We start from the raw sequence: 57,671 nt of genomic DNA, 5'->3' as shown, positions 1-57,671 counted from the left end.
ATCTTGCTCGCCAAGTGCGCTGATCATCTGATCCATAATGCCGCAAGCACAACCAACATATTGGTTTTCGCCACGCTGTGCCATCTGAGCTACTGCGAGTGGTGAAAGTCGTAGTTGGCTGCAGTCATTGACTGCCGTACCAAAGGCTATTTCGAGCGCGGCAGAGGAGGAGAGTCCTGCACCTAGTGGAACATTACCAACAACAGAGATATCTAAGCCTCGTGCGAGTAGTCCTGCTGCGGCCATGGCAGCTGTAAAGCCTTTCAAGTAATTGACCCAGCCATCATCTGGTGTCATTACCCCTTCTTCACCAAAAGCCCACTGCTTTATCTCTCCAGGGAACGCATCAGATACGGCGCGATAAATATTATCATCGCGCCTTTTTACGGCGATAATGGTATGAAAATTAATGGCTGCTGGTAGTACAAAGCCATCGTTATAATCAGTATGCTCGCCGATCAAATTTACTCGGCCTGGTGCCAAGTAAAGATCGTCAGCTGTTGTGCCAAAGGTTTGCACAAATAGTTTGTTCGCGCGCTGTGCGGGATTCGACATGCTTTAAAGCTTCCCTTATAAAATGATTGCTCAAACCTGCTTTGCAGGGGACTTTTACCAGTACTTGATGACTGTTTGTTTTTGATTTTTTGACTATGTTTGACAAAAAATTATAGTGAACTAATTGTGTAATAAAATATTACATATGTTTTTATATCACGACTAAGCCGAAGCTGTAACTGAGTTTTTTCATCATTCTTATTCTTAAAATGACGGTTAATTACGTTTTTATATGTTTTTGGGGCTAAGTGACTATTTTTAGAACATTTAGCCTAAGATAAATTTACTGATAATGGATAAGCCCTAAGGAGCGTCATTACACGCTTTAGGGCTTATCCAGTGACTTATGCTTGTACTCATGATTAGCAAGGCTTGCTGTAAATTAGGCCTAGCTTTCTGTCGCGGGAATAGCAGTTTCTAATTGATCGCCAAATACGAACTTACTCAGTGCTAATGTCACTAAGATGGTTGCAAGCAAGGTGATAGCCATCATATGGATGAAATGGAATGGGCTCCAAATAAACGTAAAGACGGCATAGACAAGGACCCCAAACACTAAGCCTATTTTAATTGCTTTTGCATGGACATTTTTAAAGACTAGCGCGCAGATAAAGGCAGCGAGTACAGGCATTGAATAGAGGCCATTTAGCTGTTGAAGCAAAGAGATAATACTCTCAGATTTGGCAAAAACAGGTACTAATGACACTGATATTAAGGTGAAGACTAGTGCGACTCGAGTACCAATCTTTCTGACATCGGCATTCGGGTTAACATAGTTTTGATGAATATCACAGGTGTAGAGCGCTGCGGCTGAGTTAAGGCAGGAGTTAAATGAACTTAACACTGCGCCAGCAATCACTGCTGCAAATGCACCCGATAACCAGGCTGGCAGGATATCTCCTACTAGCCTACCGTAAGCCACGTCGCCGATATCGCCATAAAGTTTAAAGGCCACAATACCCGGTAATACCACGATAAATGGCACGATGAGCTTCATGATGACCGCGGCATAAAGCCCTTTTTGTGCCTCTTTGACAGACTTGGCGGCTAAAGCCCTTTGGGTGATAACCATATTGGTGCCCCAGTAGAAGATCTGAATGAAGATCATGCCTGTCAGTAGAGTGTGCCAAGGGATATCGGATTGATTGTCACCAATGAGGGTGATGCGTTCGATCGGCACTCCTGAAAGATCCCAGTTGACGGCATTCATGGCGAGGTAGGAGACGATAACTCCCATCGCAATTAGGCCGATGCCATTTAAAGTATCTGAGATGGCGATAGCTCTAAGGCCGCCGAAGATGGCATATATAGCACCAATAACGGCAAAGATGATAGCCAAGAGGGTAACGGATATCTGTAGACCAAACATCGACTTCATAAATAGTGAGCCGGTATAGAGGACAACAGGCAACAAGATGAAGGCATAACCTAACATAAACAAGACTGAGACCATGGCACGGATCCCTTTATCGTTATATTTACGCTCTAGCAGCTCTGTGGTCGTGGTGCAGTTGTATTTGTAATAAATGGGGATAAGCCACTTAGCTAAAATTATCAGACCAATCGCCGCGGCTATCTCCCACCAAGCCACTAATAACGCTTGGGCACCATTCATACCGACAATCTGTTCGGCGCTAATATTGGTCATCATTAATGAACCAGCGACAACAACCCAGCTAAGTCCACCGCCTGCGAGAAAGTAGTCTTTACTGTCGCTGGTATCACGTTTGATGTTACGGCACTTAAAGTAGGTAATTAGGCCTACTGTTGCCGTTAGGCCAAAAAATATGACCAGTTGAACTATCTGTTCCATGTTGATTTTCCTTTTATTATTATCCGTTCAATCATCTATCTACGTGCCAGATCTTGCAGTTGGCTTTGGGCGGTTACTGGTATCAGTTTGAACTCAAAACTCATTGGCTTAGCCTTGATACGATAAGGTTCGTGAACAGGCCGTCCCCAAGATGTATCACCGCCTAGCCCCATCTGTTTATGGTCTATATTCCAAGTGACATAGTCGCGTAGAGGGATCTCTGCACCGTGATTTTGGGTCACTGGCACTAAGCCTGAAGCTGAGCCCTGGGCGTCACCTTTTCTAAAATCGATATCGGCTTGAGAGAAAGGCCATAAGCTGGTTTGCATCTGTGTCGCTGCAACAGCCATAAGACCTATGCCTGCATCGTTAGTGACCGCGGCATAGCGAACTTGAGTTCTTTGGCCTGTTTCTTGTGGACGGGAATAACGATGAAATAGCTGTTCGATAGGTTGCTGATACCAACCAAGTGGGTTTCCTGTTGCTCTATCGACATAAGTCTCTTCGGGGCCGCGGCCAAAGTATTTCATAAAGCGGCGATCAAAAGGCAGGCGAGTGCTAAACCCAAAGCGGGGAAGGTCAGGCAGTGTCACAGAGCCTGGCTTAAATTGGCTGCTGATTAACAGCTCACCCTTCTGGTTTAGCCTATATAGGTTGGTTAGGCTAAATTTGAGCTGAGGGTGGGTCTGCTTGACCTCGATGCCAGCTTGAGTTTTTACTATTGAAACTAGTTCGAGCTCAGATGCTGCATCTTGCCAAACACCTCCCCATTTGGGCAGGCCGTTACCTAAGTCATTGTCAGTAGGGGCACGCCAGAAGTTTGCCATCAAGGGAGCGATGATCTGCTGCTGATGCTCGCTAGCTATCTTGGTCAGCCAGCCAGATTCTTTTGAAATCGTATAGCTGTTATCGTTGAGACTGATTGTCCACTGGCTTTCGCTCTCAGATATACGGCTATCTTGGTTGATTTTTTCCTCTGAGTTTACCGCCTGCTGCAGTGAAAACTGTTCAAAAGCTAGCTGGTGGCCAGATGGCAACAAGGGCTCTGGAGTATCGACAGTCGCTGAAACTAGCAAGTGATAGTCATATTTAGGGTTTAGCTTGCCTGCTAAGGTGTCTAATTTAAGTTTAAGCTGCTGACTCTTTCCGGCATTAATAGCTGGCATCGGCATGCGTCCAGTTTCAACGGTTCGACCATCCTGTTGCAGTGACCAAGTGAGCAGTAAGTTTGATGTCGATTTGAAATCAAACTTGTTGGTGAGCGTAAATCTCACTTGATTATCGTTCAGTTGAAGACTGCTGAACGTCAGAGGTTGATAGACTCGTTTTACTTCGCTTAAGTGCGGGTGAGGGTTACGATCGGGATCGACTAAGCCATTATTAAGAAAGTTGCCGTCGGTAGGCATATCGGGGTGATAGTCTTTACCGTATGCCCAATACCTTTGGCCTTGCTCATTAGTGAAAGCGAGAGATTGATCGACCCAGTCCCAGATAAAACCGCCTTGAAGGTTAGGGTACTTCTCGATGACATCCCAGTAATCTTGGAGGTTGCCTACTGAGTTTCCCATGGCGTGGGCATATTCAATCATGATAAGCGGTCTATCATGATTGTTCTTCGCATACTTTTCGATACGCTCTATCGATGGGTACATAGGGGCGACGATATCAGTGTAAGGCTCTGTGCCTGCGGGTTCATATTGAACCGGGCGGCTCGGATCGCGTTGTTTTACCCAGTGATACAGAGATTCGAACAACTTACCTTCCCCCGCCTCATTACCTAGCGACCAGATGATGACTGAAGGGTGGTTTTTATCTCGTTCAATCATGCGCTCAACTCTTGCCTGATGGGCAGGCAACCAACTCATCTCGTTGCCGATTTGCGTTTTTTTATCGATAGCTAACGGGTGTGACTCAATGTTGGCTTCATCGATAATATAGAGGCCATATTTATCGGCGAGCTGTAGCCAGTATGGGTCATTAGGGTAGTGACTAGAACGCACAGCATTGATGTTGCTTTGCTTAATTAAGCGAATATCTTTTTCCATGCTCTCACGGCTCACCACATGACCTGTTTGTGGATCGGTTTCGTGGCGGTCGACACCTCGAATCGTGATCGCTTTATTGTTTACGAGAAGTTGGCCTGATTTTATCTCTATATGACGAAATCCTAGCGCTTGTGTGCTGCTTTGTAGCAAGCGTTGCTCACTGTCTCTCATATTGACGATAAGTTTGTACAAAGAAGGGGTTTCAGCGCTCCAAAGAGCAGGCTGCTTGATGCTGAATTTAAGCTCGGTATCTTGCTCTCCTGAGAGCGTGAGAGATTGTTCACCACTGGCAAGTGATTTACCCGTTGGAGAGATAACTTGGTAGCTAAGGGAAACGGGCTGACTCTGTTGATGATTCTCAAGTGTTAACTTGAGTGTCATGTCGGCTTGAGTGAGCGAGTTATTGAGCTGATAACTGGCATCGATATCTTTAATGCGCTGCTGAGGAGCTGCATATAGATATACATCACGCTCGATGCCACTCATGCGTAGCATATCTTGGCTTTCTAGGTAGCTAGCATCACTCCAACGAATGATTTTCATCGCGATGAGGTTTTTACCTGGCTTGAGATATTTGGTGATATTAAATTCTGCAGGTGTCTTGGCTCCTTGGCTGTAGCCGACCTCCTTGCTATTTACATATAGCGCAAACGAAGAGCGGGCGGCGCCGACATGAAAAAACACCTGTTTATTTTGCCACTGCTCCGGCAAGGTTATCTCTCGTCGGTAGCTGCCTGTGGGGTTATGATCATTTGGCGCATCTGGCCAAGTGGTTGTGAAAGGGTATCGCTCATCTAAATAGATGGCGTGCCCATAGCCTTGAGTTTCCCAGTTACCAGGCACCTTGATGGTGCTCCAATGGGTTGAGTCATAGTTATCACTGGCAAAGTCAGCGGGTGCAGATTTTGGGTTTTTAGCGTAGTGAAAGGCCCAAATACCATTAAGGTTTAAGAAGTTATTGCTGCGCCTGTGATCGCCTTTCTTAGCGTTAAACTCAGAGCTGTATGGAAAGAAGCTGGCATGGGGAGCTTCTTTATTGATCTCGAAGATGGTGTGATCTTGCCAACGTTCGCCAGCTAAGCTTAATTGGCTGGTGAGGCATGTACAGAGCAAGCTTGTGTACATCAAACTAGTCATTATTGTTTTTGTCTTGCTAGTTTTAGATGTCGCAGTAATTAACATATGAAACCTTTTATTATTATCGTTAGTCATATTTGTTTATGTTTGGCGCGTTACTTTTCGTTTCTGCTCCAAACGATCGCGATATGCCTAAGGTCTGGGCTGATAGCGATGCGTGACGCAGAGTGATGCAAATGTGTAGGAGGTTTAAGGCTAGCGACGGTGAGCCAGCCACTGTTTTTATCTGCTTTTGATGGCCAAGCATTAAGCTGATCTTTATCGATATTGAAGATCCAGCTATTGTTGCTCCAAGCATAATCTTCACTGCCACTACCGACACTGATTAGCGAGCGATGACTTGCGGATATCGGATCGAAACGTTTAATGACTCTGTCGCCATCTTGTTGCTTATGCAGATAGCTAAATGCTCTATCTTTAGGGATTGCGTGGATGCTTCGTCCTGCATTGGCTACAACAAAATGACGTTCATCGGCTGCCTGAGGTGTGTCAGAGTTCGCTTCAAAATAGAGGCTGTAGGCATATCGCGCCCAGAGTAGCGTGCCAAGCTCTTCATGATGGGCATAATAGCCCGTTGGGATCATACTTTTGATGCTGCGAGTTCTGCTCTCATCATTTTGTTGCTGCCAAACACTTTGATGGGGAACGCCTTGCTCAATGATGTAACGGATCCCCTGCTTGTCTGCGTTAGCATGTTTGTCGGTAAGTTTGAGAGGCTGAGGAGAGTATTCGCTCTCATTTGGCGTGTTGGTTTGCTGAGTGAGTATTGCTGAAGTGCTACCGTTATGCTCAAACTGATATTGATAAATATCGTTATGCTTACCGCTTCTATCTGAGGCAAATAGGATACTTTTGCTATCTGAGGTAAATGCAGCTTGGTTGTCATAGCCACTGCGATCTGTCAGTAACTTCCCTTTGCCAAGGCGCCAGCTGGAATCTTGATGGTTAAATGTCAGCGGGTAAAGCGCGATGTCATAACCTGCAGCCAAAGTGGGCATAGCAAGGGTCGCACATGCTAAAAGGCTTAGGGCCTTAAAGCCGTTGAACAAACAATAAATACTGAGTCTATTTACTGTTTTTAAATGCAGTCTGTTTGTCTGGTTCACAGTAGGGTACTTCCCATCTTACGTAGGATGGGAAATACAATACTAGATTGTTAGGATAATGTATACAATGTGTGTAGGCTTGTTGGGTTAGCCTTTATGTTTCATCTCTTCAGCGTTAGAGATTGCCACATGCGAGTCAGGTAACAAGTCATTGACCACATGGTCGACAAAACCCGCACCCGCGGCTTCATAAAGGTTATAAACACAATGTACCCCCGATGCTTTTAATGACTCAGCATCTTCTGCGAATTGGACTATGGCGCTCATCTTGCCTTTATAGTTAAGCCTCTGAAGCTGCTCAACAGCAAACTGATTACCAATATGGTGTGGCATGGCGAGTAGCACCAGTTCAAGGTTTGGTGCATGCTCAAGTTTCTCCCAGAAGTCGGTATCGGAAGCATCGCCCTGAACTACATGTCGGCCATTTTGTTTATGGTAATCAACTAAGTCTTGTTTATGCTCTATCCCTAAAATCTCACCATCGAACTTACTCTTAAGCTCATCATAGGCACCGCTACCTATTCGTCCCATACCTAAAATAAGGAACCTTGGATTACCAACATGGATCTGTCTATCTTCAGGGTGCAGAGGGTGTTTCTCTAAACGCTTTAGTCGTCCCTGCATCTTTAGATAGAGCCTGTTAGACGAGGCATTGAGTGGGGCCGAAAACAGAAAACTAATACTTAAGGCAACCGCGAGAATGACCATCCATTGAGGAGGAAGCCAACCTTTACTGGTTGCAACTGCAGCCACGATCAAACCAAACTCACTGTAATTACCTAGGCTAAATGAGGTCATAAGTGATGTACGTGATCTCAACTTAAAGTGCGTGAGCAGGTAGAGGAAAAGCAGTATTTTGACCGGCACTATCAGTACTAGCAGACTGGCTAGGGCAATATCTGAATATGTCGGCAGACCATTAAGGCCAACCGTTAAGAAGAAGGCTACAAGGAACAACTCCTTGAAGTAAAATAGGGATTTCGCTAGCTCAGATGATTTAGCATGGCCCGCTAATAAGATACCTATGATCAGTGCGCCAAGATCGGGTTTTAAGCCGACGGCATTGAACAACCATCCACCCATAGCAAGCGCCATCACTAAGCCAAACAGGACCAATAGCTCACCATGTCCTACTTGGTCAAACACGCGGTAAATTAACGGCCTTGCTAATGGAAGGAGCAGTAAACCTAGGGCCCATATCGAGGGGATGTCGCCTTTTGAGATAGTGAGAAAGGCGACTGCAAAGATATCTTGCATGATCAAGATACCGATAGCCACTCGACCATATAGAGATTGCATATCACCTTTATCTTCGAGCACTTTCACTGCGAATATGGTACTTGAGAAGCTTAAGGCAAAGGCTAAAAGGCCAAGCTGATTGATATCCAGATCCGTTAGTTGCTCTAAACCTAAAATACCCAGTAATTTGAGCAGAGGTATGAAAAAGAGCATAGAGCCTATTAAGTGCAAGCTAGAGCCTGCCAATACTTCCGCCTTGAACAGGCTTCTTATATCGAGTTTGAGGCCAATAGCAAATAACAGTAAGGTGACGCCTAGCTCAGCGAGCTGCTCAAGCAGAGGCAGACTAGACTCATCGATGCCAAACAAAAACAGCACAAAGCCCGCAACGAGATAACCTATGAGTGGTGGTAGTCCAATTCGGCTGACTAACATGCCACAGGCTAATGTAATGATGAGGATTGCGGGTTCCATGATGCTTGTGATCCTTTGAGTTTAGCGCGGAAAAAAATTCTACCTATTATTGTATAATAATTGGGTTAACTTTCTATTAAAAATTACGATCTAATTTATAGAAATTTTCTTAATAATCGGGTAGGTAGAAGCAAATAAGTTTCAGGTAATCGCATTTTTAATGCTTTATCCTGAGGTGATAGTAAAAAGGCCATCAATGCTTGCACACTGATGGCCTTAAAAAGGAGTAAAGCTGTATTACTTTTCTAGCAGAAGATCCAGGTGACTAGCGAAATCAGCAGGTTTCATAAAACCAGTTACGCGTAGCTCATCTCTGGCTGCTCCCGTTTCGTCAAACATTAAAAGCGTTGGTAATCCAAGCACATCGTAGTGCTCTAGCAGCTCGATATCGATAGCATCATTCTTAGTGACATCCGCTTGCAGGAACACCATCTTAGCTAAACGCTCCTGAACAGCAGGGTCTTTAAATGTGATGTTTTCAAACTCTTTACAAGCCACACACCAATCGGCATAGAGGTCTAACATCACCGTTTTACCTTGTGATGCTGCTTTCTCTACTTCAGCATTAAGATCATCGAGTGACTTAATGCGCTTATGAGTAACGTGTTGCTCTGAAGCTGTCGTTAAGGCTTGCCCCTGGAAACCAAACTGTGACATCACAGCTTGAAAACCATAGGAGAAGCTTGCGAGTAGCATCAAGGTCAATACAATTGAACGTGTGGTCTGCTGCCAGCTAAACTCAGTCAGCTTATTTTGATGTATCAGGTAACCGACTAAGGTGATCCCCCAGATAGACCAAAGTAAATCTGAAACAAATCCAGGCCAGATCCGCCCAATCATAACGATTGATACAGCGATAAGCAGGAAGCCAAAGATAGTCTTAATAATATCCATCCAGCTACCGGCTCTTGGCAGTAATTTACCACCCGATGTACCTATAACTAGCAGAGGCAGTCCCATACCCATACTCAATACATACAGGGCTAAGAAGCCTTGCAGCAGATCGCCAGTTTGAGCCACATAAACGAGCGCACCTGATAGGGGAGCGGTTGTACATGGAGAGGCAACAAGGCCAGAGATAATCCCCATGATAAAGACACCAATGACATTGCCGCCTTTTTGATTATTAGAGAAGCTATTCATCTTCTCTTGCCATTTAGCAGGTAACTTCAGATCGTAAAGGCCAAACATAGATAGGCTGAGCACAAAGAATAGAATCGCCAGTACAATTAAGACTGCAGGGTGCTGTAGCGCTGCTTGATACTTCATGCCAGCCGAGGCAACGACTAAACCAAGTAGCGAATAGGTGATAGCCATACCTTGTACATAAACCATAGAGAGGCTAAAGGCTTTGGCTGTGGAGAGCTTCTCTCCTTGGCCCACAATGATCCCTGAAAGAATAGGGTACATAGGGAAGACACAGGGAGTTAGCGCAAGACCAATGCCCAATCCAAAAAAGATCACCAATGTCCAGATTAAGCTGTCACTCGATAGCATTTCACTTAAGCTATCTTGTTGAGTGATAGGTGCTTGTGCCGCTGAAGTTGAACCGTTTTGCGCATTCTTCAGCTTCTCGCCAGTAGGAAGCTCATCAGTTAACAGACCGTCATTAGCCGCTACTGGGGTTAATGAAGCTGTTTTCTTCGTCGGTGGGAAACAGAGTTTGCCCTCTGCACAACCCATAAAGGTGACATTAACAGTACCGCCTTCAATAGCCTCTCGAATGGCAATTGGGATCTCTACATAGCTAAGGAAGACATCTTGTTCACCAAAGTAGTCATCGGTATGCGGCACGCCTTTAGGGATTGCCATCTCACCAATGGTCGCACCATCAGCTTCGAATTTGAGCTTATCCCGATACATGTAGTAGCCATCGGCAATCACCCAACTAACTTTAAGATGTTGACCTTGTTGTTTAAAGTCGAAGACAAAAGCTTCGTCGACAGGCATCAACTTAGGCTCATCTTTTAGAAAGTCAAACTTGCTGCTACTGAAGATCCCTTCACTATGTACTGCAGGAGTCAGCAGCATCAAGGAGGTGAGCACTAATGAAATCGCTATGGTGACAATTTTTTTCATAGTTGAATAACTTCTTCTATCCATTAAATACAGATGGTTAATTCATCTTTATCTCGCTTTAACGCAAGACATTGAGCGGTTAGTCGTTAAGCTTGCTCATTAACCCAGTTTACATATTCAGGTAAGCCATGGCTGATAGGCAAGGCGATGATCTCTGGTACTTGGTAGCTGTGACCCAATTTTATTGCACTTTCGATAGCTGCATAGTGCTTGGCGACACACTTGATCTGCAGTTGGTACTCTTGCTCTTCACAGACCTCTCCTTCCCATTGGTAAATGGAGGTTACCTGTGAGGGGATCTGAATACATGCTGCAAGGTTAGCTGCAATTAATCTCTTAGCTAAAGCAGTGGCCTCCTCTTTGGAGGGGCAAGTTGTTATGACTAACAGAAGATCATTTTGCATTTCTGGCTGTTTTCCATTTAAGGTTTAAAACTGCTTTAAGCTTAATTTGCTACATTGTTATATGGGCTCAAACACATAGATTAAAAAAATGTTCATAAAGCCTACATACAGTGAGAGTCCATTAACTCGGTGCATACTCTACGTCTTTTAGGTTGAGCTTGCATTAAGGCATCGCTAAAATAGTGAGCTTATCCATGAATAGAGTGGCCGATTATGACTAAATTGGTTTGCCTCTACTTGAAAATAGACCCGTAAACCCCCATTTAGTTTTCATGTTGAGTAAATTATTACTTATCATTTGTTTCAATTTGTGAGGTCAGTTTGTTTTTTATCTTATTAGTTATCTTCGTTCTAGTACCAGTTATTGAACTGAACGTACTGATCCGCGTCGGTGAGTCTTTAGGGAGCTGGACGACCGTAGGTCTCGTTTTCTTTACTGCTATCGTTGGTGTGTCCCTGGTGAGAAGCCAAGGAATTAGCACCTTAATGCAGGTGCAACAGAAATTATCTAGAGGTGAAGCACCGGGGCAAGAGATTGTTGAGGGGATGATGTTAGCGATGTCAGGCCTACTTCTGCTTATCCCAGGTTTTGTCACTGACTTCATCGGCCTTATTTTACTGACGCCATTTACTCGTATTCCAGTGGCTGGCTTTCTGTATAAAAGAATGCAGGTTAAAGTGGCGGCTAATGGTGGTTTCCAAGCTGGATTTGGCCCAGGTATGGGGGGGCATCAAGGCGGCCCGCACTCAAGCTCTAGTGACAGTCCTTTTGGTCAGTCTCCTTTCGATAGACATCATAGCCAAGGTCGAAACCCTGAGGGTGGTGACACCTTTGATGGTGACTATGAGCACAAGCCTGATGCCAGTGACAAGCGTCCAGAGAGCCATCAGATAGATGACAAAGACAATCCTAAGTCCTAGGGTCTAGGTCCTTAACCTTAGGATTCTTTGGATAAAAATACTCTTCCTTACAATTTATATGACTGAATTTTCGTGTATTTTTGTAAGGAAGCTTCATAAAGCCTGATACTCCCTTTCCTTGAATTTTTCCCACATGACTTAAGATCCTGCTCAAACTAGCACGAAAGTCGGCTTGTTTTCTCGGATTTAGCAACCTTAAATAGCTGTGTATTTTCATATGGTTGGGCAATACTTCGAAGATGATGCAACCTGTGTGGTGGATCTTATTGATCCAAGCAAGCTCTGTCATGATCTCCCCCGGTAGCTCTAAGTTTTCATCAGGATCGCGACCATCTTCAAAATAGGAGTGTAGTCTGGATTTATCTTCTAAAGAGGGGGCGCTACCAACCTCAAAAGGGAGTGCCAGTTCAGGATCTATGATGAAGGGGGTGCTGGTATCTTCACGCTCTAGATGGATAGTGTCTCGTGCATTGAAGAAACAAGCCTTAAAAACGCCGATCCGTTTAATGCCTCTGGCGAGGGTCACCATATTATTAACAGCCAAAATGAGGGCTTGTCGCTCATCAGCATTGTAAAGTGCTAGGTTTGAGTCAACAAATACACCTGTTTCACGCCAGTGGATAGCAAGCCCACCTACAATTGAGTATTGGCTAATTCGACCTACAGAGGCGATAAAGCCCTTTTCTGTGTCTCCCATACCAGCCATAAAGTTACGGTAGTATTTTTCTAATTGGAGATCGTCCATCTTCTCAATAGGATCTTCTGTGTTGTGCTCCTTAAGAAAGGATTTCCGTGAACTGTAGATAACGGTTTCTACGTCGTGAGTTTGGCTGAGCTCCCATATAGGGATCTCCTCTATCAAAGCTGTTTTTGGTAGCTCAGGTAGGTGCAACCTATGACTATGTAACATGCTTTTAAGGAAGTAATCACCCGCTCGGTTTCTTGTTGCAGCGTCATCGCTGAGCATTGCATCTAATGTTTTGGCTAGCTCAATCGGGAGACCGATGGAGGTGGGTTTGATCACTTGGCTACCAAATCGGCTAGCTTGACCAGATGCAATAGCATAGAGAGTGGCTGCGACACCTTGTTCGTCAAAGCGAGTACTTGAAAGTGCACCGTTTAGCTGCTCATCACCGATAAAATAGACATCTCCCATTCTCGCGTTGGTATGTTGCTGATCACTCGAGAGTAAGTCCATGACGTTACCATTGACTGGATTACCTTGAGCATCGCGTTGAGCAAAAACTGCAGAGCCCCAATCAATCAGCGAAAGGTGATCAGCTTTTACATCATAGACAAGGTTTGATGGTTTTATATCACCATGAACCAGAGGGCGTCCGTGATGTAGATATTGCAGAATATGGGCTAATTGACGGGCAATGCTCATTACCATATGGGGAGGCAATGGACCTCTTTTAAGGCACAGTTGTTCTAAATCCTCGCCGGGGGCTCTGGCCATCACCAGTATCCCCTGTTTACCTGCGTGGGCAAACTTAATGGCTGGTGGCACATTCGGGTGCTTGACCTGACCAAGCATGAACGCTTCCTCCTCTAGCCTATCTTGTACGCTTTGGGGAAGGGTTACACGGGAAAACTTAAAAACATGGGACTCGTTATGTTGATTGACTCCAGCAAAAACAAAGCCATATGCTCCTTTACCGACCAGCTCAAGCTGGCTATAGCCGAGTTTGCCAAGTTGTTGCTTACAGAGTCGGATCCAGGCTCTATGCTTGCGGGCATCATTGGCCTTTAGCAGGAAGATTGATTGCTCTTCAGAAATATAGAAGTGTTGCAACTGAGGTGTTGGCTCTGCACTTACCTGAGACGAGGCTGAGTCTATTGTTGAGGTGCTAGTGGGCGAATGCATTGAAGTCGGCGACATTGGTTTGGGTTAGCACTCTTTGTTGGAGTCAGATGTGTCGTTCAGTATAACCCTAAGCCAGTTTAAAGTGCGAGATGTCTCGAGAGACTTATTAAGCTGTGTAGCGCCCTTGCATGTGTGGTTTTTTCGGCCCCTAAAGTATTTTATCGTAACCGATGTTGACCTAAATCAAGCCAGTTAAAATGCGTGGCAGGTAATCTTTAATGTGTAATCAAATTAAAGAGTAAAGAGGAGGGCATATGCCAGAGTTAGACAAGGCCCTATTAATTGAGTTATTAGAGTATCCCCGTAAACGTATCGTTGAGTCGATGGAGTTAAAGTTCTGTCCTCACGCAGGTTTCTTTAACACCAGTGATGAACAGTGCCTCAATTGCCACCAAGGCATGGAGTGTATCTGGATGAATCATAATGATGAGTTAGTCGCAGTCGAGGAAAAATCAGTAAAAGACCTTAAGCAGCAACTGCTTATTGCCGTGGATTTTATTGACTCAAACCTGACACCTCACCATCTGTCTCGAAGAAACTGTGAATGTGATAACTGTGTCTGGCTAAGAAAGACGCAGAAGGTATTAGCCCTAGACTAGCTCTAGCTAAGTCTTAGTTTAAGTGAAATGAGTGCAAAGTTTAGCTAAGTACTTCCTATCTTAGACTCTCAGTCTGTCACCTGTGCTAATGCTTTGCAGCGAGTGTTCTCATTTTGTCCCTCTTAAGGTATAACTATCGCCATGACATAGTGACCTCAGTTGATATTACCTTTTAATGGTGACGATATTGCGAGGTAGATAGGAGTACGTTAAGTTATGGAACCCAATTTCTGGCACGATAAATGGGATGCGAAACAGATAGGATTTCACTTAGGCCAAGTCAATGAGCTGCTGATCCAGCATTGGCCTCAATTAAAGCTTACAAGTAAGAGTAATGTTTTTGTTCCTCTATGCGGTAAGTCTTTGGACATGTGCTATTTGGCAGAGCAAGGGCATAGCGTATTAGGTTGTGAGCTTAGTCAAACCGCTGTTGAACAGTTTTATACTGAAAATGATTTACCCTTTAGCGTTGAGCCACTCGATTCTGTAAACCAGTTTTCTACAGAACAAGTGAGCATACTGCAGGGGGATCTGTTTACGCTCCAGCCCGACAGATTTAGTCATATTGATGCGTTTTACGATCGCGCCGCACTGATAGCTTGGCCTCAAGAGATGCGCATTGCATACGTTGAGAAGATAGCCTCACTCATTCCACCTAAAAGCATTGGGCTATTAATCACCTTAGATTATCCGCAAGAAGCATTAAAAGGCCCACCATTTGCTGTTTCTAATGACTGGGTACAGACTCATTTAAGTGAATATTTCGAGGTTGAACTACTCAGTAGTGATGATGTGTTAGCCGGTAACCAGCGCTTTGTGAGTAAAGGCGTACCTTGGTTAACTGAGTCATCGTATAAGTTAATCAGGAAAGGGTAAGCAAGTAGTCTTGCAAGCTCACTTCTAGAGCGCTTCGCTACGAGATCGTGAACAAATTCCCTTCGAGTTTGCCAACAAGTTGGCTACGATCTCTCAGGCCGAAGGCCGCCCTCGTAGTGACGTAGTCGCGTTCTCGAAGGCGCTTTCAGCCGTACTCGGCTCTATCTTTATTGCCTTATTTCATACATTAAAAAAGCGACCATCAGGTCGCTTTTTTTGCTAACAAAATCTTAAATCGTTTATAGAGTCATAAGACTCAACAATTAGAAGTTGTAACGTACACCAACAGTGAAGATGTTGTCATCTTCTAGGTCAACTTTAACGCCGCCAACTTTGTGGTCGCCTTCATACATAGCGTAGTGGCCGTAAACCATAGTTGATTTAGCAACTTTGTAGTCAGCACCAACAGTGATAACAGTAACGTTTACATCTGAACCATCGATGTCAGTAATGTTGCTGTAGTACTTACCGAAACCAGCTTCATCTTTACCGTATTCAGCTTTTAGGTTTACGCCGCCAAGGTTGTATGCAACGTTAACGAAGTAAGAATCACCTTCTTTATCAGAAGTTTGGCTTTCAGTGCTCTGGTATAGACCACCTACTTTGAAGTCACCCAATTTAACTTGAGCTACACCACGGTATGCATCGATGCCACCGATAGTGTTGTAAGCCGCTGCTACATAGTAGTTCTGTGCCTTAAGCTTCTTGTCACCGATAGTTGCACTTAGTGCGTACTGGTCTTCGTATGAAGTTTCGTTTGCTTCATTCGTGTAGTTGTCTTCCATTAGGTAAGTGGCATTCAACGTCACTAGATCAGCGATCTTTGGTGAGTAGTACCAGATACCGTCACCTTTACGTGATTGACCGCCAACTAGACGATCGATATCAGCGTTAGAGTTACCGAAAAGGTCAACGCCACCTTCAGACTGCTTAAATACAGTATCGTTTCGGCCAACAAGTACAGTACCTGCAGCGCTCTTAAGACCTAGGAAAGTGTTACGAGCCTTAAAAGTATCACCTGAATTAGTAGTGTTCTCTACCTGGAACTCCATCTGGTAAACAACATCGATGTTGTTAGTGATGCTTTCGCTACCCTTAACACCAACGTGAGAGAAGTTGTTCTCAAAAACAGTACCTTCTTTACCGTTTTGAGTGGTAGCGCCTGTATCTGAGTTAGTTACAGATAGATCTAAACGACCGTAGAAGTTTGGACCTTCAGCAGCAGCGCCAAAAGAAGCGATTGTAAGAATAGATGCAACTGATGCAGAAATTAAAGATTTTTTCATGTTTAAGTGCTCCCAAGAACCTAAGTTCTTCTCCATTTTAAAATGGTTATTTATGGTTGGTTATTTTTGTTGCAAGCGTCCATTCTTGTAACAAACATGAGGCCGAAGTTTACAGTTTTATGTCAATAAAATTGTGGTCTAGATCAAATTTTTACAAGCAAATAGCCAGAGTCTGGTCGATTTGTGACTAATTGGACCTTCTTGGCTACATTTCACCCAAAAGTGGCAAAAATCCAACTTATCAGCTACCTAAAAGTGAGTAGTTCAGCATATCAATATAATATTAATCAATGCTTATTAAGGTGTTGGTAATATTGTAATCTAAAAAATGGAGTTTGCTTCATTTTTGTTAAAAAATAGACGTTTGTATTAGGTTATTGGCTTTTGAAGACTAAAAAAGCTCATGAAGCACAGAGGGAGGCTGGGAGGAGATTTGGCTAATTTTTACGTTTAATAAAAAAAGCGGCGAAATAGCCGCTTTTTACTGTTATCGCTTATTAAGCTTAATAAAACTGAAACATTTAGCGATAAGAGGGTTTAAAAGTCGTAGCGCATACCAACAGTGAAGATGTCATCACTGAGGTCTTGGCTTACGCCATTTAGCTGCATATCGCCATCGTACTTAGTGTAGTGGCCATAGAAAAGGGTGCTTTTACTGATGCGGTAATCGGCACCGACGCTGAATTGCTGAAGATCAACGTTAGATACTGTTTCCATTCCTGCGCCATCGGCATTACCAACGAAGCGGCTAACGTATTTACCTAAACCAGAATCATCACTACCGTACATCGCTTTTAGCTTCAGGTTACCCATAACGTAAGCGGCGTTAACAAAGTAAGTATCACCCTCAAGGTTTGAGTACTTTTCGTCAACGTGTTCACTGTTTTGGTAGAAACCACCTAAGATCACATCACCTAGCTTGACCTGAGCCACACCACGGTATGCTTTTACATCATCAATACCGTCGTTATAGGCTGCAGACAGGAAGTAGTTTTGTGCTTTCAGCGCTTTATCACCTAAGGTGGCACTTAATGCGTACATATTACCTGCATCAATTCGCTCTTCGCCATCATATTTTACATAGTTGTCTTCAACTAAGTAGGTCGCATTGAAAGTGACCAAGTCGGCAATTTTTGGCGAGTAGTAACTAATACCATCGGCAGTACGAGATTGACCAGCGGCTAATAGATCGATATCTGAGTTGGTGTTGCCAAAGATATCAAAGCCACCTTCCGCTGCTTTAAATACCGTATCGTTACGACCAACGAGAGCGGTACCAGCTACAGTTTTAAGTCCTAAGAAAGTATTACGAGCCGCAAAGGTGCTACCTGAGTTATCGAAGTTACTTACACCGAATTCCATCTGGTAGATCACTTCAAGATCGTTATTGATCTTCTCAGTGCCTTTAACACCTAACCAAGAGAAGTTATTTTCAATCACAGTACCATCTTTTTGGTTCTGTGTTGCTATACCTGCGTCTGAGTTAGTAAAAGCGAGATCTGCTCTACCATAGAAGTTTGGGCCATCAGCAAGGGCTGAAAAAGAGGTGACTGCAAGAGTTGATAGAATCGTGGCGGACAGAACAGTTTTCTTCATTTTGGTCTTCCTGTTACTAGCTGTTCATTAGTGGAACTACCAATGAACACAATTAATTAAATGGGAATTTAACTCATCAATCAGCTTCAGAGGTTTCGATAGCTGAAGCTTTATATCTGTATTTGTCGGCTTCGAGTTTGTCATAGAATCGTCATGATATTATGGGATCTTGATCACGGGCTGACGATCTTTTGCTATATGCATCACGTTATTTTACAAGGATTTTTTGTTAGTGAGATATCTTGATAACAGTGAACGGTAGGGTGTTTCTTACTGGTAATATTTCTCTAAGTAAATTAACCAAGGTGACGATATTTTGTACTGTATGGCGTGCTGTATTTTGAGTGCTTCTACTTTGAACAAGGGACTCGTCTTTTTGCTTTAGTTTTTATGGAGGAAATAAGATAAAATCTAGCTCTAGGCTATATGCATAAGCTTTTTAGTTATTCGCTACTTTTTGTTTGGAGTTACAGTTGGAAAATCAGTTGCTTTCTGAAGCATATTTAAATCGGTTTGCAGGTATTGGTCGTCTATACGGAACAAAAGCCTTAGATCGGTTTGCTCAATCCCATGTCGCTGTGGTCGGTATTGGTGGCGTTGGTACTTGGGTTGCTGAGTCCTTAGCAAGAAGCGGAATTGGAGAGATCACTCTCATTGATCTTGACGATATCTGTGTAACTAATACCAATCGACAAATCCATGCGCTAAAAGGGACCATAGGTGAGTCTAAAGTTGAGGTGATGGCAGCGCGTATTTTACAGATTAATCCAGAGTGTAAGGTCAATCAGGTGGAAGACTTTATTACTGCTGACAACTTAGGTGAGTATTTTATTAGTAAAAAATACGCCAAAGAAGGCCAATCCGGCATGTTGGATTATGTGGTGGATTGTATTGATGCAGTAAAACCTAAGGCGGCGATGATAGCTTGGTGTAAAAGACAGAAACTGCCTTTAGTTACAGTTGGAGGCGCTGGAGGGCAGATCGATCCGACTCAGGTGCAAGTGACAGATTTGGCGAAGACTTATCAAGATCCACTGCTGGCTAAAGTACGAAATATTCTCAGACGTGAGTATAACTTTTCAAAGAACCTGCAAAGACGTTTCAGCATTGAAGCGGTGTTTTCGACTGAGCAGCTAGTGTACCCTCAGCTTGATGGTAGTGTTTGTAATAGCAAGGCGAATGTCGACGGCAGCATGAGAATGGACTGTGCATCAGGCTTTGGGGCCGTCACAGTTGTGACTGGAACATTTGGATTCATCGCTGCGAGCCGGGTGCTGATTAAGCTGGCAAATCAAGCGAACAAATAGCTGCCCTGATAGTTATACCGATAGGAGTTTACCCTGTTGGAATGATCTAGATCATAGGGTAATTCCGCAAACATTGATCAAAATCTAAATTTTGCCAAAGGTGGCTTGTTAGACTCAGGCCACTTTCATTACTGGCATATCTATTATGACAAGCACTGTTAATTACAGCCATGTGAGACAGGCGATGCTCACACGCTTTTTGCAATATATTAAATTCGATACTCAGTCCGATAGTCAGCAGCAAACGTGTCCAAGTACACCTTCGCAACTTGAGTTTGCTCAAGTGCTAAAGCTGGAGCTGGAGGAGTTAGGTTTTGACAGCGTTGAGCTATCTAGCAAAGGTTATTTAACGGCGAGTGTGCCAGCGACACTTGATGGCGTCCCCTGTATTGGCTTTATTGCTCACTTAGATACGGCGCCTGATTTTAACGGTGCAGATGTCAATCCCCAGATAATTGCTAACTATTCAGGTGAAGATATCTTGCTAGGAGAGCATGAGCTGTTAAGTACTGAGCAGTTTCCGAGCTTGCTGCAATATGAAGGTAAAACCCTGATCACAACTGACGGCTCCAGCCTGCTCGGTGGTGATGATAAGGCGGGGATTGCTGAAATTATTACGGCACTTCATCATCTCATTACCCACCCTGAGATCCCTCATGGAGAGATACGTTTATGCTTTACTCCCGATGAGGAGATTGGCAGAGGCGCTGATCATTTCGATGTTCCTGCTTTCGGTGCTCAATGGGCATATACCATTGACGGTGGCGAGATAGGTGAACTTGAATTTGAGAACTTTAATGCTGCTACGGCTGTGATCACTGCTAAAGGTAACAACTGTCATCCTGGATCTGCCTATGGTGTGATGGTGAACGCTCAGACAATGGCGGCTCGTTTTCATGCCAAAATGCCACTGCATGACACCCCTGAAGGCAGCAGAGATTATGATGGCTTTTTCCATCTAATTAATATGCAAGGTCAAACTGAGGAAGCTGAGTTAACCTATCTGGTTCGTGACTTTGATCTCGACTTATTTGAGAAGCGTAAACAGTGGTTATCAGAACGTGTCGCCAAATTTAATAGTGATCTTGTTTTGGGTAGCTTAGAGATAGAGTTAACTGATAGTTACTTTAATATGAAGGAGCAGGTGTTACCTTATCCCCATATTATAGATATCGCCAAAGAGGCGATGATGAGTCAGGGGATTACTCCTCTGGTTAAACCCATAAGAGGCGGAACCGATGGTTCAAGGCTGTCTTATATGGGTCTTCCATGTCCTAATCTCTTTACTGGTGGGCATAACTTCCATGGTAAGCATGAGTACATCTGTGTGGAGTCAATGGAAGCTGCAGTACGGGTGATTATCGATATTTGTGAAATTACAGCCAAAAATCATCGCTAGAAGCCATAGCTAGAAGTCATAGTTAAGAGCATTCGTTAGAATTATTAGCTAGAAACTAGAATCAACGGCTAAGGATGAAGCCTGCAATTAGTGGGTCAAATGGTGCAGCTTATACCTGATAAGCTGCGCTCTCGTCATCTATAGTATGAGACTGAACGATAGGGAATGAGATAAGGAAGCAGGCTCCTCCTAATTCACATTCGTCTTCAAATTTAATACTTCCTCTGAGAAGAGTTGCAGCATTATAAGCCGCAGATAACCCTAGCCCAGTTCCACCTTGATTTCTCGATGTGGTGTAGAAAGGTTCAAAAATGTGGCTTGCCGCTTCTGCTGAAATACCAGAACCATTATCCTGAATGGATATGTTGACCATATTATTGACGATTTTAGCTCTGATAATGATGATGCTTTTTTCTATATTTTTAAATGCATGGGAGTAGGCATTGGAAAGAATATTGGTTGTGATCTGCTTCAGTAGGCTTTGGTTAGTGATTATTTCTAGCTGTGAGTCTAAGTCGAACTGAACTTCAACGATCTGTTTATCGAAGAGTATTTTCATTGATTCATGGCTATCGATAAGCGCTTGTTTGAGATTGAAACTTTTTAGCTCCTCGTGACTCTGCTGTGCAGCCACAGTTTTAAATTTCTGAATAAGGGTGCTTGCCTTAGTGATATTACTGACAATCAGTTCACAGCTCTCCTGATATTCAGCAAGAATTGCGTTAATTTCCTCTATAGTTGTGTTTTCACCATGTATTAATAGAATCAACTCTTCGACATGAACCAGCTGTGATGTTGCGGCTGTTAAACAGATACCGATAGGGGTATTTATCTCGTGCGCCACGCCTGAAACTAGCCCTCCTAACGCTGCCATTTTCTCCTGTTCGACTAACACCTCCTGAGCACGCTTTAACACCAGTAGTGATTGTTCAAGCTCTTGGGTCCTCTCTTTGACTTGCTTGGCGAGTTCCTCTTTATAGCTGGTTTCCAGTGCGAGGAGCCGCTCTCTGTCGGTTAACGCATCTTGGAGTTCTTGTTTAGATTGCTTTATATCGGAGAAGGAGTTTCGCAGCTGCTGCTGCATGGTATTAATGGCTAATGACACTTGATGGAACTCATCGCCTTTCTTGTTATTTTGATCAAATTTTAAAGGTTGAAATGGAGTATCGAGATCGATCTTTTGGCAATAGATGCTTAGGCGATGTAGATGCCTAGCCACCATGTACCAAACCAGAAACAGAATAAAACCAGCGACAATAAAGGTTTTGATGGCGTTTGAAAGCAAGATGATAATCGCTCTGTCCAGTAGCTTCTCATATACCGCTTTTAGATCGGCCTGCACAAGCAAGGTGCCTACGGGAATGCTGTCGGTTCCTGAGCTATAAAATAGTTCAAACGTTTTTTCGATAGTATTTTCAGGTGTTGGAGTTCCTGAGATCCACACTTGACCACTGTCATCATTGATGGAGATATAGGTAATATCAGGCAGTTGAATTAATCCATTTAGCTGTGTGTTGATGAGCCTTTCATCGATCACCCAGATGCTCGCAGCGAGTACATCTAAGTTAACTTTTTCTATACTAGTAAACTGTCGAGAAATACGGTCGACATCACCCTTATAGTCATTGATCAACTGAAACCCAGTGGTGAGTAAGGTGATTAATGAGCTAAACAATATGATTGAAATAGTTAACTTACGGCCAATCTGGCTTTTGATTAATTTGCTTGTAAAAGTTTGCATGGATCCTTTTCTTAAGGCCTGAATCGTTAATCACGCTTGCTCACCTACGGCTCTGAATTATGTCAAAGTAAGCATCCCCTCATAAGCATAGACCCCACAGCGATAAATTCTCGACTTAGTTGCTTAAAAATTAACAAAAAATATCAATTTTCATTAATAAACTAGTTTTATATGGTTTTGGCATTAATTTTGCTTTTGAATTGAGTAAGAATGGGTTTTTGACACTAGGTATCCCAATGCAAAAAATTAAAACACAGATATTTAAATCATCCGCACCAAAACAGTTAATTTTTAGCGCCATGCTATGGTTGGCGATAGTAAGTGGTGCCTTGTTGTTTGCACCTAAAGGGATACTCTCAGTTGTACACTTAGACGAGGTAGTTAGCGCTAATTCTCACTACATTGGTTTAGCTTTCATTATTGGTATTGCTTTTATCATCACTCAAGTTGTGAACTACTTTTTAGATGAAGCGATTAGTGTGTTAAAGACTAAGCGAGCCACAGAGGTGATTGAGGAGAAGGTTAAGCTATTGGATCCGACTGAGCGTGCATTACTGCGAGAGTTTTTTCTACAAGGTGAAACCGTATTAACGCTTCCTCAAGATGAGACAGCGGTCAAAAGCCTTGTAGCGACCAATATTATTGAGCATTTAGGCAATCAAAAGCATTACGCAATACAGGGGCCAACAGCAGATTATAAGATCTCAATGCGGGCAAGAATATACCTGAATCGCCAGGTACTCAGGCTACCTGTGGGTGAGCCGAGTCAAGAAGAGATGCAGAATCTAATTAAAGCGAGGCCGACTTTTGCCAATAACCTAACAGGGCCAAGAAAGCACGCGGCCTAGGTTATCTATTACTGATTGCAGTTTATATTTCAGTGGACAAAAAGATGGGGGCGAACGCCCCCATTTGCATTAGAAACAGCAGGCACTACCTACTCCTTCATTAAACCGTGAGAGTTGAAAGTTTTATTCAGGCTTAGACTTCTGAATAAACATCCACATCAGGTAAGACATGATGCCTATCGTGGCAAAAATAACGATCATGGACATCAGCCCGATTGGGTTACCGAACATTAAATCTAGCCAAAAAGCCATAGTGAAATCCTCTTTCAAATCTATATTGTTTACTTATCTCCTAAACTAATCTTGTTTACAGGTCAACTTGCTGATCTCGATCAATTTTTTAGCCGAATAATTATAAAACTGAAGCTTAAATGTTAATTGTTTGCGTAGCATCTCACTTGGCTTAATTAGTCATTTAAGAAATACCGCATTATCGATGCTGACAATGAGTGTTTAACTGTATTAGGGGGAGTGGCTTTAGCGCGTAAAATGCAGTCATAAGACCGAAAATTGTTCGGTCAGCAGAGATATGCTTTTAAAACGCTTGCCATTAGCAGGCTCAAAGGTATAATTCCCGTCACTTACTGAGGTCATCATGATTTTAGTTAGTCTATTTGATTAAGCTGGTGTGGTGGAATTGGTAGACACGACGGATTCAAAAATCACAGCGTCTTCGATGTGTGATTTGATAAGTATTTGAAAGAGAATGAAATATTGGTAATGGAATAACCGATATTTGCTTGCAAAGTTTTGCAAAGTTATTTGGAAAGATTCAGAAAACTTTGCAAAGCTGAATAAGCTTAAAAGGTACTGCCGGTGTGGTGGAATTGGTAGACACGTCGGATTCAAAATCCGATTTCTTCGGAAGTGACGGTTCAAGTCCGTCCACCGGTACCATTATATTAAAGCCTAGCTCTTAATCGAGCTGGGCTTTTTTGTATCTTAAATTCAATACGTTAACTTACATTTTACCTAGCTGTTTTAAGCTTGCAAAGCTGCTCTCGCCAATTATTATATGGTCAAGCACATCTATACCTAACAGTTTTCCACATTCAACTATTTTGCTAGTTATTGTTATGTCACTACTGCTGGGGTCTGGATACCCTGACGGGTGGTTATGTACAAGTATAATTGCGGGCGCATTTAACATCACAGCCGTTCGTAATACTTCACATGGGCGAAGTGGACTGGCCCCAGAACCCTAGACATTTAACAGCCTCATTTTGAGACTGCTTCAAACGCCTCTGGACTCACTCCACCGAGGTGCGTGTGGCGTCGTTGGCGATTATAAAATACCTCGATGTAATCGAAAATATCGCTACGCGCCAGTTCACGGGTTTTGTAGATCCGTTTTTTAATCCTTTCCTTCTTTAAGCTGCTAAAAAATGATTCGGCCACCGCATTGTCCCAGCAATTACCGCGACGACTCATGCTTGGTTTAAGGTTATGCCGTTGACAGAACTTTTGCCAGTCGCCACTGGCGTACTGTGAGCCTTGGTCTGAGTGTATTATTACACTTTCAGTCGGCCTGCGACGCCATAGAGCCATCAATAAGGCATCCAGCACGATCTCCTTGGCCAAGGTTGGTTTCATCGACCAGCCGACGACCTTGCGGGAAAACAGGTCGAGTACCACCGCTAAATAAAGCCAACCTTGCCAGGTCCTGATGTAGGTAATATCAGTCACCCAGGCTTTATCCGGTGTTTCAACGGAAAACTCTCTGTTGAGTCGGTTCGGCATAACGATAGAGGGGCGGCCATAGGTGCCTTTGTGACGTTTATAACCCCGTACAGCCGCAATATCGTTAGCTTTCATGATCCGGTGGACACGATTTTTACCGCAGCATTCTCCCAGCTCTTTGAGATCGAGGCTTACGCGTCGATAGCCATAAATGCCATAGCTCGCATCATAGGATGAGCGAATAAGTTGCAGTAACCGTTGGTCTTCTTGAGCCCGTACCGATACAGACTCATGCAGCCACGCATAATAACCAGCCCTGGCGATTTTCAGCACACGACACATAGTAAGCACTTTAAAGCAGTGTTGATGTTCAAGAATAAATTGATACTTTACTCGGGCTGGCTTGCAAAGTACCTTGCGGCCTTTTTTAGAATATCTCGCTCTTCTTCAGTCCGTTTAAGTTGACCTCTAAGCCGAAGAATTTCTTTTTTGGCCTCGATAAGTTCATCGTCGCTCAATTGGCTGGAAGAGGGTTTTGCGGCTTTGACCCATTTATAAACACTGTGCTGAGACACGCCTAAACGTGCCGCAACATCAGCAGTTGTATAGCCACGTTCTAGCACTTGTTTAACGGCTCTTCTTTAAATTCTGGGGTATATCGTTGTCCACTCATAAACATATCTCCTATGCAAAAAGCTTAGGTGAAATTTGTCCATAAGACTCGGGGCAGTCCAATACTATTGTGACTTGGACTGATGACAAAGGTCCGCTTCTAGGTATCTGTGCACCCTCTGATGGTAACGAAGCGACTTATGGCAATGGGACTTTGGTTGGATTGAGGCTTGAAGACAAAGGTTCAGTCGATAGGATATATCAGACTGCACAGCGACTTGGTGCGAAAGTGCTATCAGCTCCAAATCCTGATGATGAGAGCTTTTATGGTGGCTATGTTAGGGACTTGGATGGTAACAAATTGTGCCTGTTTTTTATGCCGTGATGACTTTTAACATGTTTGGCGCGAATAGAAGAATGACTGGCGTTGTTTGCTAGAGTTAAATGATGAGTTTGCAGCTACATTGTAATGGCAGATAAGAACGGAACATTAAAGAGGTATTACTATGTCACATAAGGTTGCTTTGATCACAGGTGGAGCTACAGGTATTGGTAAAGCTACTGCGGAAAAGCTGATTAGACAAGGTTATCATGTTGTCATTTCTGGCAGGCGAGCAGAGCAGGGAAAAGATGTAGAGAAGGAACTGAATGAGTTGGCGTTTACGCTAAGAAATTCTGCTAGGGCTTTGTTTCTCCAAAATGATGTAACTGATGAAGAGCAGGTCATCAGTATGGTTGATTACATTGTAAAAGAGTTTGGTTCACTGGATATGGCAGTGAACAATGCAGGTCTTGCGAACGAAACCAAGACCATTGGCGACTCGACAACTCAGGCATTCAAGCAAATGCTGGATACGAATGTACTTGGGCTTTTCTATTGTATGAGATCACAAATTGAGCAAATGCGAAAACAAGGTAGTGGCTCTATTGTAAACCTTGCATCTATTGCAGGACTAAACGGTATGCCTTGGTCTGGTACATATGCTGCAACTAAGCATGCTGTCGTGGGATTAACCAAATCTGCTGCTCTTGACCACGCACTTGAAAATATACGTATCAATGCAGTTGCTCCCGGTGCAATTAAGACAGATATTATTTCTGGAGCTATTGAATTGGGTACTTATGATGAGAATATGATTGCTCAGATGCATCCAATGAATCGTATGGGTAACCCTCAAGAGGTGGCTAATGGCATTTGCTGGCTTCTATCTAATGAAGCATCGTTTGTTACAGGTCATATTCTGAATATTGATGGTGGTTTTCAGGCTAAATAGCTAAGGGATAACGTTGATGAAGCAGTATAAATCTGACAGTGTTAGGGTTCAGGATATCATTTGGTTTGGTTTGGAGAGACTTAGCATCTCCAAACAAGATATAGCAGCGAAAACCCACCTTCCTGCATCTATACTGCTAAGTCATCAGGCGGCGACAGTCGAGCAATACTTCTCCATTTGGGAAGTATTGCCAGACTTGGCTAATGACATTTCTATCGGTGTTAAATTTTCTCAAAAACTGGAAACAGCTCAGTTACCGCCTTCATATTACAATGCGTATTTGGCTAAAAACTATAGAGATGCCATTTATCGCGTTGCTCGATTTAAAAGGTTGTGTGCACCGGAAGCTATGCTGATAAGAGATGGAACAGATATTACATCCATAACAATAGAGTGGTTGAATACGGATAAATCTATACCTGATGCTCTTGTGGATGCTACGTTTGGATCTTTATTAGAACTTGGTATTAAGGGGACAAAGACTAACATACGAGCAGAATCTCTTGAACTGACAAGAGATAAACCGGAAACCAGTTACCTTGAAGAATACTTTGGTTGCGATATTCGGTACGGTAGCCAAAAGAATTCGATAACTTTCAGGAATTCAAACCTAGATTTAGAATTTGAAACTTATAACCGCGAGTTATCGAATATGATACTTCCTCAACTAGAAAATGAATTAAAAGCAGAGAGAAATAAAGGTTCTTTTTCAGGTCAGGTTAAATGGGTAATAGAGAGAAACTTGTCAGCAGGGAGCCCGACAGTGAACTTCATTGCTAAAGAACTAGGTGTAAGTACTCGTACACTCCAACGAAGAATTACCGAAGAAGGAAAAACATATAAAGACCTTCTTCTTCAGGTTAGAAGGCAGACAGCGAAGAGCTATCTACTAGATACAGAAATGAGTCTTTATGAGATTGCTGTGCTTTTAGGTTACGAAGATCAGAATTCATTTTATCGAGCTTTTAAACTATGGGAAGGGGAAACGCCATCAAACTGGAGGATGAGTAATCATTCTCAATCAGGATCACTGCATTAAGTCATTCATTTAGTTATAGTCAGAGAGTCGATTCTGTGCTCAACGCTTGCAAGCTAGATCCAACGCGATCCCTAGAGAATGCAAAAAAGATCCAGAAAAAATACAAATATTTATAACTATTTCAAAATGTTAGCGGTGAATTGAAAATCCGTTGCTTTCGAGCGTGACGGTTCAAGTCCGTCCTCCGGTACCAATCAAATACTCTTTATTAAGAGATACTCTCATTAGAGAGATAAGAACTTTATGTCTTAAATTCAGTGTCAGACCTCTTCATTAATTGCCTGCAGATCCCCTAGCCCTATTTCACCATAAGTCCCTTGTTTAGCTTTATTTTGAGCTTTAGCTGTCTCCTTGGTTACTACCTTGCTCTGGATATGAGTTTGTACTGCAAGGGTACAGGTACAGCAATTCAGCATTGGAGGCTAAATATGGGGCGACTATTTTGTACAGGTGATGACTACTGCTTACTGATTACTTAGGAGAAGGGAGGTAGGTGAAGCTGGTCTCGACTTATTTAGCTTCTATTGAGCAAACCTAGTTATAGGTTAACCTCTTCTAATGACGATTAGCTCGTTTGAAACAGGCAGAATAAACTCTGCCTGTTTTTAAGAAACCTTAGCGATGAGTTAGCTTTGTAGAATCTTTAGTGGCAGACCTAACATGTCGTCACCAGAGCCTGCTAGATACCAGATAATGCCCACTAAAGCGCCGACCGTGAGAAAGTACCAAATGGTAGAGAAGATCTGCCCGTAGCGATCTAATGGCAGCAGGTGACTTTGGTGGCGAGTCTTCCATTCAAACCCTATCTCTAGACTGCCAATCAATAATAGAAACCCTAACAATGCCAGCCCTAAGGTATAACTGATATAGACACCTACAGCAGCTCCAGCTATACAGGCTGATAGGCCCGCGATACTGTTCATTGAAAAGCTAACGCTCTTTAATATATGCCCACCATCGAGTGGTAAGATAGGTAATAGGTTAAAGAGGTTTAGCAGTGCGTTAAAGGCCGCAAGCCCTGCAAAAAAGACATTACCGGTAAGCCAATAAGCGACGAGGGCCAGTAGTGACATGATTAGGCCAAACGTCGGCCCCATTATTGATATCACAACATCTTGCCAGCGAGTATTAATTTTCTCATCGCTGAGAGCGAGGCCGCCCATAAAGGGAATGAGGTATATCCCTTTAGTTTTCATACCAAAATACTTCATCGCTTTTATATGGCCGTACTCATGGAATACGAGGCAAGCGATAAGTGCCATTGCAAATTGAAAGGAGAATAGCCAAGAATACGCCGCAACACTGGCCCCTGCTAATACAACCTTGATAACTTTAGCACTTTTTAAAAGCTTGAATCCTAATGATGCTAGGCCAATTAAGCTGAATTTTCTTTGTGCTTCTATTGGCTTTACCGGTACCTGGCGTTCAATATCTTTAGTATCACGGCTGCCTTCTGCAATGAGCTCATCATCTTTCAATAATCTATAATTGAGCTTGAAAGGCTGCCAGGTAAGATCGACCTCCAGAGATATTTGAATCTTGAACGCTTGAGTATCGAGTTCAGAAAGCTCACCAGTTGCAGCTTGGCTGTTGACAGGACTAGCTTGTGAAGATAGTTCAAATTGATGGCTTTTAAGCCCCTCATTATCAGCTGAAGCTTGCTTAACAGAGACTAAAGTATCGCCCCAAAATAGTTGTTGCCAGCCGGCCATCGAGCCTTCGAGTCTAAGTTCTTTACCTAGGCAATCAATTCTTAATAATTCCACAAATTTTCTCTTTGATTTTTACTAGGAGGGATTATGCATGGAAAGCGATAGGGAAGCGAGTAGCGCTCCTAGAAGCTAGGAGCGTATTAAATAATAGATTTGGTGCTTGATTAGTTTTTTGCGTTGTAGTCGAAGGTGATCTCTTGATTTTGATTGAAAACCGTACAAGTACCGTGCTCTCTTTGAGTACGAATAAATGCGTTACCGATATGGATCTCTACGTTAGCAAAAATATGTTTATTGGCTTCTATTCGGTTATCTTGATAATAACCTTCGATCTCCTGCTTGATGAACTCAAACTCAGCTTCCTCTTTTGCTTGCTCATCTGCCATCTTCTGTTTCTGCTCAAGCATCATTTTGACCTGCTCGACCATCATTTCATCACCTTGCCACTCGCTTTTTGGTGGCAGCTTTTTCAGGCGCGCTGCAAGCTCAAGTTTTGCTACTACCATCTCCTTAATGCTTTGATCGAGTTCCTTAAGGTTTTGCTTCAGATCACTTTGCTTCATCGCGCAAAATACTTCGGTCTTAGTACCAGCCGTAGCACCAATGACAACGGCTTTCAGCCCTTTATCCGCTTTTACAATGCCGCCGACAAGATCGCCGCGTCGGCCATTTGCATCACTTACAGTGAGTTTTTGCTTAGTTTTGCTATAGCTGTGCAATAACTGTTTAGTGACTAATATTTCACCTTGGGCATCAAGATCTGAGTATTGGATAAATTGAGCACATATCTGGCCGTTGGCTTTAATCTTGGTTGAGAGCTCTTTCTCTTTGAGCTGCCTACCGATAATCCCTTTGCTGACTATGACATCACCTTCGGCGATCAGACTTGATGAATCCACAAAGCCCATAACAGTAATGTCGCCAGTGCTTTTTACTACCATGCCTTCATGGACGTCGCCGGTGATCAAAATACTGCCTTTAAAGTCGACATTGCCATAACCGACATCAACATCTTTAATGTTCAGCACATCATCAACTTTCATTCCTGACTTAGTTTCAACTGGCTGGCCGGCAACAGAGGCGATTAAATGATTTGGATTGCTTGGGTCTATCTCTGTGCCGTCACCAGGCGTCAGAGCAATGTCTTTTCCTGGAGTGGGTTCGAGCACCTCTCCATGTATGTTGTAACCTTTTGAGCCTGACGTCGAAGGATGTTTAATTACCAGAAGATCTTTTGGTTTGACCATGATGACCGCACCTAAGTTACGCATATCTACTGTGCCATCTTCTCTTTGTTGCGGCTGTAGTAATCGCTCTCTGGCTAAGGGGACTTTACGCTCAATTCTAGCATTAACGCCATTGATTGAGGCTTTTCCTGTGGCAATGACACTCTTGCAAGTCTTTCCAGGCTGAAGTTCAGTTAGTTGTTTCAAGAGAGTCTGAATTTTAACTTTGCTCAACCCCATGCCAACATTATTGGTTTTTAGCGACTTAAGAATGTCTTGAATCGTTACCTCTTCACCGCCCCAAGCTGCTGTAAGTTGCATTTGAGCACTCATTTTGTCTTCACTAATTTCTACTTCTATCTGTCCGTTTCGGCGCTCGGCAATCTGGAAAAACTGTTCAAACTGGCCATCGTCTTGACCACAAAGCTGATTGACTTGAATAACCGCTTTTTGGATGTTGCCTTCTAATGGATAAAGGCTATCGAAATCAGGAAGTGCGAGCAGAGAATAGATGGCTTCCTCGGTGAGAGGGCCGTGAGTGTTGGGGGTGACCTTGAATTCCGCAAAGGCATTATCAACACTTAGTTCTATGAGTTCGGGCGATAGCATAGTCAATTCCGATATAATGATTAATTATTATTTTTTATTATCTCTTTACTACCATCTGAGTATAACAGCATAAAGTTTGGGCTATGAAGCCCTAACTGAGTGAAAGTTGAATGTAGATTAATAAGAATGGGAGAAATTTGATTTTGAGCAAAAAAATAGCACCATTGAGAGTGTTCAATAGTGCTATTTAACAGGCGTTTGTTATTAATTACTTATTGAAAATATTAGAATAAACTTTGTATTTGTTATTTTCTGCCGTGACGTTAACTTGTCCGAAATATGTATCAATTGTGTCACTGTAGGGAAGGTGTCTGTTAGCGACTATGTGCCAAACACCGGCTCTTTTTAGTTTTTTTACACTATCGCTTACAAAATTCTTAGCAATGTCGGTCGTACTCTTCAATCCATCATGGAAAGGCGGGTTGGAAATGATGCCATTAAAGGAGCCCTTGGTTTGAGCAAGCCCATCAGATGGATACGTTAACCCATTAAAGTCATTAGCTTTCAGAGTGAGCTCACACGATGCAATTGCCATAGCGTTGATATCTACACACTCGACCTGCAGTTGCGGCTGGGCTTTTAGCAGTGCGGCAGCAATAACGCCTGCACCGCAGCCAAAATCTAGTACTCTTCCTTGCATTGTTGGCAGGTTTGAGAGTAGTAGCTTAGTGCCTTCATCGAGTTTCTTTTCGCTAAAGACTCCGACTAAGTTACAGATGGTGACTTCCCCTTGTGGGGTTTTTAATTGGTATTGGCTGACCCAGTCATTAAGTTCTATTTTGGGAGCTTGCTCTTTTAGCTCTGTCTGATAGAGCAGGCAGTGCCTAGCATTATCCTGCTTGAAAGGCGCGTCAAAATAATGAGGGACTTGCTTAACCAGAGATCTTATTCCTCCCTTATTTTCACCTACAACAAGCAGTTGCCCACCAGGTTTCAAATGCTGACCTGCCAAGTTAATCAGGTATGCGGCAAGTGCTTTTGCTTTTGGGTAATAGATGATTGCTGTATCAAAAAGCATTTCATTGGGGAGGCAATGGCCAAAAAATAGCGATAAGTTCTGGCTAGTGTCATCGCTCATGGTCAAATGATGATGATAGTCCAGTGCTAGCCCCGTCACTTTAGCGGCAGTTTTTAAAAGCGTCTTTGGCAGTTGATCATCTTCGTAGTTGATCACCAATACATTTTTGTTTTCGACGAGCTCGCTATTTCTAAGAATGACTTGAGATGGATTAGTTAACACAATGGCCACAGTTGGTAAGTTTCATTGCCATTATATCTTAAAGCTAAATCACAGTGAATTGTGTTTATGCATACATATTCCAAGCAGCTTTTTAGAAACAACATTACAAATAATCACTTGTCTCTTAGGTCGCTGATAAGTGAGATTTATGAAAATTATTGAATTCGTTTTCATGTGTAAATAGCTGCAAAATTTTATTAAAAATTGAGCGACGTATGAATTCTTTGCCTAAGCTGTAGATACGTGAGGTTTAAGTATCCGCTGAAGTTGCTGTGAAGCTACATAGCTAAATATGACTGGTTATGTGTGGATAAAGGATAGTAAGGAGACTGGTTAATGCGCCTCTTGGCCACATGGATGTTATTACTAACCCTTTTTTGTGCTCAGTCGACCGCTGCACAGGTCATTGTGAATGATTCAGCCAATGGCTTTCCATTGCCTGCTCAGGAGTTGCGGCTGATATTTTCAATGCAAAAAGTCTATTGGCCCGATGGACAAAAAATTCAAGTCTTTATCTTATCTCCTAACTCAGAAACGCATAAAGATTTCTGCTTTCAACAACTTGATATGATGCCTTATATGCTGCAACGGAGGTGGGATCGCCTGGTTTTCTCAGGGACTGGAGAGCGCCCAATAATCTTAACTAGTGAAGCGGAGATGCAAGATCGGATATCTAAAACACCTGGTTCGATAGGTTATATAGCGGATTCAATTAAGAATGACGATTTCACTATGACATGGAGTGTTTATGAAGCTGATCGTTAAATATATCTTTTACATGTCTCTCTTTACCTTCTCTTTTCTACTCAATGCGTCTGAATGGCAATTTAATGGTTTTGTTGGCCAGGGCTACATTACAGCTGATGATACCGAGTTTATTGTTGGTGAAGATGGCAGCACTTTTGATATTACCGAAGCGGCATTTGCGGTTTCCTGGAAGCCCATTACAAACTTCAGGTTTGCTAGTGCACTTAGCTTTAGGCAGTGGGGGACGCTTGCCGATGCAGGCGTAGATTTTGATTATCTATTTGCCGAATATAGCTTTCAAGTGGGAGAGGGCACTGTTGGGCTAAGAGCGGGCCGATTTAAGAACGAAACGGGGTTTTACTCTAGTACCCGAGATGTCCCCTTTACTAGACCTAGCATTATGTTACCGCAATCTATCTATAGCGATTATTTTAGGGACGCTCAACTTCATATTGAGGGAGGGGATCTGTTTGGTATGCATCAGATCTTAAATGGTGCTTTGGATTGGCATATATCTGTCGGTAAGGTTCATGTTACTGAGGATTTAGATCGCAATGTTATGGGTGATGAAGATATTGGTGAGTTTGATTCAGAGCAATATTATTCCGCCGATCTTGAATTTCAAAATGACTATCTAAGATTAGGGGCGACTTACTATGATGCTGAGGTTAGCTATATGCCTGTGGCGGATAGCTATTATTTTCCTGGCAATATTAGATTAAAGAACTGGGTATTCTCTGGTCAATACAGATATATGAATTTTGAACTGACAGGAGAGTACATGGCTGGTGATAGGCTCGTTAATGGACTGGTTTTCCCACCAATGGCCAATGAGCTCATTGAAACAGGCGTTGGCTATTATCTTGACCTTAGAGCATACCTACCCCATGAAGTAGAGATTTTTGTACGGTTCGATAAGCATATAGATAATAGTGATGATCCTGATGGAAAGTATTATGAGGCCACAACAGGTTTCCCTGCTTACTTTGGTTATACCAATGACTGGACGTTTGGAGCAAGATGGTTCTTGAATAATGACTGGTTACTTGCGGCAGAATACCATCAAGTTGAAGGTGCTTCTTGGGTGACGCCCATTGTCGCACCTGATCCCACAACGCAATCAAAGTATTGGTCTATGTTTGCACTACAGCTTTCATACCGGTTCCAGTGGTGATCATATGACTACTCCTCAAGGCCGTACTTTCTTTATTAGCCTTAAATGGAAACTGCTTATCGCTGTGCTCATTATGCTAACTATTTTGGGAGGCATACTGGGGGGATTTGCCTATAGGCAGCTGATTAATCAGCAAGGGTATCTGCTTGACTCTCAACGCGAAGAGTTGGCTCAAAACCTAAAAACGTCAATATCGCTCAGTGTCGATCATTCATTGTCAGCGGCTCAGCAGATTGCCTTACTGGTTGATTCTGGCGAGCAAAATGTTATTGGTTATCAGGCTATGCTGCAGAACCATTGGCCAGATCTGCAGTTGTTCTGGGAGCTCGATAGATTAAGCCTGCTCTCTCTTTCTGGAGCGCTTTTAGCTCATGCGGGTAATCGTGTGGATAGAGATGATGAACTTTGGTTTGAGCAGGTCAGTGATAGTTTACAGCCCCATTGGCGTATTGTCTGTCAGCAGGACTGTTCTATTCAGGTGTTGGTTCCGAGTCTATTACAAGGAGAGCCCCACTTTCTCTTTCTGGAGTCAGGACTAACAGGTATCTTGGCAAGGTTTAGGATCAATGAGACTTTTGAGTTAGCCGTTTTAGGGCCGAGGATCCATGCTAGTGACAATATAAGTTATTGGGGGAGAGAGGTTTACAGCATAAGCAATAGGCGCACTACCCTCTATCAGTTAGAGCAGGCTGCTGGGCAGTTTACTTGGGAGCATATAGAAAATAATGGCGGAGTTTATGAGGTTGGTGGTGAACATTCAGCACTTTGGATTTTTCCTCTGGCTGAGGGGGAGGCACCGCCCGCCATTTTAGTGATCAATAATATTGATGACTGGCAATCGCTTCTCAATGAGTTTCAAGAGAGCATGTTAGGCACTCTGCTATTTAGTTTATTGCTTTCGGGCTGCTTAGTGATTCTCGCGGCGTGGGCGCCTGTTGTTAGCCTAAGTCGCCACGCCACTCTATTACCTAAGCTTGCGGACCATGATTTTGCAGCCTTAAAAGAGTTATCTCCCAGAAGAGAGTCGTTTGTTGTCGATGAGGTCGACCTTATCAATATTGCAACACACCAACTTGCTGACAAAATGCAAAATCTAGAGTTAGAAGTTGATGAATACACGGCTGAATTAGAGCGTTTGGCCATGCTAGATAGTTTAACTGGCTTGCCTAATAAAGCCATGCTCATTCATGAACTGCAGAAAACCATTGCTTGTGTTGGTCGGATCCATGACAAGGTTGCTTTGATGTTTCTTGATCTCGATGAGTTTAAGCGTATCAATGACACCTTAGGTCACACTCAGGGAGATGAGCTATTAAAGATAGTTTCTCACCGATTGAATCATAGTGTTAGGGCTATGGATACTGTGTTTAGACAGGGGGGAGATGAATTTCTTATTCTATTAAGGGGGATCCGTTCTGAGGAAGACGTTCGTAAAGTCATACATAAAATATTCTCTTCACTGCAACAGCCTGTGGTATTGGGTCATCATAAGTTGATTGTTACCACCAGTATCGGCGTAGCTTATTGTGAAAGCAGTAATGTCAGGGCTGAAGAGTTAATTAAATATGCCGATCTTGCCATGTATCAGGCAAAAGATGCTGGGCGAAGTAACTATCGTGTATTTACCGAAGAGATGCTGCAAAAAGCGAATAACCGTATGATGATTGAGCAAGATATAGGTAAGGCAATTGAGGAGAAACAGTTATCACTTTCTTTGCAGCCTATTGTGGCTTTAGCCGATGGCAAAGTGAAAGGGTTTGAAGCATTAATTCGGTGGCACCATCCAGAACTTGGCCTGATCATGCCAGGGAACTTCATTCCCGATATTGAAAATAGTGAAGCCATCATTCAGGTGGGTAACTATGTTCTGGAAGAGGGGGGATCAATCTTATCTCGGCTAATAGAGCAGGGCTGGGGTGAGCTTTATCTTGCGGTGAACTTATCGGCTAAACACTACTTAGATCCTGGTTTAATTGAATTGGTTCAACATATTCTATCTAAGTACAATATTCCCCCACAAAGCCTACTTTTAGAGGTGACCGAGGAGAGTGTTATTGAGCAGGTAGACTTGGCGATGTCGGCAATGAAGGAGTTGAAAAAGCTTGGAGTAAGAATAGCTATCGATGACTTTGGGACTGGGTATTCATCCTTGAGTTACTTGAAACAGTTACCATTTGATGTGTTGAAGATAGATCGCTGCTTTACCTCTGGCGTACTTGATAATAGCGTCGATACCCATATTGTGACCACAGTAATAGACTTGGCTCATAATTTAGGGCGCACTGTCGTGGCTGAGGGGATTGAAACCGCAGAGCAGTGTGAGTTTCTTGCTGAGGCTAATTGTGAGTTGGCCCAAGGTTACCTGTTTTCTAAGCCATTGGAGGAGAGGAAAGCCTTTAGGATCCTTAATGAGATCGAAGGTAATGGGGTTTGGCCCGTAGAGTCACTTCCCCAGCTTGCTAAGCTGGGGAGCTAAAAACTATGTGGTTAGTGCTTTTGTTTAGGCAATAAGCTGATGAGCTTAGCGGCGATATCGGTATTGTCCTGATAGCCTGAAAACAAGCTCGAAGCTGGACCTGTGGCAAAGACCTGCACGTCAACTCCTGTGTGTCCGCCCGTAGTCCAACCTGTATTGGAATGGCGATCGATAAGCAGCTTTATTGCTGTGGTCATCACCTCTTTTCCTTGCATTCTAGCAGTAGAAAGTTGAATCACATCTTGCTCATTAGGTACGAAGCCTAAGCTTAGGGTAACGCGAGCAAGCCAGTCTCCGTCTTTGAGAGCATCATTGGCAATAAAATCAGGGCTTGCTTTTATACCTCTGAGAATACTCGTATCCCACTTATATTCATCATTGGCACCTATGCTCAAACCACCTGTATTATGGTCGGCGGTAACGACCATCAAGGTGTCGTTATTTTGTCTGATAAATTGCTCAACCACTTCGATGGCATTGGCAAACTCCTCCATCTCTCCCATCGCTGTGGCAATATCATTATTGTGTCCTGCCCAGTCAATTAAGCTGCCTTCAACCAATAAAACGAACCCTTTCTCATTTTGTGATAGTAGCTCCAAAGCTTTGGCGGTCATTTTACTAAGTTTATTACTCTCTTTATCATCTATAGCCCAAGGGAGCTGCACATCAGCAAATAGGCCTATGACTTTACCTTGATTGACTGAATCAAGCTGGCTAAAGTCTGCAAGATATTGATAGCCTTTGGCCTCAAATTTCTCGATTAAACTGGCTGGGAAGTATCTTTGTCCCCCACCTAGCATGACATCAGCATCAGTACTTAAATAGCTAATGGCTAACTCGTCATAGTTTCTGCGGCTCTCGTTATGGCTGAGAAATGCAGCTGGCGTGGCGTGGTTTATCTGTGATGTTACAGCAACACCTGTAGCAAGACCGCGAGCCTTAGCTTTTTCCATTATGGTTTCAATAGGCTGTTTATTAACATCGACAGAGATTGCGCCATTGTATGATTTAACGCCTGTGGCTAATGCCGTTGCCGAGGCCGCTGAATCAGTGACATAACCACTGACGCGAGCCGGGTAGGTACTAGAAGTGCCAACTAGAAGGCGATCGAATACGGTCTGTTCAATCTCTTGTGTATCTGGGTTGTCTTTAAAGTAGCGGTAGGCACTGGTGTAAGCCGGCCCCATACCATCGCCTATCATTATCACAATATTTTTGGGAACGCTTGGAGCATCTCCAAGCATAGTGTGAACTGGCGTGTCAGTGTTGGCTGAAACACTGATGCTGGCCAATAACGCTATGCCAGATAATACACAAGATCTTAAGAAGATAAATTTTTGCCTAGCGCCCATTGCTAATATCCTAGCTTGCTCAAATATGTAAATTGACCGAGTGCGATTAACGCATCGGTCATCTCGTTACTGTCTAGCTGGTTTTGATTCGTGCTTCGATAGCGTCCATTAGCATACCAGTAATATCTACGTCATAAGCGCCTTGAATCTCTTTGATACAGGTTGGGCTAGTGACGTTTATTTCGGTTAGCTTGTCGCCAATGACATCGAGGCCGACAAAGATAAGGCCACGTTTTTTAAGCTCTGGACCTAATGTGCGGGCAATATGCCAGTCACTTTCAGATAACGGCTGAGCGACGCCTCGGCCACCTGCGGCCAAGTTACCTCGTGTTTCACCATTTTGAGGAATACGGGCTAAAGAGTAAGGAACAGGCTCTCCATCAACCACTAATATGCGCTTGTCGCCAGAGGTGATATCAGGGATAAAGGCTTGGATCATCGCATATTGCTGACCATGGTTAGTTAACGTTTCAATGATCACACCTAAGTTAGGATCGTTCTTTTTAACTCGGAAGATAGAGCTTCCACCCATGCCATCTAATGGCTTAAGAATAATATCGCCTTTCTCTTTGTAGAAGCTGCGGATCCTAGCTTCATCTCTCGTGACGATTGTCTCCGGGGTGAACTCTGAGAACCAAGCTGTAAACAATTTTTCGTTAGCATCACGTAAGCTTTGAGGTTTGTTGACGATTAGCACGCCTTCCTCTTCGGCACGTTCAAGCATGTAAGTGGCATAGATAAATTCAGTGTCAAAAGGGGGATCTTTACGCATTAAGACCACATCAAGATCTGCCATCGGTGTGTCAACCGCATCGCCTAACTCAAACCAGTCCTGTGGATCTTCTTTGACTGAAAGTGCTCTCATGTTCGCCATCGCTTTACCATTTACCATGGCAAGGTCTTGCATCTCCATGTAGAAAAGCTCATATCCACGGCTTTGTGCAGCAAGAAGCATGGCGAAACTAGAGTCTTTTTTGATGTTAATATCGCTGATTGGATCCATTACTATGCCGAGCTTGATCATCTGTTTGTTTCCTTTATTCACCATCTTTAGATGGGGCAATTGAATTTTGTGTTGAGCTTAAAATAAATTCAGGCCATAGCCTTTTGCTAGAACCTAGCGCTATAAATCACCAAACTTTAGCTGCAGTGCACTGATCGCTGTTAATGCTGCAGTTTCTGTTCTAAGTACTCTAGGGCCAAGTAAAACATCAGTAAATTCATCTTGCTCAGTCTTACTTATTTCTGTTTCTGACAAGCCGCCTTCAGGACCGATTAATAGCCTGACTTTAGGTACCTTGAGAGATAATCCACCGATCCCGTGAGATGCTCTCGGGTGCAGGTTTAATTTGAGTGCATCGGTTTGTTCACTGCACCAAGCTTCTAATGACATCGCTGGGCGGATCTCTGGAACATGACTTCGGCCCGACTGCTCACAGGCTGCAATGACAATTTTTTGCCATTGATGAATCTTCTTCTCTAAACGTTCACCAGACAATTTAACACCACAGCGTTCTGAAAAGAGTGGGGTTATGGTGTTGACGCCTAATTCAACGGATTTCTGGATGGTGAAGTCCATGCGGTCACCACGGGAGATCACTTGACCTAAGTGGATATGCAGTGGAGACTCACTGTTATTGGCATTCGAAGATAAGACCTTAACAGAGACATTTTTCTTACTCGCAGAGATAATCTCTGTTTGGAAATCTTCATTACCACCATTAAATAGGCAGATCTGTTCACCAGGCGCCATACGTAATACACGGCCAACGTGAGAGGCTGCTTCGTCATCGAGTGCTAGGCTTTCACCAACCGTTAATGGTGAATTTTGATAAATTCTTGGGATTCTCATCTCTATCTACTCTGCTATTTGACTGTTAACGGCGATTGAGTCGCATTGGTTTTTTACAAAAGGGTTATGATTTCCCTGCGTATCAGCGATCGCCTGATCTCTCTTACACTCGATAGTATCAACTGGATAGGTTTTATCCCATGCATTGAATAGTTTTAATTGGCTTTTTGCTATTTTAAAGCCATATGTTTTTTGCATATACAGGTAAGTTCGCGCGATACGACCTCTAGTGTAACTCGGTGGCTCGACCTTTCGTGATTTAAAATCAACAACCATAGCGCACTGGCCATATTGTGCAGGCTTTGCATTCCACTGACTGAAACGGTAGTTACTGCGATCGCCATTCACTTCACCTACTGCAGGTACAAGATTGTGTAGATCGGATTCCATCTTTTTAAATACTTGATCGCTTTTGCCACAATTCTTACGTCCGCCCTCTTGCCAGCATTGTCTTTGGTGGCCTAACTCCCAGGCTGGAACAATGTGTTCCCACTCGATTCTGCTGGCACGCTTTTGTTGCTTTCTCACTTGGTAACCGCAGCTTTGCAGATCTGGGTTCCACTTCTTACCCTCTATATTGATGTCACAGCCGCAATAGAAGCTCGTTTTAGGCAAGTTATCACTATAGATTTTTTTTGCTAGTCGCTTGGCCTGACTAAAACTGGTGGAGTGAGAGGGAGATGCAAATGCTGCTGATGATAAAAGAAGACTAAACGCTAAACCTATAAAGGCAGCATTGAGTGTTAATAAAGGTTTCAATGTGGTTCCCTAAAGTTGGGCTAAATAGGCATTACCCATAAAATATGATTGGCAAGACTCATGTCTGCTCTTTGGCGGGATTTTACTGGATGAGTGGGAATAGAAGCAAGAGGTTGGCCAAAGTAAGCACCCCATTAAGATCTTAAGCGCGTTTTAACGCCTGCTTACAACGTCTACAGCGGTATTGGGTTTCACCACGGACAACTTTGTTATGGCGGCGAATGCTCAGCGGCACGCTGCCACAGCCACATAAATACTCGAAGGTTCGCCCAGCCACAGATTGAGTGTTTAGCGAGTGAGTTGTTGCTGGCTGAAGTTGATAGATATTTATCATTAAAGCCTGCCACTCTTTACCATGGGGCTTAACTTTTCCAAATAGTTGATATGCGAGTAGGTGGCAGATCTCATGGGGAATAACTTGATCGATAAATGCTTGGTGATTTTCTGCAAGCAATGTGGCGTTAAACCTAAGTAGATTAAGCTGTAAATGGGCTGTACCTGCACTTTTCCCCCTGAGCGTAAACTTTATCTCAGGTCGTGCAAAAGTCTTACTTAGGTAGGCTTCTGCTTGTCGGTAGCACTCTAAGACCTGTTGAGCGACCTGTTGATGACGTTCATTCTCAAACTCATAATGAACGTCTTCTAGTTCAAGCTCACTGGCTGTTTTAGCATGTGTTGTTTTGAACAGTTTAAACATAATATTTTTGAAAGTGGTTCACACTTGCCATTAAAAAAGGCACTTAAATTTAAGTACCTTAAAGTCTATTTTGAAGGAGACGCTGAGTGCTCTATCTGTGTTATACCGTTCGGTATTAGCATGTCATTATAAGCTTTCTGCCCCAGCAATGACCATAGCTTTGATCTGCTCTACAATCTCACTCTCTATTTGCGCGTCGTAGCTTTGCACTTTAGGGGTATGTATATGCCCGACTGGGATAGCGCTATTGAATTGTTGCTGCAGTAAAATAGCTCGGTAGGAGATCTCATTTGAGAGATAGCCTCCACCAGAGCCTTCCACAGAGGTCTCGCTTTGTAGCTGAGTTAATGATGAAGCGTCAAACTGGCCTTTCGCTAAAGTTGTGACGCTGTGATTATCGTTAACCTTCCATTTCGAGACGGCTTCTGGAGTCGACTGCATGGCGGTAACAGGCAGTGAAAACTCAACAAACTCTGGGCCATTCAAGGTTTTCCCATTGAACTTGGGGGCGATGGGCTTCTCTTTATTGGCACCGGTTAATACATTCAAGTTATCAGGAGCTGCAGCGCTTCGGTTTCGGCCAGGAAAGCGTTCGAGATCGAAATCATCCCGTCCCATGCTAACCGTGAAAATCATATCTAAGCTATTTTCACGATAAAAAGGTGTGAGTAGTGACTCTATAATTCCTTGCTCGAAGTCGGCGAAACGCACCGGGATCATGACTGTTTGGACTTGCGCTTTTTTGCCGTTTACAGAAAATTGATATCCATCTAAAGCGAGCGCAGCTAAACCTGATGGGTTACTTTGATCTATGTGGCGATCGAGGAAGAAAGGGTCAAAGCCTGTGAGCAGTATTTTGATTGCAACATCGTCATCAAAGCTGATGTTACTAAACCCACGAGAGGACTTTTCAACGGCGCTGAGGTTGATGTTACGTTGCCAAGGTGCGATTTTAAACGCCGGAGCTTGCTCTTTTAATAGGGTTTTCATCGCTAAACGGCCCCAGTAAAGTGGGCGATCATCTTGCCCACCTGATTGGACGTCTCTGACAGCTTGCTGCCACAGCCTTTCTCCTTGTCTAGCAACCATTTGAGTCATCAGGAGTTCATCTGTTTGCTCACTATATTGGCTGGCGAGACTATCAACTAAAGCTTGATACCGTCCAACCACTTGTGGCATGGCTTGAGCTGCAGCATCAATTCGTGCTTCTTCAATATCGAGTTCTATCTTGGCAACTGCCGCTGTGCTGGCCATAGTGCCAGTGAGAAGTCCTGCAATGGCAAGCGCTAAACAGGGTTTAGTCATGGCTCGTTCCTTCAATCGGGTAAAAGTATATGAGCCAATTATCGATGTTATTCTTGTTAAGTCATTATCAACTCAATGAGTTGAATACCAATAGGTATAATAACTGGCTATCAGTTTGAATTTATTATAGTCAACGCCTGAGTATGCACGACATTTGTGTGCAAATAAAGTGTCTGAACTCTAGTGCTTTAAGGTGAGGGGCTGCGGTTTAGGCATAAGTTTCAAGCGACAAGTAACTTCGCTTTCTTCAAGTTTCATATTTTTAAGCTGTGATTTATCACTTACAGCTTTCTTCGCTCTATCTTGAACTTATCACTGCTTTTAAGTCTACATTCTCAGTGATTCAATCGATTCATGGCTACTGAATCTTTTAGTGAAGAAATCTAAAAAGACACTGATATTCGTCGCTAGCTGTCTGCGGCTAGAATATACGCCATAGACTTTGAATGCTTCGATAGGCCACTCTTGTAGGATGGGCACTAAGGTGCCGCTGGCTAGCTCGTTCTTACATACAGAGTTAGAGAGCATGGCAATGCCAAAATCATCCATGGCGAGTTTTTTTACCATGATTGCACTGTTAACGCGGACTTTTCGTTGAAATGACACCATGGTCTTTTTTGCCCCTTTGCCAAGAGGCCAGATAGGCGCTGAACGAGAGGTCCCTAACAGTATGCCACTGTGTTCGATTAGTGCCTGTGGTGTAGCTGGTGTGCCATTAGTTTTTAAATACCCTGGGCTTGCTACTAAGATAGGCTGGCGCTCAAAGAGTAAGCGAGCAACTAAATCAGAAGATTGCAGCGGCCCATACTTAATCGCAATATCATATCCTTCACCCACTAGACCCACTTCGCTGTCAGTAAATTGAATATCTAATTCTACATTAGGGTATAGACGCATGAAGCTGCTGCAGAGGTTGGCGATGATCTCTTGGCTAAAAGATACAGGTATCGCTACTCTTAATGAGCCTGACACATCATTATGGGTGTTTTCTATGGTTGCTTTAGCGGCTTCAATTTCATCGCGGATACTGGTGCAGTGCTGATAAAAGAGCGCACCAACCTGAGTGAGACTCAAATTTCGAGTATCTCGCTGCAAAAGACGTACACCAAGTTGCTCTTCGAGCTGAGCAACCTTACGACTTATGGTTGATTTTGGCATGCCTGTTTCGCGGGCTGCTTGGGAGAAGCCTTTGGCTCTAACTACCGCCGCAAACAGCATCATACCGTTAAGATCTGGCATGTTTTTATCACTGTCTCAAAAATGGAACAAAGCGTCTACCCTAGTTTAATGGTATTTGACGCCGTAACAAAGTTATATTTACTCGCTAAAAATTTTAGAGGCTAAGCAGAGGATCAATGATGACCAGCAACAATCAGCCCACAAACAAGACTCAGGCTCAATCTGCCGACCCGCTTTTTCTTAAAGCAGAGCATCTGGCACAAGACTTTTCGCTGTTCCCTGAACACAGCAAGCAGAGCCTAGCCGAGGAGATTAAAGGTCTTATCGGTGAGGATGCAATCCAATCAAATCTAAAAGAGCTAGAGCAGCTTGATGTCGATGGCTATGTCACTAAGGTGATTCAACCGACATTAGATAAAAACCGCGCCGGCGCAAAGCGCATGATTGCCGATCTTAAAGGCAAGCTAATTTCTGAAAACCATCAAGGGCCTTTTTATAGTGCCGAGATCGAACTGAACTTCGGTACTCGTACTCGCCGTATTGGTTTTGTTGCACAAGAAAGAACAACAAATAACGGTGCTTGGATGCCTGAGCATCACTTAGCGGCGTGTAAGGCTATTCGTCAGTACGCTGAACTGTCTATGCCGATTATCTACCTTATTGACACTCCTGGTGCTGATGCAGGTGAAATTGCTAACAGCCAAAACCAGGCACATAGCATCTCTAAAGCGATTGCTGAGAGTGCTAATGTTGATGTACCTACAGTCGGTATTGTTATCGGTGCTGGTTATTCAGGTGGTGCGATTCCATTGGCTGCAGCGAACATCTTGCTGTCGCTACGTGATGGTATCTTTAATACCATTCAACCACAGGGTCTTCAGAGCATTGCTCGTAAGTACAACTTGTCTTGGCAAGAGTGTGCTAAATCTGTGGGTGTTTCTCCTGAAGAGCTATACACCTCAGGCTGTATCGACGGTATTGTCGATTTCTCTCCTTCTGATAAAGATGAGCGTCAGCACAACTTGCGCCGCGCGATCATCAGCAGTATCGAAGCAGTTGAAAACGCAGCGATTCAGTTCGTTAGAGAATCAGAGGATCTGCGTGAGCATTATGACCGCAGTCTGACTCGTTTCTTAAGCCCGTCTAAGAATCTTGAAGCGCTAGAGCATCATGCAGAACTTGCGGTTGCCAATAACCCAACCATGCACCTTAACTTGTTTGGTAGCTCATACCGTTACTTGCGTTACCTAACGCTGCGTAGCCGTATCCAGTCTATCTCACAAGACCAGTATGGTCGCCTGTCTAAGGTGAGCGTACCTGAAGGCGACTTGCTTGCACGTATTCAGCAAGAGCAAGATCGCGTTTTCCAGTCTTGGTTATCAAGCCCTGATAAACTGGTTTACGACGAAGAGCTAAACAAGCTTTGGGGTAACTTCACCGCTAAACGTGATGATATTTCTACTGAGCGTAACATGCTGACTCGTCTTATCTTAGGTGAGCCAAAAGAGAACTATAAGAAGGCCCGTAAGGCGCTTATTTTCAATATTAGTTGGTCTTTATTCCATCGCTGGAAAGGTAATGCAGAGAACAACTTCAAGGGCTTAATCCAGTACCTTGAGACCCTTCCATCAGAAGTGACTCAAGCAGATTGGCCTGAACTGAATAAGTTAACTGTTCTTGATGTGGTTGTTCATGATGAACTTCGTGAAGACTTTATCTGGCAGTGTCATAACATTCTTGTCTTCAATGCACTTTATGATAACGTCGTTGGTAATTTAGCGTCTATTGCTAAAGAAGCTATGATGTCTAAGAGCCTATCTCGTGCTTCAGTGGATAACTTGCTTCATAGCTCTATTGACCGCGCACTCTCGACTCAAGATGTAGCTAACGATAAGAACAAGTTCTACAAGTGGCTTAAGTACTTCATGGGTCAGTCTAATCGCGCTGAACTGCTAACTAAGACTGAGCAGTGGAAGAGTGTTGGTTTCCCACAGTTAAACGATAGCTTGTTCGTTATTTTGACCTACTTCTTCGAGCGTCTACTGCCTGAATACTTCGATAGTGAAGAGGAAAGTGGCGAGTACACAGGGGCGATTAACCCTGTGCGTATCGGTCGTCGTAAAGATTTCTGGAACCGCCTCACCATGGGCTACCAAGATCTATTGATCCAGAAGGTACTGCGTGATGAAAAGCGTGCCGGTAAGATGGGCTGGGAAAGTGTTATCGGTAAGTTCTTCACCGATTTCGATGAGATCAATGCCGACAAGATGTCTGCTAACCTGCTTAACTTCCCAGGCTTCCGCCTCTCAATTGAAGATGCACTAGACAAAGGCATTCGCCCTTGTGGTCTTATTACAGGTATGGCTGACTTTGAGCAAAATGGTCAGCAGATGCGTGTGGGTGTTGCTGTATCAAACACGGCTTTCCAGGCTGGTGCCTTCGATATGGCTAGTGCTGAGAAATTCAGTTCACTATTGATTGAGTGTGCTAAACGTAAGTTGCCAGTTATCTGCTTTATTAGCTCAGGTGGTATGCAGACTAAAGAGGGTGCAGCCGCACTATTCTCAATGGCTGTGGTTAACGACCGTATTACTCGCTTCATCCGTGATAACGAGTTACCTGTACTGATGTTTGGTTATGGTGATTGTACTGGTGGAGCACAGGCAAGTTTTGTGACTCACCCATTAGTACAGACCTACTACCTGTCTGGTACAAATATGCCATTTGCGGGTCAGATGGTTGTTCCGGCTTACTTGCCGTCTACAGCGACTCTGTCTAACTACTTGTCGAAAGTACCAGGTGCGATGAATGCCTTGGTAAGCAACCCATTCAGCACAACGATTGATGACCAGTTAGCGAGTATCGATCCTTTGATGCCTAAGCCTACTGCTCAAATTGAAGATGTGATTGGCAATGCGCTTTCAACTTTAGTACCTGAGATGATGGTTGCTGATGAAAAGATTGTTCAGGATGATCCTCGTGAGTTGATGAAACCCATTAACAAGGTACTTGTTCATGCGCGTGGTTGTACTGCAGTTAAGCTAATTCGTAAGGCTCATGATAACGATATTAATGTCGTTCTTGTTGCTTCAGATCCGGATATGACCTCAGTACCTGCCGATATGCTTAAAGGCAAAGATAAGCTGGTTTGTATTGGTGGTAACACCTCTGATGAAAGTTACCTCAACGCATACTCTGTACTTAAAGTTGCTGAGTATGAAAATGTTGATGCACTTCATCCAGGTATTGGTTTCCTATCAGAAAGCCCACAGTTTGCAGCACTTTGTGTAAACAACGGCGTAAACTTCGTTGGCCCAAGTGTTCACTCGATGACGACTATGGGTAACAAGTCGAATGCGATTAAGACCTCACAGGCAAATGGTGTTCCAGTAGTACCAGGCAGCCACGGGATCTTAAGCAACGCTGAGCAAGCTGTGAACGTTGCTAACGAAATTGGTTACCCTGTTCTGCTTAAAGCTGTACAAGGTGGTGGCGGTAAAGGTATTCAGGTTGTTGAACGTCCAGGCGATATGATCAGCTTGTTCCAGCAAACCTCTACCGAAGCGGCAGCCGCATTTGGTAATGGCGATCTCTATCTTGAGAAGTATGTGACTTCACTGCGTCACATTGAAGTTCAGTTACTGCGTGATAAGTTTGGTAATACCAAAGTATTGGGTATTCGTGACTGTTCGGTTCAGCGTAACAACCAGAAGGTGATTGAAGAGTCTGGTTCTACTATGCTGCCAGCAGAGTTAAAAGAGAAGGTGCTGCAATATACACTCGATCTTGGTAATGCTACTGATTACATGGGCGCCGGTACGGTTGAATTTATCTATAACTTAGATGCGAATGAAGTCTACTTTATGGAGATGAATACGCGTCTACAGGTTGAGCATCCGGTGACAGAAGCGACATCATGTATCGATATCGTCAGTGCTGGTTTTGATATCGCCGCTGGTCGTTCAATTGATAAGCTAGAGCCGCAAGACAAAGGCTATGCGATTGAAGTGCGTGTAACGGCTGAGAAGGCTGCACTTGATAGTAATGGTGTGCTGCAGCTGCTACCACATCCAGGTATGATCACCGAATATGTGATGCCTGAGCGTGACGATGTTGAGATCATCTCTATTGCTGGCGAAGGTAAAGAAGTTTCACCTTACTACGATAGCTTAATCGCGCAAATTATTTGCCGTGGCGAGAGCCGTGAAGATGTGATTAATAAGCTGCACGATTACCTTGCTAATCAAGTGACCATTAAAGGCATTGCGACTAACATTCCGTTATTAACGCGTATTTTGAAAGATGGCACGTTTAACGAAGGTGTTTACGATACTAACTATCTACCACGTCTTATGGCTGAGCTTGATGTCCCTGAGCTGATTGCCGAAATGGAAGCGGCAGCTGAAACTGTTGGTGTAGATACTGCGTCACTACGTGTTGGTGAGAGTAACGAGCTGAAAGTAATGGCACAAGGTGCAGGTATCTTCTATACCTCTCCAGCGCCAGGTGAAGCTGACTTTGTTAAAGAAGGCGACATAGTTACTGCGGATCAGACTTTAGCGCTTACAGAAGCGATGAAGATGTTCTCACAGCTAAATCTTGCTGGCTATAACCGTAAAGACGCTGTGCTGTACCCTGAAGATAAGAAATACCGTATTGAGCGTATTCTTAATAGTAATGGGCAGCAGGTCTCGCAAGGTGATCTACTGTTTGTGGTATCACCTGTAGAGAGCTAACGCTTTAAGGTGCATTAGATACACTTTAGTTGAGTTCAAAATGATAATCCCCATCACACTCGATGGGGATTTTTTTATTTCTTCCCCTAGTAATATTACTTTATCTAATCTTATCGGACCCAAATCCCACAGCTTTTCTTGCTAACTTATTGAAAGTTAAGGTAAGTGTTGCATTAGAATTTATACCTTTGTGATTTGAATAAATGGGTGTAATTTTCGTTTTTTCTAATCCTATTTATTGAAGTAAAAAATAGATGACTAATAAAATCATTGTTGGCAGTGAAGAGTGGTGCTCTTTACCGGGGCTAGGTATCAAGGCGGTTAAGGCTCGTGTTGACTCTGGGGCTGCAACATCCTCAATACACGCGATCAATATTACGACCTTTAAGCGTAATGGCTGTACTTGGGTAAGCTATGAAGTACACCCAATTCAGGGGAGTCGTAAGGTGACCCTGCATTGTGAGTCCAAGCTTATCGATCGTCGTGTGATCAAAAGTTCAAACGGTGAAACTGAAAGGCGTTATGTCATCAGAGAGGTGATGCAACTTGGCGAGCAAAGCTGGGATGTGGATCTGACGTTAACCAACCGCGCGAATATGGGGTTTAGAATGCTATTAGGCCGAGAGGCCATGGGACAAAGGATTTTAGTTGATCCTTCAGCTAACTATAATTTCGGTGAGCTCAGTGAAGATGATGTTCACCAGCTTTATGGCAGTGCGGAAGTTGAGAAAAGTGGACTAAAGATTGGGCTCTTAGCGAGTAATCCGAACCTTTATAGTAATCGTCGAATTATGGAGGCCGGGCAGCAGCGTGGTCACGAAATGTTTTTCTATAACGTTCAGCAGTGTTATATGAAGCTTGACGCCTCTGAGCCTGAAGTGCATTACCGTGGTGGAAAGATCTTAAATGATCTCGATGCCGTGATCCCGAGGATCCGTCCAAGTATGACCTTTTATGGTTGTGCTTTGACCCGCCACTTCGAAAGCTTAGGTGTGATGGCGCTAAACAACTCGGAAGCGATCACTCAGTCACGAGATAAGTTGTTCTCGCTGCAGTTGCTGCAGAAGAATAATTTGGATATCCCGACGAGTGGTTTTGCTAATTCGCCAGCCGACACGACAGATCTGATTGATATGGTTGGTGGTGCGCCGCTGATTGTGAAGTTACTTGAAGGAACTCAAGGAAAAGGCGTGGTATTGGCCGAGACACGAAAAGCGGCAGAGAGCGTGATAAACGCGTTTAAATCACTTAAAGCTAACTTGCTTGTTCAGGAGTTTATTAAAGAAGCACAAGGTAAAGACCTGCGTTGTTTTGTTATCGACGGCAAGATAGTTGCCTCAATAGAGCGTACTGCTGCACCTGGCGAGTTTAGGGCTAATATCCACCAAGGGGGTACAGCATCGATTGTGCAGATAACGCCTGAAGAGCGTAAGCTTGCGATAAAGGCTGCCAAAACGATGGGATTACAGGTTGCAGGTGTAGATATCATACGGTCGAGCAAGGGACCTTTACTGCTGGAGATTAACTCATCTCCTGGGCTTGAGGGGATTGAGGCTGCTACAGGCATCGATGTCGCTGCCGCTATGATTGACTCAATAGAGAAGAAGCTGGGTTGGAAGCGCAGCGAGAAAACTGAGACTCCTGAGTAATTTCAATTTTCGGGGCTAGAGACCTAGCCCCGATTCTTTTAGCTATTTACTTATCAATTCAATTTTATCGAGTGTCATTATTAGGTTTATTACCGGGATTATATTGCTGATTTAGAGTGTTTTGTTCTACTTTTAAAGGGGGCCACTTATTGATGCCTTTAAGAGTAAAGCCTGTTATGACAGCGGATAGAGCAGATAAGCAATGTAGTTATATCTCAGATCACCCTTTTTACTTAGCTTGCCAATGGTTAGGTTGGGGCTTGTTTGTTTTTTTGATGACAACGCTAGTTTCTTTAAAATCCTTGGCATCAGAAACAGAGCCTACAGCGTCGGCATTTAACTTCTCATTGAGTGGTTTCGGCACGCTTGGGGTTGTGCATAATTCAAGTGATGAACTCTATTTTCATCGTGATTTTACAATGCCAGCTGATGGCAGCGACTTCTCATTTAAAACCGATAGCCTGCTTGGTCTACAACTCAATGCTGAATTGGCTTCACACTTAGATGGCGTTGCTCAAGTTGTGATTAAGGATCGTGTTAGCAGTGATGCCATTGACAGTGTCGAGCTATTTTTCTTGCGGTACCGCCCACATAGAGACTGGGCACTGCGTGCTGGTAGAACTAGCGTCGATTTTTATCTTTTATCTGAGTATCGCAATGTAAGTTATGCCTACCTTTGGTCTAGGCCCATTCCTGAGTTTTACGCATTAACTAGCTCTATAGCCAGAATCGATGGTGTTGATGCTGCATATACTTTTAGTCTTGGTCAGGGATATTTGGAGAGTAAATTAGCTTATGGTCAGGCTCAATCTGTACTCGATGGTGGTGGATATCGATTCGGTATAGATCTAGAGGAGTTGCTGGTTTTTACCAATACTTTTACTCAAGATCCTTGGTTAGTAAAATTAGCGATATCCACTTCAAAAATCTCTGCTCTGGACTTTATCACTAACGAGTTGGTGACAGCGCTCGATGAGATACCTGAGACGATTTGGCCAGATGCTACTCGCCTAGCGAATGCAACTGAGGGAGTTGGTCAAAGAGTGAGTTATTACACTTTAGGGACTCAATATGACCATAATCAATGGATACTTCAGTCAGAGCTTGGCTATACCGATTCTGAGTGGGGCTTGCTGCAATCATTTTATAATGGTTATGTCAGTGTAGGCTACCGTATTGATGAAGTTACGCTTTTTGGCGTTGTAGCCCATATTGAAAATAATGAAGATCCCAAGACTGGCAAACTTCCACAACTTCATTCCCAGCTTCCTCCTGAGATAGGCCTCTACATACAAGGCTTACATCATCTCACGTTAGAAGCATTAAACTCGACACGAGTGAAGCAAACGACATACTCGATTGGCGCTAGGTGGGACCTCTATCCAAATACTGCGATTAAGTTGCAATGGGATCATAGCCAAGTCGATCAGCGAGGAGCAGGACTCTGGACTAAGCCTGAAGTTATCGAGCAGGACCAGAGCGTTAACTTATTCTCACTTAATTTTAGTTTTGTCTTTAGCTTATGAGATTGGCTCTCGCGTTTCTTATCCTGACGGGGCTGACACCATTAAGTGCTAACTCCGAGGTTTTAGTCGTGGTTAATCAAAATAGTAGTGTTGAGTCACTGACTAAAAGTGAAGTCGTGGATATTTTTATGGGGCGTTTTAGCACCTTTCCAAATGGCGAGAAAGTTAAGGTGTTTGATTTGGCACCAAAATCTAAGCTGAAGAGTGAATTTTACGCCAAACTTGTTAACCGCACTGAGGCGCAAATTGACGCTTACTGGGCACGGCTACTATTTTCTGGGCGAAGTTCACCACCAGAAAAAACCAACTCATCAGCCCAATTAATTAATGAGTTACTCAGCACAAGTCATGGCATAGGCTATATTTCTAGTCAGGATCTCACTGACAGATTAAAAGTGGTGTATCGATTTGAGGCGTTTTAGTCATAAGCTCTATTTCAAACTTGCTCTTGCTATCGCTTTGAGCGCGACCTTAGTGGCTTTGATGAGCTCTTACTTCTTCTATTTTGGCGAAGTGCAGCGTAATCGACTCGATTCTATGGAGCATGTAAATCAGCTTTCTAGGACGGTTGAGAAAACGGCATCGATTGCTGTGTATGTTCAAGACTCAGAGTTAGCCAGTGAGATCATAGAGGGGATCGCTGTTAATGATGTGGTCTCTGAAGCGCAGCTGATCAGTGAGCCTGGTTTTTCGGTTTACTCTGGAAGGGCCTCACTCGTTGATAGGGAAGGGGTGTCGACACTGGTGCTTTATCATCCCTTTTCCGAATATGAGGTCATTGGTCAGCTAAAAATACTGCCCAACGCAGCATTCATCAATCAAAATGCCAAGAAGGCAGCAGTGAATCAAGCGCAGATGCTGGCGTTGCTCATTGTGATCACAGCCCTATTGGTATCCTTTATCGTGCATAAAGCACTGACCTCTCCCCTCAATAAGATCACTAATCGGTTTGAAGAGGTGAAACCGGGTGAGGACATTCGATTAACTGTACCTCGATTCCATCAAAAAGATGAGATAGGTAGTTTAGTCAATGGCATTAATACGCTAGTGACATCTCTTAATCAATCCATCGATTCCGAGCGTAGTTTAAGAGAAAAAACTGAGGTGTTAGAGAAGAAGTTCAGGCTTATCTTCGAGCAGGCAAGTGCTGGAATTTGCCTCATAGACAGAGACAATAGGCTGGTTACTGCCAATCCAGCATTTGAACGCATAATTTATAAATCACGTTCAATTGTAGACTCTAACGGGTTAAAGCTGACGGATTGGTTTTATAACCAGCCACAACTTGAAAGCTTTCTAACCGATATCAGGCAGAGTAAGAATTTAGATACCGTAGCATTAGATCTCAAGATGAAAACCTTAGCGGGTAAGCCAGATTGTTGGGTTCATTGCCTTTTTTCTAAGGTGCTGGATGATGAGCAGGTGAGTAATTTGATGATAGAGGTGTTGATGTATGATGTGACTGAGCGAACTGAGCGAGAGATTAACACCCGTTTTGAAGCTGATCATGATGCACTTACCCACCTTAAAAACAGAAGGGCCGGACGTCGAGATCTGCTTGAGCTTTTTGAACGGGCAAAAGAGAGTGACAAGATTGCTGTGATCATGAATATCGATCTCGATAACTTTAAAGTGATTAATGATGTTTATGGCCATGAACCGGGCGATATTGTGCTTATCGAAGTGGGTAGGCGAATGATGGCAGTATTTAGAAATGACGATCTTTGTATTCGCTGGGGGGGCGATGAGTTTATTGTTGGTTGCTACTTTGATAGCAATCAATTTAAAGAGCGTATCTTGCCCGCGATTGAAAAGTTAGCAAGTGAGCTGAGAGACTCTCTACATCAAAATGTGACCTTGCCATCAGGGGATTCTATTGAGGTGGGCGCGAGTATCGGAATAGCTATCTATCCTCATCATGGCCAAAATCTAGAGTCGGTGCTGTCTGCAGCAGACAAGGCGATGTACTATTCAAAGAGTGAAGGAAGAGACAGATACAGCATCTTCAGTGAGGCTACTCATGGAGCAGAAGAGTGAAGATGCTATGTGGTTTTACAGATAGTGATGACTTAGCTGGAGTGTGCCTAAGGTCTCTTTAGTACTATTTACACCTATATATACCTGCGCTCTATACCTGCGTTTTAGTTCAGTAGCTCATGGTCTTCAGGTAGCTGTCTGCTAATCCATAGTACTAACTTGTGTTTCATATTAGGTCCGTCCTCTTTGTCGAGTGCAAGAGGCTGGATGAGTTTATCGGTGACTAATAGACGGTAGATACATTCGACCTTATCTTTGGGTGAGATCCCCTTACCAAAATCGTCAAACCCACGCTTTTTGGCGTAACCTACACCAATTTCCATGGCCAGTTTTAGTAGTTGTGTATCGTGTTTACCTTGCTTCATATGAGCTCCCTCAAAAGGTTATATCCACAAATTACCTGAATTGAATAAGATAGCAAGGCTAGGCTTCACGATCCTTACTAATCAGTACTGGTATCAGTTCAAAAGCCGCTATCTGTTTCGATGGATATCATCACGTAGGCTTGAGCGAAGGCGTGCCACTGTTATATCAATAAATAGCTGCATACCATGTTTGTTAGCCGTAATGACTAGCCCTGCTTTCGGTATTGCAGTGGAGATTTTTTGTACCAACGCTTAAAAGCACGGGTGAAGTTGCTTGGGTCTTTAAAGCCTAATCGGAAGGATATCTCGATAATGGCAAGTTCAGATTCTAAGATATAGGTAAGGGCTAATCGCTTGCGGATCAGGTCTAGCTGATCACTGAATGTGGTGTTTTCCAACTTGAGTTTTCGCTGTAAGTTGCGGCTACTCATATGAAAAACTTTAGCTATGGCTTCGCGATCTGGATTACCTAAACTCATTGAAATAACAATCTCTTTAGCAACTTTACTACTAAATGATTGGCTGGACAGTCGGTTTAAATACTCCTCTATTGCAGCATCGTTCCTGATGGCCAGCTCTCTATTGGCTGATGGAAATGGGGTGTTTAGTGACTCATTGCTAAAGTAGATACGATTGCTGTCCGCATTAAAATGTATTGGACAGGAGAAAAGTGACTCAAAGGGAGTGACATCAGCGGGTGAGGGGCGTTCAAGCTCTAGTCTTACGGGCTTTATTTGGCCGTGACTAACCTGCAAAGGCATAAGGTAACTTGTCGCCATAAAGGCATCTATAGCTTCAAAGGCATAGTGATTTTCGGCTAATCGATTAAAGCAAAGTGCAGACTCTAGCTCACCTTCGACTATCTCCATCTCAAGCACATTACTGATAATTTCATAATATCGCTTAATTCTGATCCATGCATCGGCCAAAGACTCACTGACTAATAGTGAGAAACTAAGTGCATTAAAGCTCGTTGGTTGAACAAAGTTTGCCACTTTTAGCCCTATAGACTCATCTCCACAAGCGGTCACCGCTAACGCCCATAACTGTGTCACTTGGCTGGTGGGAATACGGCCATTGGGGTCTTGTAGTAACTCGGGGTTAATACCTAACTGTTGCAGTAGTGCTTTACTATCGACATCGTAACTATCTATGGTGCGGCATATGGCTAATGCCCAAGAAGAGAGGGTTGTTGGCTCTGTAGTGAGCTGTATATTGTCCTGAAAAGTCATAAATTAGTCTCGACCCAACCATTATTACTCTCTTTGATAAGCTAGGTTACAAATAAAAGGGGATACTCACAAACCAAAGTGATGAATTTATAAGCATGGAGAGTAGCTTAACTTATTAAGACTTAAGCAGTAAATCACCTTTTTAAAAACTATAAATATAAAACAAAGTTTAAGGGAGATGGTATGCATAATGAAGGTTTAGCTAAGGCTAAGACTAGTTTAAAGAAAGTGGGGCTTGGATTACTATGCTCTTCAGTCGTGATGCTAACGGGGTGCAATGACGATGATCACGATAACAGTGATGAGCTCGTTGTGGAGGAGCCAAAGCAGGTGACTCCAAGCCCATGCTTTTGGGTTGGCCCATATAATGTGGAGCATCCAGATAGAAACTTTGCCTACCCAGACACAGGCGCAAACTACTGGCATGCCGGATACATATTACCAGCAGGAGCAAAATTAAAGCTAAATGGTGAGTATCCTTATGCAAGGTATATCTCAATAAACAGTTATCGTGCGGATACATCTCCTGCATCGGCATTAACCGATAATGATATTGAGCCGGATGCGGGCTCTGTAAATCCTTACAGGCAAGGTGCTGAGCGACAGGGCGTTGCAAGAGATTTCACCATTGAACTGGCTAATGGCGAACCTGATGGAGATATTCCTGTAAATACTCTTTATGACCACGCTGAGCCTAGCGCAAAATCTACGTTAATTTATCGTGTTTATGTTGCTGATGAGGGAAGCGATGAATTTGGCAATGTTGCACTACCAGCTGTTGAGCTGACTTTAGATACCGGAGAGGTACTTGTGGGTGAGCAAGCTTGTAGTGCTCTACAGGTTGATACTCAGAACTTGGCTATTCCTTTAATACCCGCTGAGACTTATCAGCAGGTTAGATCTAACCCTGCAGTGCAACCTGCGCGAAACCCAGCTGTTTGGCGAGCGGCTTACAATGGCACATTCGGTTTTCAGTGTGCTTTCTTAGGGCGCTGCGACGGTACGCCTGAAAGACAAGTCACTTATTATGCTAATGCTGATAACCAGTATGTCAGTACATTTTTAAATAATGAGTTTGGTGCGGTAGCTGTGACACGAGGTAAGCTACCCTTCGTCCCCAAAACGCTTGCTTCTGAGGCTATTTTTGATGAAAGTGACAGCCAGTTAAGGTATTGGTCAATCTGTCAAAATGAATATTACTCTCAGATGGTTACCGACTGTATTTATGATGAGCAGTTGACGGTGGATGAAGAGGGTTACTACACGGTAGTCACGAGTTTATTGGATGATAAACCCCTTAATGCTACCAATGAGTGCGGTTACAACTATCTGCCTTGGACGGAAAAAGGAGATGGTTTTGGGCGCATGGTCGAGGGGGGGGAGAATCGATTAAATGAGGCATTACTGATAGTCAGAAATATGCTGCCAAAAGAGGATTTTCACCAAGCGATTCAGAATACTGCAGTGCCAGGTGATGAATACGCTGTCATGGGAGCATATTTACCAACGACAGAATATATGAGCCGGACTGACTTTGAAGGTTTAGGTTGCTCGCAATAGGAAATTAATAGCGTGAGAGCAATAAAAAAACCACCTTAATAGGTTAATGCTATTCGGATAAGCACTACTGCTTATATTTAAGTGGATAGCGGCTGGGTATATAGAGCACTGAACGTGGATATGTTCGGTGCTTTCTTTTATCTGGAAGGATAAAGTGTTTTATATCGGCCCGCATTTGCTTCAGCTTAGCTGGCAACTTCCCATCAGGTGATAAAGCAAGCCATCTTAATTGAGTGTCTATCAAGCTTATCGCTGCGGTAAAGCTAATACGGGTGGGTGCAACTTTGGCTTCTTTTGCTATCGCTACCATTTCTAAGCGAACCAGATTATAAGCGATAAGC

The 57,671-nt window shown here is 43.5% G+C and carries 42 protein-coding genes, 1 tRNA gene and 4 pseudogenes (1 of these 47 running past the window's edge); 20 read left to right on the top strand and 27 right to left on the bottom strand.

The features are described from left to right. The 7 genes from galK to cutA all read right to left on the bottom strand — a co-directional run. Window positions 1–555, bottom strand: the 5' end (the start) of a protein-coding gene (gene galK / locus BM736_RS16905; protein ID WP_076414313.1) for a galactokinase. It extends 612 nt beyond the left edge of the window; only the first 555 of its 1,167 coding nucleotides appear in the window; it begins with the start codon at window positions 553–555; its stop codon lies beyond the left edge, outside the window. Between the two features lie 388 nt (window positions 556–943). Continuing rightward, on the bottom strand, window positions 944–2,368 hold the full coding sequence (locus BM736_RS16900; protein ID WP_076414311.1) for a solute:sodium symporter family transporter: 1,425 nt from the start codon (window positions 2,366–2,368) through the stop codon (window positions 944–946). 35 nt (window positions 2,369–2,403) lie between these two features. Beyond that, window positions 2,404–5,538, bottom strand: coding sequence for a glycoside hydrolase family 2 TIM barrel-domain containing protein (locus BM736_RS16895; protein WP_256717939.1), 3,135 nt, complete (start codon window positions 5,536–5,538; stop codon window positions 2,404–2,406). 107 nt (window positions 5,539–5,645) lie between these two features. After that, window positions 5,646–6,548, bottom strand: coding sequence for a PD40 domain-containing protein (locus tag BM736_RS16890; RefSeq protein ID WP_083700280.1), 903 nt, complete (start codon window positions 6,546–6,548; stop codon window positions 5,646–5,648). Between the two features lie 195 nt (window positions 6,549–6,743). Then, window positions 6,744–8,369 (bottom strand): cation:proton antiporter family protein, encoded by a 1,626-nt coding sequence (locus tag BM736_RS16885; protein ID WP_076414309.1) that lies wholly within the window; start codon window positions 8,367–8,369, stop codon window positions 6,744–6,746. 237 nt (window positions 8,370–8,606) lie between these two features. Continuing rightward, window positions 8,607–10,448 carry a protein-disulfide reductase DsbD gene (locus BM736_RS16880; protein WP_076414307.1) on the bottom strand — a complete coding sequence of 614 codons (1,842 nt, stop codon included), beginning with the start codon at window positions 10,446–10,448 and terminating at the stop codon, window positions 8,607–8,609. A gap of 86 nt (window positions 10,449–10,534) precedes the next feature. Next, window positions 10,535–10,852, bottom strand: a complete 318-nt coding sequence (gene cutA, locus BM736_RS16875; protein ID WP_076414305.1) for a divalent-cation tolerance protein CutA — start codon at window positions 10,850–10,852, stop codon at window positions 10,535–10,537. 321 nt (window positions 10,853–11,173) lie between these two features. Between cutA and BM736_RS16870 the strand changes: the two genes are divergently transcribed. Further along, window positions 11,174–11,773, top strand: coding sequence for an FxsA family protein (locus BM736_RS16870; protein ID WP_076414303.1), 600 nt, complete (start codon window positions 11,174–11,176; stop codon window positions 11,771–11,773). On the opposite strand, the gene BM736_RS16865 is transcribed toward BM736_RS16870, so the two are convergent. Next, window positions 11,763–13,640, bottom strand: coding sequence for a protein kinase (locus BM736_RS16865; protein ID WP_083700266.1), 1,878 nt, complete (start codon window positions 13,638–13,640; stop codon window positions 11,763–11,765). The two genes, BM736_RS16870 and BM736_RS16865, sit on opposite strands and share 11 nt — an antisense overlap. A 254-nt stretch (window positions 13,641–13,894) precedes the next feature. On the opposite strand from BM736_RS16865, the gene BM736_RS16860 reads away from it, so the two are divergent. Together BM736_RS16860 and BM736_RS16855 are read left to right on the top strand one after the other, a co-directional pair. After that, window positions 13,895–14,239, top strand: a complete 345-nt coding sequence (locus tag BM736_RS16860; RefSeq protein ID WP_076414302.1) for a hypothetical protein — start codon at window positions 13,895–13,897, stop codon at window positions 14,237–14,239. Window positions 14,240–14,455: 216 nt separating this feature from the next. After that, window positions 14,456–15,115 carry a thiopurine S-methyltransferase gene (locus tag BM736_RS16855; protein WP_076414300.1) on the top strand — a complete coding sequence of 220 codons (660 nt, stop codon included), beginning with the start codon at window positions 14,456–14,458 and terminating at the stop codon, window positions 15,113–15,115. Between the two features lie 263 nt (window positions 15,116–15,378). On the opposite strand, the gene BM736_RS16850 is transcribed toward BM736_RS16855, so the two are convergent. Both BM736_RS16850 and BM736_RS16845 read right to left on the bottom strand, forming a co-directional pair. Then, entirely contained in the window at window positions 15,379–16,401 is a 1,023-nt protein-coding gene (locus BM736_RS16850; RefSeq protein ID WP_076414298.1) for a porin, read from the bottom strand. A 537-nt stretch (window positions 16,402–16,938) separates the two neighbouring features. Then, complete coding sequence (locus BM736_RS16845) at window positions 16,939–17,997, bottom strand: porin (RefSeq protein WP_076414296.1); 1,059 nt, start codon at window positions 17,995–17,997, stop codon at window positions 16,939–16,941. A gap of 473 nt (window positions 17,998–18,470) precedes the next feature. Here BM736_RS16845 and tcdA point away from each other — a divergent pair, with 473 nt between their 5' ends. Next, window positions 18,471–19,304 (top strand): tRNA cyclic N6-threonylcarbamoyladenosine(37) synthase TcdA, encoded by an 834-nt coding sequence (tcdA, locus tag BM736_RS16840; RefSeq protein WP_076414294.1) that lies wholly within the window; start codon window positions 18,471–18,473, stop codon window positions 19,302–19,304. Between the two features lie 172 nt (window positions 19,305–19,476). After that, window positions 19,477–20,703, top strand: coding sequence for a peptidase T (pepT, locus tag BM736_RS16835; RefSeq protein ID WP_083700277.1), 1,227 nt, complete (start codon window positions 19,477–19,479; stop codon window positions 20,701–20,703). Window positions 20,704–20,812: 109 nt separating this feature from the next. On the opposite strand, the gene BM736_RS16830 is transcribed toward pepT, so the two are convergent. Continuing rightward, window positions 20,813–22,444, bottom strand: a complete 1,632-nt coding sequence (locus BM736_RS16830) for an ATP-binding protein (RefSeq protein WP_076414292.1) — start codon at window positions 22,442–22,444, stop codon at window positions 20,813–20,815. A 236-nt stretch (window positions 22,445–22,680) separates the two neighbouring features. Between BM736_RS16830 and BM736_RS16825 the strand changes: the two genes are divergently transcribed. Further along, a complete protein-coding gene (locus BM736_RS16825) occupies window positions 22,681–23,292 on the top strand; it encodes a superinfection exclusion B family protein (protein WP_076414291.1) in 612 nt (203 codons plus the stop codon). Window positions 23,293–23,415: 123 nt separating this feature from the next. Here the strand turns inward: BM736_RS16825 and BM736_RS16820 are convergent, their stop codons facing one another. Further along, window positions 23,416–23,544 (bottom strand): DUF3149 domain-containing protein, encoded by a 129-nt coding sequence (locus BM736_RS16820; RefSeq protein WP_076414289.1) that lies wholly within the window; start codon window positions 23,542–23,544, stop codon window positions 23,416–23,418. A 560-nt stretch (window positions 23,545–24,104) separates the two neighbouring features. Between BM736_RS16820 and BM736_RS16815 the strand changes: the two genes are divergently transcribed. After that, window positions 24,105–24,189: transfer RNA gene (locus tag BM736_RS16815), tRNA-Leu, on the top strand. Window positions 24,190–24,253: 64 nt separating this feature from the next. Here the strand turns inward: BM736_RS16815 and BM736_RS16810 are convergent. Both BM736_RS16810 and BM736_RS16805 read right to left on the bottom strand, forming a co-directional pair. Next, window positions 24,254–24,472, bottom strand: a pseudogene (locus BM736_RS16810) (JAB domain-containing protein); the annotation flags it as partial. Window positions 24,473–24,510: 38 nt separating this feature from the next. Further along, a pseudogene (locus BM736_RS16805) lies at window positions 24,511–25,645 on the bottom strand (IS3 family transposase). A 69-nt stretch (window positions 25,646–25,714) separates the two neighbouring features. Here BM736_RS16805 and BM736_RS16795 point away from each other — a divergent pair. From BM736_RS16795 to BM736_RS16785, 3 genes are all read left to right on the top strand, one after another. Next, on the top strand, window positions 25,715–25,969 hold the full coding sequence (locus BM736_RS16795; protein WP_083700258.1) for a hypothetical protein: 255 nt from the start codon (window positions 25,715–25,717) through the stop codon (window positions 25,967–25,969). A gap of 121 nt (window positions 25,970–26,090) precedes the next feature. Next, window positions 26,091–26,858, top strand: a complete 768-nt coding sequence (locus BM736_RS16790; RefSeq protein WP_076414284.1) for an SDR family NAD(P)-dependent oxidoreductase — start codon at window positions 26,091–26,093, stop codon at window positions 26,856–26,858. A gap of 16 nt (window positions 26,859–26,874) precedes the next feature. Next, a complete protein-coding gene (locus BM736_RS16785; protein WP_076414282.1) occupies window positions 26,875–27,897 on the top strand; it encodes an AraC family transcriptional regulator in 1,023 nt (340 codons plus the stop codon). Window positions 27,898–28,523: 626 nt separating this feature from the next. On the opposite strand, the gene BM736_RS16780 is transcribed toward BM736_RS16785, so the two are convergent. The 3 genes from BM736_RS16780 to BM736_RS16770 form a co-directional block, all read right to left on the bottom strand. After that, window positions 28,524–29,663 (bottom strand): site-2 protease family protein, encoded by a 1,140-nt coding sequence (locus BM736_RS16780; protein WP_076414280.1) that lies wholly within the window; start codon window positions 29,661–29,663, stop codon window positions 28,524–28,526. 110 nt (window positions 29,664–29,773) lie between these two features. After that, complete coding sequence (locus BM736_RS16775) at window positions 29,774–31,444, bottom strand: DUF342 domain-containing protein (RefSeq protein ID WP_076414278.1); 1,671 nt, start codon at window positions 31,442–31,444, stop codon at window positions 29,774–29,776. Window positions 31,445–31,652: 208 nt separating this feature from the next. Next, window positions 31,653–32,684, bottom strand: coding sequence for a methyltransferase (locus tag BM736_RS16770; RefSeq protein ID WP_076414443.1), 1,032 nt, complete (start codon window positions 32,682–32,684; stop codon window positions 31,653–31,655). Window positions 32,685–33,020: 336 nt separating this feature from the next. On the opposite strand from BM736_RS16770, the gene BM736_RS16765 reads away from it, so the two are divergent. Genes BM736_RS16765 through BM736_RS16755 form a run of 3 tightly spaced genes read left to right on the top strand, consistent with a single transcriptional unit; the run spans window position 33,021 to window position 37,081 of the window. Beyond that, window positions 33,021–33,449, top strand: a complete 429-nt coding sequence (locus BM736_RS16765; RefSeq protein ID WP_076414276.1) for a hypothetical protein — start codon at window positions 33,021–33,023, stop codon at window positions 33,447–33,449. Then, complete coding sequence (locus BM736_RS16760) at window positions 33,433–34,605, top strand: hypothetical protein (protein ID WP_076414274.1); 1,173 nt, start codon at window positions 33,433–33,435, stop codon at window positions 34,603–34,605. The genes BM736_RS16765 and BM736_RS16760 overlap by 17 nt, the downstream gene beginning before the upstream one ends. 4 nt (window positions 34,606–34,609) lie before the next feature. Further along, a complete protein-coding gene (locus tag BM736_RS16755) occupies window positions 34,610–37,081 on the top strand; it encodes a bifunctional diguanylate cyclase/phosphodiesterase (RefSeq protein ID WP_076414272.1) in 2,472 nt (823 codons plus the stop codon). A gap of 11 nt (window positions 37,082–37,092) precedes the next feature. On the opposite strand, the gene BM736_RS16750 is transcribed toward BM736_RS16755, so the two are convergent. The 7 genes from BM736_RS16750 to BM736_RS16720 form a co-directional block, all read right to left on the bottom strand. Continuing rightward, the gene (locus tag BM736_RS16750; RefSeq protein WP_076414270.1) at window positions 37,093–38,433 is read right to left on the bottom strand and encodes an alkaline phosphatase; all 1,341 of its coding nucleotides are present in this window, start codon (window positions 38,431–38,433) and stop codon (window positions 37,093–37,095) included. A gap of 73 nt (window positions 38,434–38,506) precedes the next feature. Next, window positions 38,507–39,457, bottom strand: coding sequence for a glutathione synthase (gene gshB / locus BM736_RS16745; RefSeq protein WP_076414268.1), 951 nt, complete (start codon window positions 39,455–39,457; stop codon window positions 38,507–38,509). 99 nt (window positions 39,458–39,556) lie between these two features. Beyond that, window positions 39,557–40,285 (bottom strand): 16S rRNA (uracil(1498)-N(3))-methyltransferase, encoded by a 729-nt coding sequence (gene rsmE, locus BM736_RS16740; RefSeq protein ID WP_076414267.1) that lies wholly within the window; start codon window positions 40,283–40,285, stop codon window positions 39,557–39,559. Window positions 40,286–40,291: 6 nt separating this feature from the next. Then, a complete protein-coding gene (locus tag BM736_RS16735; RefSeq protein WP_076414265.1) occupies window positions 40,292–41,044 on the bottom strand; it encodes an endonuclease in 753 nt (250 codons plus the stop codon). 142 nt (window positions 41,045–41,186) lie between these two features. Next, window positions 41,187–41,741, bottom strand: coding sequence for a SprT family zinc-dependent metalloprotease (locus BM736_RS16730; RefSeq protein WP_076414263.1), 555 nt, complete (start codon window positions 41,739–41,741; stop codon window positions 41,187–41,189). A gap of 126 nt (window positions 41,742–41,867) precedes the next feature. Next, complete coding sequence (locus BM736_RS16725) at window positions 41,868–43,046, bottom strand: hypothetical protein (RefSeq protein ID WP_076414261.1); 1,179 nt, start codon at window positions 43,044–43,046, stop codon at window positions 41,868–41,870. Window positions 43,047–43,373: 327 nt separating this feature from the next. Continuing rightward, window positions 43,374–44,285 (bottom strand): LysR family transcriptional regulator, encoded by a 912-nt coding sequence (locus BM736_RS16720; RefSeq protein WP_076414259.1) that lies wholly within the window; start codon window positions 44,283–44,285, stop codon window positions 43,374–43,376. 119 nt (window positions 44,286–44,404) lie between these two features. Here BM736_RS16720 and BM736_RS16715 point away from each other — a divergent pair, with 119 nt between their 5' ends. The 6 genes and pseudogenes from BM736_RS16715 to BM736_RS16695 all read left to right on the top strand — a co-directional run bounded on the left by BM736_RS16715 (window position 44,405) and on the right by BM736_RS16695 (window position 54,173). Then, a complete protein-coding gene (locus BM736_RS16715) occupies window positions 44,405–48,961 on the top strand; it encodes a biotin carboxylase N-terminal domain-containing protein (protein ID WP_076414442.1) in 4,557 nt (1,518 codons plus the stop codon). A 254-nt stretch (window positions 48,962–49,215) separates the two neighbouring features. Then, window positions 49,216–49,617: pseudogene (locus tag BM736_RS25445) on the top strand (ATP-dependent zinc protease); the annotation flags it as partial. An 87-nt stretch (window positions 49,618–49,704) separates the two neighbouring features. Next, on the top strand, window positions 49,705–50,610 hold the full coding sequence (gene rimK, locus BM736_RS25440) for a 30S ribosomal protein S6--L-glutamate ligase (protein WP_256717947.1): 906 nt from the start codon (window positions 49,705–49,707) through the stop codon (window positions 50,608–50,610). 152 nt (window positions 50,611–50,762) lie between these two features. Next, a complete protein-coding gene (locus BM736_RS16705) occupies window positions 50,763–52,136 on the top strand; it encodes a hypothetical protein (RefSeq protein WP_256717935.1) in 1,374 nt (457 codons plus the stop codon). Then, window positions 52,133–52,558, top strand: coding sequence for a hypothetical protein (locus BM736_RS16700; protein ID WP_076414255.1), 426 nt, complete (start codon window positions 52,133–52,135; stop codon window positions 52,556–52,558). The genes BM736_RS16705 and BM736_RS16700 overlap by 4 nt, the downstream gene beginning before the upstream one ends. Then, window positions 52,545–54,173 (top strand): diguanylate cyclase domain-containing protein, encoded by a 1,629-nt coding sequence (locus tag BM736_RS16695; protein WP_076414253.1) that lies wholly within the window; start codon window positions 52,545–52,547, stop codon window positions 54,171–54,173. The genes BM736_RS16700 and BM736_RS16695 overlap by 14 nt, the downstream gene beginning before the upstream one ends. A gap of 104 nt (window positions 54,174–54,277) precedes the next feature. On the opposite strand, the gene BM736_RS16690 is transcribed toward BM736_RS16695, so the two are convergent. Then, complete coding sequence (locus BM736_RS16690; RefSeq protein ID WP_076414252.1) at window positions 54,278–54,538, bottom strand: DUF5062 family protein; 261 nt, start codon at window positions 54,536–54,538, stop codon at window positions 54,278–54,280. Window positions 54,539–54,744: 206 nt separating this feature from the next. Further along, the gene (locus BM736_RS16685) at window positions 54,745–55,770 is read right to left on the bottom strand and encodes an AraC family transcriptional regulator (protein ID WP_076414250.1); all 1,026 of its coding nucleotides are present in this window, start codon (window positions 55,768–55,770) and stop codon (window positions 54,745–54,747) included. 183 nt (window positions 55,771–55,953) lie between these two features. On the opposite strand from BM736_RS16685, the gene BM736_RS16680 reads away from it, so the two are divergent. Then, window positions 55,954–57,330: a hypothetical protein gene (locus BM736_RS16680; RefSeq protein ID WP_076414248.1), complete on the top strand. Its 1,377-nt coding sequence runs from the start codon at window positions 55,954–55,956 to the stop codon at window positions 57,328–57,330. A gap of 64 nt (window positions 57,331–57,394) precedes the next feature. Here the strand turns inward: BM736_RS16680 and BM736_RS16675 are convergent. Then, window positions 57,395–57,671: pseudogene (locus BM736_RS16675) on the bottom strand (IS4 family transposase); the annotation flags it as partial.

It is taken from the genome of Shewanella sp. UCD-KL12, assembly GCF_001957125.1.
Lineage (GTDB): Bacteria > Pseudomonadota > Gammaproteobacteria > Enterobacterales > Shewanellaceae > Shewanella.
The sequence above is the reverse complement of the archived record's forward strand: the minus strand, read 5'-3'. Positions and strand labels throughout refer to the sequence as shown.

Excerpts from the sequence above, each read along its gene's own strand:
- BM736_RS16900 (WP_076414311.1), bottom strand. The coding sequence starts at position 2,368 with ATGGAACAGATAGTTCAACTGGTCATATTTTTTGGCCTAACGGCAACA.
- BM736_RS16895 (WP_256717939.1), bottom strand. The coding sequence starts at position 5,538 with ATGTACACAAGCTTGCTCTGTACATGCCTCACCAGCCAATTAAGCTTA.
- BM736_RS16890 (WP_083700280.1), bottom strand. The coding sequence starts at position 6,548 with ATGCCCACTTTGGCTGCAGGTTATGACATCGCGCTTTACCCGCTGACA.
- BM736_RS16885 (WP_076414309.1), bottom strand. The coding sequence starts at position 8,369 with ATGGAACCCGCAATCCTCATCATTACATTAGCCTGTGGCATGTTAGTC.
- BM736_RS16880 (WP_076414307.1), bottom strand. The coding sequence starts at position 10,448 with ATGAAAAAAATTGTCACCATAGCGATTTCATTAGTGCTCACCTCCTTG.
- cutA (WP_076414305.1), bottom strand. The coding sequence starts at position 10,852 with ATGCAAAATGATCTTCTGTTAGTCATAACAACTTGCCCCTCCAAAGAG.
- BM736_RS16865 (WP_083700266.1), bottom strand. The coding sequence starts at position 13,640 with ATGCATTCGCCCACTAGCACCTCAACAATAGACTCAGCCTCGTCTCAG.
- BM736_RS16860 (WP_076414302.1), top strand. The coding sequence starts at position 13,895 with ATGCCAGAGTTAGACAAGGCCCTATTAATTGAGTTATTAGAGTATCCC.
- BM736_RS16855 (WP_076414300.1), top strand. The coding sequence starts at position 14,456 with ATGGAACCCAATTTCTGGCACGATAAATGGGATGCGAAACAGATAGGA.
- BM736_RS16850 (WP_076414298.1), bottom strand. The coding sequence starts at position 16,401 with ATGAAAAAATCTTTAATTTCTGCATCAGTTGCATCTATTCTTACAATC.
- BM736_RS16845 (WP_076414296.1), bottom strand. The coding sequence starts at position 17,997 with ATGAAGAAAACTGTTCTGTCCGCCACGATTCTATCAACTCTTGCAGTC.
- BM736_RS16830 (WP_076414292.1), bottom strand. The coding sequence starts at position 22,444 with ATGCAAACTTTTACAAGCAAATTAATCAAAAGCCAGATTGGCCGTAAG.
- BM736_RS16825 (WP_076414291.1), top strand. The coding sequence starts at position 22,681 with ATGCAAAAAATTAAAACACAGATATTTAAATCATCCGCACCAAAACAG.
- BM736_RS16820 (WP_076414289.1), bottom strand. The coding sequence starts at position 23,544 with ATGGCTTTTTGGCTAGATTTAATGTTCGGTAACCCAATCGGGCTGATG.
- BM736_RS16790 (WP_076414284.1), top strand. The coding sequence starts at position 26,091 with ATGTCACATAAGGTTGCTTTGATCACAGGTGGAGCTACAGGTATTGGT.
- BM736_RS16785 (WP_076414282.1), top strand. The coding sequence starts at position 26,875 with ATGAAGCAGTATAAATCTGACAGTGTTAGGGTTCAGGATATCATTTGG.
- BM736_RS16775 (WP_076414278.1), bottom strand. The coding sequence starts at position 31,444 with ATGCTATCGCCCGAACTCATAGAACTAAGTGTTGATAATGCCTTTGCG.
- BM736_RS16765 (WP_076414276.1), top strand. The coding sequence starts at position 33,021 with ATGCGCCTCTTGGCCACATGGATGTTATTACTAACCCTTTTTTGTGCT.
- BM736_RS16760 (WP_076414274.1), top strand. The coding sequence starts at position 33,433 with ATGAAGCTGATCGTTAAATATATCTTTTACATGTCTCTCTTTACCTTC.
- BM736_RS16755 (WP_076414272.1), top strand. The coding sequence starts at position 34,610 with ATGACTACTCCTCAAGGCCGTACTTTCTTTATTAGCCTTAAATGGAAA.
- BM736_RS16750 (WP_076414270.1), bottom strand. The coding sequence starts at position 38,433 with ATGGGCGCTAGGCAAAAATTTATCTTCTTAAGATCTTGTGTATTATCT.
- gshB (WP_076414268.1), bottom strand. The coding sequence starts at position 39,457 with ATGATCAAGCTCGGCATAGTAATGGATCCAATCAGCGATATTAACATC.
- rsmE (WP_076414267.1), bottom strand. The coding sequence starts at position 40,285 with ATGAGAATCCCAAGAATTTATCAAAATTCACCATTAACGGTTGGTGAA.
- BM736_RS16730 (WP_076414263.1), bottom strand. The coding sequence starts at position 41,741 with ATGTTTAAACTGTTCAAAACAACACATGCTAAAACAGCCAGTGAGCTT.
- BM736_RS16725 (WP_076414261.1), bottom strand. The coding sequence starts at position 43,046 with ATGACTAAACCCTGTTTAGCGCTTGCCATTGCAGGACTTCTCACTGGC.
- BM736_RS16720 (WP_076414259.1), bottom strand. The coding sequence starts at position 44,285 with ATGCCAGATCTTAACGGTATGATGCTGTTTGCGGCGGTAGTTAGAGCC.
- BM736_RS16715 (WP_076414442.1), top strand. The coding sequence starts at position 44,405 with ATGACCAGCAACAATCAGCCCACAAACAAGACTCAGGCTCAATCTGCC.
- BM736_RS16705 (WP_256717935.1), top strand. The coding sequence starts at position 50,763 with ATGCCTTTAAGAGTAAAGCCTGTTATGACAGCGGATAGAGCAGATAAG.
- BM736_RS16700 (WP_076414255.1), top strand. The coding sequence starts at position 52,133 with ATGAGATTGGCTCTCGCGTTTCTTATCCTGACGGGGCTGACACCATTA.
- BM736_RS16690 (WP_076414252.1), bottom strand. The coding sequence starts at position 54,538 with ATGAAGCAAGGTAAACACGATACACAACTACTAAAACTGGCCATGGAA.
- BM736_RS16685 (WP_076414250.1), bottom strand. The coding sequence starts at position 55,770 with ATGACTTTTCAGGACAATATACAGCTCACTACAGAGCCAACAACCCTC.
- BM736_RS16680 (WP_076414248.1), top strand. The coding sequence starts at position 55,954 with ATGCATAATGAAGGTTTAGCTAAGGCTAAGACTAGTTTAAAGAAAGTG.